Raw genomic sequence first — 57,671 nt, 5'->3', positions numbered from 1 at the left:
ATCCACCATCAAGCCGTCAAGACACTCGGACGCGACCTGAACGTGGAGGCCGTGTCGTCGGAGGACGGGCTCATCGAAGCCGTCCGGTACCGGCGTGCTCCGTTTGTCATGGGCGTGCAGTGGCATCCCGAGTTCCATCGCGCGGGCGGCCCTGAATTGCTCGACTGCACGCCGCTGCTCGATTCGTTCTTGCGCGCTTCGCGTGAGACGCGATTCTGATTCTAAGTCGCTGATGCGCGCGGTCGAGACGGTCCTCAGCCGCCTGGACGAAACGGGGCCTCAACGAAGGTATTGACACGATTCAGTGGCTTATACATAATCTCGTTTCTTCGGCGCGCTTGTTTATGTCGGCGCTGTCGAGCCGATGCGGGAATAGCTCAGTTGGTAGAGCGCAACCTTGCCAAGGTTGAGGTCGCGAGTTCGAGACTCGTTTCCCGCTCCAGGTTTTTTGGCATGACGATCTCGCGGTGGTGTGTGGCGATGAGCGTCGTGCGAGCAGGTTGGTGAACGCAAGTTCGAAGCGGGAGTAGCTCAGTTGGTAGAGCGCAACCTTGCCAAGGTTGAGGTCGCGAGTTCGAGACTCGTCTCCCGCTCCAGGTATAGGGGAAGCTTGGCTTCCCTTTTTGTTTGGCGGCCAGTGCCGGCGCCAATCGAGAAAATCGCTGCGCGGCATGCCGCGGCAACGATCGGATGACCCGCTTATGGCGCGATAGCAAAGCGGTTATGCAGCGGCCTGCAAAGCCGTGTAGGCCGGTTCGACTCCGGCTCGCGCCTCCATATAAAGCCCTGACTTGTCAGGGCTTTTTCTTTGTTGCGGGACTACGCGTTTGCCATTTCGTGTTCGGCAGCGAGCGCCAAGAATGCCGAGCGCGACAGCTTACGTGCACGAGCCACTGCGTCGATCTGCTGAACGAGGCGTTCCGGCAAGCTGATGTTCAATCGAACGGCCTTAGAGTTGATCTTCGTCAGGTCGATATCAAAGAGCATCCAGACGCCTCCCTCGTATTGAGGATCAGCAGCGAGTTGTTCGAGCGGAGTGGGCTCGGGAATGGGCTCATCTTCGCCTTCAAAGTGCGCCTCGACAGCTTCTTGGACCGCGCGCGGCAGATCCTCCCAGTCGTCGGCTGCAGAATAGCAGCCCGGGAAATCGGGAAATGTGACGCCGTGCGCATGCTTCGCATCGCCGACATGCACGTAAAGTGGGTAGAGCATTTCGCGCTCCTTCTACGAGTTATGAGTTTTTCAAGCCAGCCTGCTTGAATATGCTGCGCACTGTGCCGATCGGAAGATCTTTTTTCGGATGCGGCACCGTCACCTTGCCCTGCTTCGATGGGTGCTTGAACTGGTGATGCGAACCAACTGTGTTCGCCAGGAACCAGCCGTCGGCCTTCAGAAGCTTGATGAGGTGTGCGCTGTTCATTTGTGTAATTATACACAACGATGCAGCATCGTGAGGCGAGACGAGCTTGTTTTCGGTGTATAGAGCGACGCACAAACTCCGGATCGTAGTCGCACTAGAAAGTGCACGCGCGGTCATGACCTCGTGCCGTCCTCGTCGTGACATCCGCACGCGGCCCCATGCCTATGCCCATGCTCGTGCCGATCATCCCACGCGGAGCCGAGAATGATCTCGCAGAAGTTCAGGCGCTTGTAGGTCGGATCGCGCAGCGCGAGCACGTCGGTTTTCACGTTTCCGAACGTGGTCTCCGGCTTCTTGATCGTGCCGCGCGTGAAAGCGTCGATGATATCGTTCTTGAATGTCTCGACGCGCGGATGCGCGGCGACGACTTGAGTGCGCTGCGCTTCCGTGAACGCGTCGTATGCGAGTCCGAGCACATCCATTTTGACGCCTGCCGTCACCAGCGCGACAACGGGTTTCATGTGCTTCGGAATGCCAGGCGTTGTATGCAACGCGATAGAAGTCCATACCTGCTCGATGTCGTATTCGCTCACGCCGTATTGCTTCAGAAAGTCCCGCGCCGCGTTCGCGCCATCGACTTCGAACCGTTCCGTCGCGCTGCTATAGCCCTCGACCAGTCCAACGTCATGGAACCGTCTCGTCGTGTTCGCCCAGCGACAAGGCGGGCAATCGCAATTCAGCCCTTATCTGACGGCGCCCGCCGATGAGACTTCCCCGATCGCCAAAGTCCAGGCTCATGTGATGGCGCACATTCGCGATAAGTTCACGGTGCGTCAGCTCGCAGACGTCGCCGGCATGAGTGAGCGGAATTTCGCACGCGTTTTCGTGCAGGAAACCAAGCTCACGCCGCACGAGTTCATCGAACGCGCGCGCCTCGATGCGGCGCGGCAGTTGCTCGAGGGCGGCGACGCGCCGCTCAAGGTGGTTGCGTGGGAGAGCGGGTTCGGGATTGCGGACCGCATGCGGGCCGTGTTTGCAAAGCAGCTCGGGGTCACGCCGCTGCAATATCGTGAGCGGTTTCGGCGTAAGCCTGCGATTGAGCGCTGATGCTGGGGATCGGCGTGCGAGTCGGCAACTTCGCTTCCAGAGGTTGCGGCTCGCGCGTCAGAGGTCGCATCAGCGCAGTTCGCATTTGCCGGGGCGCGGCGCGAAGGGCGATAATCGCGACGTGCCCTCACTTTCCTCACGATTCATGAACGACCGTCCAAGAAGCCGCCTGAACGACATCGAATGGCGATGGAAGCCGTTTTCCGAACTAAGCGCCGCCGACGTCTACGAGATGCTGGAGGCGCGCAGCAAGGTCTTCGTCGTCGAGCAGAACTGCGTTTATGGCGATATCGACGGGATCGACAAAGAGGCATGGCATCTTTTCGCTTTCATGCCGATCGAAGGCCGGTCGACGCTCGCGGGTTATCTGCGCGTGCTGCTGCCCGACGAGGCGCACCCCGATGTCCGTATCGGCCGCGTGCTGACCACGGCGGAGTTTCGCGGCATTGGGCTCGGCAACGCGATGCTCGAGCAGGCGCTGAAGCATATCGCGTTGCAATGGCCGAACGCGGCGATCAGCCTTCATGCGCAAGCTCATCTGCAGCCGTTTTATGGCGCATTCGGTTTTCGACCGACATCCGATATTCACGACGAGGACGGTATTCCTCACGTCTGGATGCGCTCGGCCTGACGCGTGCCGGCTCAAACGTCGCTCGTATCGCGCGTGCGTGCCAACGAGACCGACGTGAACCGGCCGCGCAGACTCAAAGCCGACTCGCCTCACCGCCTTCAGTGCGATTCGCCGAACTCATCGGCAAGTCCCGAGGGGCCGGTTGCGGGCGCTGACCGAGCGACGCACGCTCTTCACGCAATCGTGCACGGGCCGACAGCCGCATCCAATGGCGCAGCGCGACCAAGGCGCCGATCACGCTCATCATCGAGCCCGGGATCCAGATCAATAGACCGCCGATTTGTTGATCGCGAATCGGGCTGATCCAGGTGAACGCACGGCCGCATATCGAGTAAATCGGATACAGCTCGCGCGGCGTGAAGAAGATCAGCGCGCCTAGCACGATCTGTGGCGGGATCGCTGCGATGACCATCATGATGCGCCGGCCGGGAGCGAGCCGCGCCGGCGGGGCGGGGCGCGGGTCGAGGACGAGCCACCAGAAGAGCAGGCCGTCGATCGCCATGCTCCAGTTCATGACGCGATAAAGCCGCCAATCGAGCATCGCCTTGAAGTGGATCGGCGAGAGCAGCCAGAAATAGATGAGCCCGACGAACAGCACGACGGCGACGACGGGATGAAAGATCACGTCGAACGCGATGCGCATGGGTTTCGTCCGCATGGCCCGCTTGAAAATGTGTTGCCGCCAGTTGAACGGAATGCCGGCCCTGAGCGCGGCGCCCGGGTACGACCAGGCGATGAAGAATGGACCAAGGTGATGCAGCACGAGATGCTGCAGGCGATGCATGAAGAACTCGTGCTCGAAGTAATAATCGAGCCGGGTGTGGAGCACGACATAAAGCGCCACGAGCCCGAACCAGAATGCCGCCTGCCGCAGCGGCGATACGCGCGCATGCCGCACGCCGCGAACGAAGAGGATGGCGGCGCCGACAATCGCGATGACGACGGTGGGCGACGGCTCCCAAGGTTCGAGCCAGACGAGCAGATCCATCTCTATCGCCCGATCGGCTTACTGGGCCTCGCCAGGGCTCTTGACTTTGAACGGCGTCTCGAGTTCCGTGCCGTCGGAGAACTGCAGCTTGAGCCGGACCGTGTCGCCCGGGGCGACCTTGTGACGTGCTTGCTCGAGCATGAAGTGATAGCCGCCCGGTGCGATCTTGAGCGCTCCGTGTGCGGGTACCGTCGCCTTGTCGACCATTTGCATTTGCGAGGTCGATCCGTTCGACACGGTTTCGTGCAGCATGACGCTGCCGTAGTCAGGGCTCGAGGCTGCAGTGAGATCGACGGGCTTGTCGCCGGGATTCGTGATCGTCACGTAGCCGGCGGCAGGCAGATTGTTCGGTAGCCAGCGCACCCAGCCGTTCTCCGCGGTCAGGCGCGAAGGGCCAGCCGCATGCGCGGCCGTTGCGAAAACGAGCGTGAAGGCGCAGCCGACGGCGGCGAGTACGGTACGGTGGGCGATCGCTTGCAGTTTCATCGTCATGTTGATCGGCAGGAGCAAGGTCCTTGGGCTGGTGGAAAACGAATTGCTCGGCAATGGTCTTGAGAATCACGATGTTGCCGTATCGATGACGCGGCGTAGATCGTGCGCGATCGCGTCGGGCGTATCGCTGCTCGTCGCGAGGAGTCGTGCACGGCCTTGGGCGTCGAAGATGTAGACGGCCGAGCTGTGCGTTACCTCGTAGTTGCCGTTTGGATCGCGCTTTTCCATTTGATAGGCCACGCGATAGCGGCGCGCCAGCGATTCAATCTGCCGATCGGTGCCCGTCAGGCCCCTTGCGTGCTTGGCGTCGAATGCGTCGACGTACGCGTGCAGGGCCTGCGGCGTATCGCGCGCCGGATCGACGGAGATGAACAGAATCCGCACATGCTGTGCCTCGTTGTCGCCGAGCTTGGCGAGCACCTGCATCAGGCGCGCCATCGTCTCGGGGCATACGTCGGGGCAATGCGTGTAGCCGAAATAGACGAGCGTCGTATCGCCTTTGAAAGCGGACGCGTCCACCGGCTTGCCGTCGTCGTCCGTCAGCGAGAACTTCAGGTCAGGCAGGTGCCCCGTCACGTTGGTCAATTGCCACGGCGGGCCGCTCGGCGAGCAGCCGGCAGTGAGCGCCGCGCAGGCCAGCGCGGCGGCAAGGCGCTTTGCATAGTGCAACGCGATGCGTCCGGAGCCAAGCGGCGAGGTGGTGGAAGAAAGAACGTACGGTTTGCCTGACGGCGAACGCACGCGAAGACGTAGCGACATCCGTATCTCGAAGAGTGGGAGCGGCGCCCGTAAGTCGTCTCCGCTGGAGGCGGCGAGCGTGGCGTTTCGCTTCGGCCGCGGCAAGCTCGGCGTCCTGGCACGGCGGCAGCGACTATAGCGCAAAAGCGGCCGCGCCGCAGGCGCACGCACGGTTTCGGCCATATGGAGAGACAATTTGCCGCAGAAAAAGTGCAAGATAGCTGTTCGTCCGCATCTTGCCGCCGCCCGGCCGCCTTTCCTCGAAATCGGCCGCAATGCGCGGTAAGATGCGCAAACTTTACCGGCTCGAGCGGCGGCGGACGCCGAGCGAGCCGTTACACGAAGACACGGATGCAATCGTTACCGGCTTTTTTGTCTCCGAGCGAGACTGCATTTTTCTTCGATTTCGACGGCACGCTCGTCGAGATCGCGCCGACGCCCGACGGCGTGCTCGTACCGCCTGCGATGGTCGAATCGCTCGCCGAATTGCGACGCTTGTCCAGGGGGGCGGTCGCCGTGGTCTCGGGGCGCGGCCTCGATAGCATCGACGGCTTTCTCGGCATGACCGATTTGCCCGCGGCCGGGCTGCATGGCGCCGAGCGGCGCGATGCGAACGGCGACGTGGTCCGTCTCGGCTTCGACGACGACCGGCTGCTGCGTATGGAGCGCGAACTGGCCGAAGTCATCAAGGCCAACCCGGGCACGCTGCTCGAAATCAAGGGGGCATCGCTGGCGCTTCACTATCGCAATGCGCCGCTCGTCGAGCCCATCGCTCGAGAGGCGACGAAACGCCTCGTCGAGCGGCATGCCGACGCGTTCGTGCTGCAGCCGGGCAAGATGGTTTATGAGATCAAGCCGAAGAACGTCGACAAAGGCCGCGCGATCGCGGCGTTTCTTGACGAGCCGCCATTTGCCGGACGCATGCCGGTATTCGCGGGCGACGATCTCACGGACGAGAAGGGCTTCGCCGTCGTCAATGCGCGGGGCGGTCTGTCGATCAAGGTCGGCGCGGGTGAAACGTCCGCGCGGACGCGCATCGAGTCTGTCGGCGCTTTCCACGCATGGCTCGCGTCATTGGTCGCAACGGCGAAAACACACCCATGAGCCGCCTAATCATAGTTTCGAACCGCGTCGCGCCGATTTCCGAAGGGGGCCCGGCCGCGGGCGGTCTGGCGGTGGGTGTCTACGACGCGCTGAAGGAAACCGGTGGCATGTGGTTCGGCTGGAGCGGCGACGTGCTCTCGTCGGGCCAGCCGCAGATGCAGGTCGTGGAGCGCGGGCCGGTGACGTTCGCCACGATCGGCCTCGTACGCCGTGACTACGACCAGTACTATCGCGGTTTTTCGAACGCCACGCTTTGGCCGGCGTTTCACTATCGCCCCGACCTGATCCAGTACGATCGTCATGACTTCGAGGGGTACTGCCGCGTGAACGCCTGGCTCGCGCAGCAGCTCGTGCCGCTTCTGCAGGCCGATGACGTCATCTGGGTCCATGACTATCACCTGATCCCGTTCGCCGAGGCATTGCGGGCGGCCGGCGTGAAGAATCGGATCGGATTCTTTCTTCACATCCCGTTCCCCGCCGCGCAAGTGCTGCTGTCGGTGCCGCCGCATCGCGAGCTCGTGAAGGCACTTTGCTCTTTCGATCTGCTCGGCTTTCAGACGCAGCGCGATCTGCACGCGTTCAGCGACTACATCGTCAGCGAAGCGGGCGGCGAAGTCGAGCGCGGCCTCGCGCTCGCGCCAGCAACGGTGCGCGCGTTCGGCCGATCCCTGCGTGCCGCCGCGTATCCGATCGGAGTCTATCCCGACGAAATCGCGCAACTCGCGAAAGCGGGCACGCGCGGCAAGCCGGTGCGGACGATGAAAGCGACGCTGCACGATCGCAAGCTGATCATGAGCGTGGACCGGCTCGACTACTCGAAGGGGCTCGTTGAGCGCTTTCGGGCGTTCGAGCGCCTGCTCGACCGCTCGCCCGCCTGCCGCAACCAAGTGTCGTTCGTGCAGATCGCCCCGCCGACGCGCGCCGACATGCACGCCTATCAGGACATTCGGTTGAGACTCGAAGCGGAGTCAGGACGGATCAACGGTCGGTTCGCCGAGCTCGACTGGACGCCGATCCGCTACATCCATCGTCAGTACGAGCGCTCCGTGCTGGCCGCGCTGTTCCGCCAGTCGCACGTCGGCTATGTGACTCCATTGCGCGACGGAATGAATCTGGTCGCGAAGGAATACGTGTCGGCGCAGGATCCGGACGATCCCGGCGTGCTCGTGCTGTCTTGCTTCGCCGGCGCGGCGGAGGAACTGTCGGGCGCGTTGATCGTCAATCCGATCGACATCGACGGCATGGCGGACGCGCTCGGGGAGGCGCTCGGCATGCCGCTCGCGGAGCGCCGAGCGCGCTATCGCGACATGATCGCGCAACTGCGCGAGAACAACGTCTCGGTGTGGCGCGACAATTTCATGCGGGATCTGCGCGCCGCCGGCGAAAAGCGGCGCACGGCCAAGGCCCGGCCGACACGCGGCGCGATAGCCGCGTAACGCCGTAGGTCACGCCGAAACGAACAACGGGTCCGACTGCCGTCAGGCGACCCGTTCGTCGACCTTGTGCCCGCCCGGATGCGGCAGCGCGCTCTTGCCGTGCTGCTTCGCCAGCAGATCGCGGTAAATTCCGGGACGGTTGCGGAGCGCCTCGGGCGTGCCGTCGTCGATGACTTTACCGGCGCTCATGACGATGATGCGGTCGAAGTTCTGCAGCGTGGAAAGCCGGTGCGCGATCGCGATGACCGTGCGGCCGACCATGAGCCTGTCGAGCGCCTGTTGTATGGCCTCTTCCGATGCGCTGTCGAGCGCCGAAGTCGCCTCGTCGAGCAGCAGGATCGGCGCGTTCTTCAGGATGGCGCGGGCGATGGCGATCCGCTGCCGCTGGCCGCCCGAAAGCTTGACGCCGCGATCGCCGACGATCGTATCGAACCCGTCCGGCATCGCTTCGATAAAGTCGGTGCAACGCGCTTCGCGCGCGGCCGCATGAACTTCTTCGCGGCTCGCCGCGGGCCGGCCATAAGCGATGTTCTCGTAGACGGACCGGTGAAAGAGGGCGATATCCTGCGGCACGAGCGCGATGCTATGGCGCAGGCTGTCTTGCGTGACCGAGCCGATATCGTGGCCGTCGATCTTGATGGAGCCGCCCTGCGCGTCGTAAAAGCGCTGCAGCAGCGCGAGCACGGTCGATTTGCCGGCGCCGGACTTGCCGACGAGCCCGACGCGCTGACCGGCCTCGATATGCAAGTCGAAGTGATCGAGGATCGGGCGCCGCCGCGGATAGGCGAACGTGACCTTCTCGAAGTCGACGCGCCCGCCCTTGGCCACGAGTTCCGTTGCGTTCTCGCGATCAGGCATGCCGTGCGGTTCGAGCAGCGTCTTGACCGCCTCGGCGAGCCGCGCGACGTGCTGCGTCACGTCGACGAGCGCCACGGCGAGGTCACGCGTGCCGTGCAGGATCGTAAAGCCGAGCGAGCTGACGAGCACGATGTCGCCCGAAGTCGCCCGTCCCTGGTTCCAGAGCCAGAGCGCCCAGCCGAGCAGCCCGGCCGACAGCAGCGCGGTGATGGCGGCGTGCAGGAGACGCAGCCGCTCGAGATAGAGCAGACTTTGCTGACGCGCGTCCATTTCCGCCTTGACCGTCGCGCCGAACCGGCGTTGCTCGCGAAACGTCATGCCGAACGCGCGCACGAGGCTCATGTTGCTGATCACGTCGACGAGCTCGCCATCGACGGCCGCCGCTTTCGACGCAAAGTTCTGATGTTTCGAGGAGCCCCGACCGGCGAGCCGGTACAGCACGATGGCGAGTATTGCCGAGCACAACAGCAGGCAACCGGCCATGACCGGGTTGACGGTGATCGTCATGACGATCGCGCCGATCACGGCGATGCACGGCGGCAAGACGTTCCATGCCATCGTGTTCTCCGACGTGTAGACGGCATTCGACGTGGCCGTGATGCGGCTCGCGAGCGTGCCGGGCTGACGTTCGGCGAAGTAGGTCGGCGCGTGGCCGCTCAGGTATTGGAAGAGATCGCGGCGCAGATCGCCCGTGACGTTGACGAACGCATGCGCGGCGACCCAGCCGCCGACGCGCCAGAGTAAGTTGTCGGCGGCGATCAGGCCGACCAGGATGGCGAAGGCGGCCCAAAGCGGCCCAGGATGGTTGCGCCCCATGCCGAGCACGTCGATGAGGTGCTTGATGGCGTATTGCGACGCGAGCGCGCAGCCGACCGCCGCGAACACGCTCGCGAGCACGATGGCGTGCGCGACCGGGTGGCGTCGGATGTAGCTCAGCAAAAAGGCGAGCGGGCGCTCCGCGTAGCTCGAAAGCTTGGCGTTGCGGGCGTTACGCTCGGCGACGGTCAAGTGTTCCAATGGTTCGTGCGGTGAACGCAAAACAGAATGAGTCATGAAAAAGGATAGTCTGCGGATCGCGCACCGCGAGCCAATATCGAGATAGTTTGGCAGCCGCCATTGTAAACGTCCGCGTAATCCTGCCTAGCTTCGCTGGTCGCATTGCAACTGGCGTTGGTTGCAAACAACGGGCCGTCGCGGCGCGGCGCCGCGCTGAGCCGGCCGCGAGGCGCGGTATGCGGCTCTCACCGAGGAACCGGCGCAATTTCGAAACGGGTTCGGGTTACAATAGCAAATTCGTCTGAACGTCATGGGGTTGACGCGCGGAACGTCCAGGGAGCGCCCATCGCGGTTCGGTCAACGAGGCGCTTCCGATCGGCTCTACCGTTATCAGCGGTGCGGTGAACACAGAGCAAGAACGAGTGGCAACAGCGGGCCAGTCTAGGCGAGCCGCGCAATAACGAGATCGACAGAGTGTTACGCGCTTGTAACAACGTAAATTTTCTGAAAGGCTGTGCGCCGCAGCATCGCGGGGGGCCCGATAATCGCCTCCGGGTTTGCCCTTAGCTCTCTCTGTCGGGGCGGTCAACGAATGTTCCGGAATTGCGTTTACCAGAGCACTGCGACCAACGCAGAGAAAGGGTGTTCCGAATGAAGCGAACTACCGCGGAGCTTTTCGGGAATGACGCGCAAGGCGGTCACGACTTTCGGGCCTGCTTCTTGCGCTTTGGCGGGCGATTCGCTTTTCTACAACAGTAGTCCTCTTTGCCTGAATTTTTATTAGGAGTTCATCACTATGCGGATCGCTCAAATCGCTCCTTTGCATGAGGCGGTTCCACCGAAACTTTACGGCGGGACGGAACGCGTGGTGTCGTACTTGACCGAAGCCCTGGTCGAACTCGGGCACGATGTGACGCTGTTCGCGAGCGGCGATTCCAAGACGTCGGCCAAGCTCGAGGCGTTCTGGCCTCAAGCGCTGCGACTCGATCCGTCGATTCGCGACACGATGGCGCCGCATATGCTGCTCCTCGAAGAAGTGCGCCGCCGCGCCGACGAGTTCGACATTCTGCATTTCCATATCGATTACTACCCGTTCTCGCTGTTCTCGCGCCAGCCGACGCCGCATCTGACGACGCTGCACGGCCGGCTCGATCTGCCGGAGCTGCAGCCGATCTTCAACACGTTCAACGACGTGCCCGTCGTCTCGATCTCGGATAACCAGCGCACGCCGCTGCCGCAGGCCAACTTCCTGACGACGGTCCACCACGGGCTGCCGGAAAACCTGCTGACGCCGCGTACCGACGCCAAGCCGAGCTATCTCGCGTTCCTCGGCCGCATCTCGCCCGAGAAGCGCGTGGACACGGCCATCCGGATCGCCGAGAAAGCCGGCATGCCGATCAAGATCGCGGCCAAGCTCGACAAGGCCGATCGCGCTTACTACGAAGAGCAGATCAAGCCGCTGTTTTCGCTGCCGCACGTCGAGTACATCGGCGAAATCAGCGAATCGGAGAAGGCCGAGTTCCTCGGCGGCGCCCACGCGCTGCTGTTCCCGATCGATTGGCCGGAGCCGTTTGGCCTCGTCATGATCGAATCGATGGCCTGCGGCACGCCCGTCATCGCGTTCAAGCGCGGCTCGGTGCCCGAAGTCATTGAAAACGGCGTGTCGGGCTTCGTCGTCGAGGACGAGCTTTCGGCGGTCGCGGCCGTCAATCGGCTGCACACGCTGCCGCGTGAAACGGTCCGCAAGGCGTTCGAAGCGCGCTTCACGTCGAAGGTGATGGCGAAGAACTATCTGGTCGCTTACGAGAACCTGCTGCACCAGAAGCGCCGCGCCGTGCTGCGCGAAGTCGCGGCCGGCTAAGCCCGCGCCGCCCGCCGACTGGCGGGCCGCGCGTGGCGAGCCGCATCGAAACGCCCCGTCTGCCTGCACGGCAGCCGGGGCGTTTCGATTTCACGGTGCCGAAAACCGTATCCCGATCGCCGCATCGAGTCACGCGAACTCCATATAATGGCAGGCTGACGCGGCCGCGTACGACACGGCAGCGCGTCGATTTCCAGGAGCACGACTTGACGAGAGCCCAACCCACGCAAGAGGCGCCGGCACCCGGCGCCGGCACGATGTTCGCGTTGCGGGCGATTGGTCTCGTGCTTCTCGCGCGCTGGCTCTACTCGATGTCGGAGATGGGCTACGGTGCGTCTTTCTCGGCGATGACTTCGTCACCGTGGGCGTCGATCAATGCCGTCCTGATCTTTCTGTTGATCGTGTTGCCCGGCGCGCAGGCGCGTGCCGACCGCCCGTTCCATCCTTTGCCGCAATGGCTGCGCCAGGCACTGCGGTTCTTCGCTTTTCTCGGACTGCTCTTCGCACTCTGGTCGATCGGCGTCTTCGTCTGGGCCGCCGGAGGCCGCCGCACCGTTCACGCGATCGCCGAGACGAATGGATGGCTCGTCGTCGCGCCGGCGCTTTATGCGGCCGTCTTATGGATTTGTCGCCCGCGCGCGCTTTGGCGCACGAACATCGCCGCGCGGCGCTTCGCGATCGGACGCTACGCGGTTGCACTGGATCCGGCGACGCGCACGGTCGTCGTTTGGGTCGAGAGCCGCAAGCTGGGGCAGTATGACGCGCGCGAGCTGTCGGTCAATTGGCCCGCGGCGGATGCGCTCGAGCGCGAGGCTTTGATGCCGCAAGCGGCCGGGCATCCGGGCGCGCATGTGTCAGCGCCCGATGTCGACTCGTCGCGTTCAGTCGCGGCGTCGCCCGACCCCGTCGATTCGGCCCGTTCCGCCGGCGCCGCTTCGCCGCGGCCCGGCGTCGGTCCGCGCGGGCCCGGCGCGGCGGCGCACGGCCCGCGCATGACCGGGCGGGCACGCCGTTCGCGCGTGGAGCTATTATGGGATTCGCCTGCCGCCGCCGGCCACAATCGACAAACCGTGTTCCGCGTTGCGCTGACGACGGAGGGCGATCGTGCCGCCGCTCGGGCGCTGGACGCGACGCTGCGGCGGGGAAGCAGTCTTTAGGAGGGCGCTCCAAGGGGAGTATCGTTGGCGGACTCCGCGAAGAAGCACTCTCGAGGAGTGCGTCCCGGGGGGAACTCTGGGGACGCTCGACTTGTTGCCATGAAAAAGTTGCAAATTGGTCTTGCGCGGGCCTACGACCCTCCAGGGGACGACCAAGGCGCCCGCTATCTCGTCGATCGCGTCTGGCCGCGCGGCGTGACGAAGCAAGCGTTGTGCATCGAGCAATGGCTGCGCGACGTCGGCCCCACGACGGCGCTGCGTCGCTGGTTCGGCCACGATCCCGAACGCTGGAATGAGTTCGCCCAACGCTATCGGGCCGAGCTCGACGCCAATGCCGAGGCTTGGCAACCGCTCGCCGATGCCGCGAAACATGGCCGGATCACGCTCGTCTACGGCGCGCGTGATCCCGAGCACAACCAGGCCATCGTGCTGCGAGATTACCTCGTCGAGAAGCTCTCGGCGCGCTGACCTTCGCCTCGCCGAGCCGTTTTCGTTTTCCCGATATCGCCTTTATTTGATGTCCGATCCAGATTCATCGCAATTGTCCTCTTTGCTGTTCGAGATTCGCGCCTGCCGCGCGTGCGAACCGCATCTGCCGTTCGGCCCGCGCCCCGTGCTGCAGGCGGGGCGGTCCGCGCGCGTCCTCGTGGTAGGCCAGGCACCGGGTGCGCGCGTCCATGAGACCGGCATACCTTGGGACGACCGCAGCGGCGAGCGGCTGCGCGAATGGATGGGCATAGGCCCCGACATCTTCTACGACGAAGAACGCATCGCGCTTTTGCCGATGGGGTATTGCTACCCAGGGCGCGGAAAGTCGGGCGATCTGCCGCCGCGCCCCGAATGCGCCCAGCGCTGGCTTCAGCGGGTACTGGCCGAACTACCCGGGATCGAACTGACGCTGCTCGTCGGCGCCTATGCGCAGCGCCATTTTCTTGCGGGCGAGCGGCGCGCGACGCTGACCGAAACCGTCTCGGCCTGGCGGGACTATGGCGAGAAGCGCATCCCGATGCCCCATCCGTCCGGCCGCAACCAGGGCTGGTTCAAGCATCATCCTTGGTTCGAGCGCGAGTTGCTGCCGGTTTTGCGCTCACGCGTCGCCACGGTGCTCGGCCTGGCGCGCTGAAAATAAACAGCGCCCGCTCATCGACTGTCAGCAGCGCGCCATTAGCCGCATCCGCCGACCAATCGATGCGGTGAATGCGCACCCGGGACTCGCCCCCGAAATAAACGACGAAACGTCGAGGCGCGATGCGGCGCGCCCGTTCGCGCAGGACTATCATTGCAGCCCTGATGCGCCGTTTTATCTCAAAAATGGTGCGCGAGCCGCTTGGCCGAGCGTACCGAAGCGCCCGGCCGTATTAGCCGTACAAGAGGAAAACCCATGACTTCCGGAGTGATCCGCATCCGCGGAGCTCGCCAGCACAATCTCAAAAATATCGACCTTGATCTGCGCACGGGCGAGATGGCCGTCGTGACAGGGCCGTCGGGCTCGGGCAAATCGAGCCTCGTTTTCGATACGCTCTATGCCGAAGGGCAGCGCCGTTATGTCGAGACGTTCAGCGCCTACGCGCGCCAGTTCCTCGACCGGATGGACAGGCCGCAGGTCGATCGCGTGGACGGCGTGCCGCCCGCGATCGCCATCGACCAGACGAACCCCGTGCGAAGCTCGCGCTCGACGGTCGGCACGATGACGGAGCTCAACGATCATCTGAAGCTGCTTTACGCGCGCGCCGCACAGCTTTTCGACAAGCAGACCGCCGAGCCCGTGCGTCACGACACGCCCGAAACGATCTACGCGGAGCTCGCGGCGCGCACGGCGCAGGGCGACCCGCGCCTCGTCGTCACGTTTCCTGTCGAGCTGCCGGAGAACGCGAGCGCCGACGAGATCGGCGAATGGCTTTCCGCGAGCGGCTATACGCGCGTGCAGGCCGAGCGCGAGCAGCGCTCGGCGACCGGAGTGCGCAAAGTGCTCGATGTCGTGGCCGACCGGTTCCGGTTGCAGCGCACGGAGAAGGTGCGCGTCGTCGAAGCGATCGAAGCGTCGCTGAAAAGGGGCTCGGGGCGCGTCAATGTTTATGTCCTTCCCGAAACGCCCGCAATGTCCGAGATGCCCGCAACGCCCGGCGTCGCGGATCCCGGTTCACCGCAAGCAGCCGAAGCGCGAATCTGGCGCTTCTCGACCGGGCTGCATTGCCCCGACAGCGATCTCCGTTATGCGGACCCGCAGCCGGGCCTGTTCTCGTTCAACTCCGCCTACGGCGCCTGCGATGCATGCCGCGGCTTCGGCCGCGTGATCGGCGTCGACCTCGGGCTCGTGATTCCCGATGCGCGCAAGACGCTCGCGGGCGGCGCGATCAAGCCGATGCAGACGCCCGCCTGGAAGGAGTGTCAGGACGACCTGATGCGCTATGCGGCTCGCGCGCGCATACGGGCCGGCGTGCCCTGGTCCGAACTCACGGAGGCCGAGCGCGACTGGGTCATCAACGGCTCGCCCGATTGGGATGGGGACTGGCAACGGCAATGGTATGGCGTGCGCCGCTTCTTCGGCTACCTCGAGTCGAAGGCGTACAAGATGCACATCCGCGTGCTGCTGTCGAAGTATCGCAGCTATACGCCGTGCGAGACCTGCGGCGGTGCGCGGCTGAAGACGGAGTCGCTGCTCTGGCGCCTAGGAACCAAGGAAAACGCCGACGCGGTTCTGCCTCCCGCATCGCGGTTCATGCCGCGCGGCGTGGCCTGGACGCGCGCGCAGCTCGAAGCGCTGCCGGGCTTGACCGTGCACGACCTGATGCTGTTGCCGATCGAGCGGATCCGCCAGTTCTTCGACGCGCTGACCCTGCCTAGCGCACTGCTCGACGACGCGCTGAAGCTCTTGATCGCCGAGGTGCGTACGCGCCTCAGATATCTGTGCGACGTGGGGCTCGGCTATCTGACGCTCGATCGTCAGAGCCGCACGCTTTCAGGCGGGGAAGTGCAGCGGATCAATCTGACGACGGCGCTCGGCACGTCGCTGACGAAGACCTTGTTCGTGCTCGACGAGCCGAGCATCGGACTGCATCCGCGCGACTTGAATCGAATTGTCGAGGCGATGCGCCGCTTGCGCGATGCGGGCAATACGCTCGTCGTCGTGGAGCATGATCCTTCGGTCATGCTCGCGGCCGATCGCCTGATCGACATGGGACCGGGTCCCGGCGAACGCGGCGGGACGATCGTCTATGACGGCACGCCCGCCGATATTCGCACCGCACCAACATTGACGGGCGACTACCTCGGCGGCCGCAAGCACGTCGCCGATGCGACGCATTGGGCCGCACGCCCCGTCGATGCGGCGACGCCTCGCCTCGTGCTCGAAGGCGCGAGCGAGCACAACTTGCACGATGTGACGGTGGACATCCCGCTAGCGCGACTCGTTTGCGTGACGGGCGTATCGGGCTCGGGCAAATCGACGCTGATCCAGGACGTGCTCTATCCGGCGCTCGCGCGCCAGCTCGGACAGGCGACCGAGACGCCGGGTGCCCACCGCGGCCTCATCGGCGCGGACCTGATCGAGGACGCCGTTTTCGTCGATCAGTCGCCGATCGGCAAAACGGCGCGCTCGAACCCGGCGAGCTACGTCGGCGCATTCGACGAAATCCGCAAGCTGTTCGCCAAGGCGCCGCTCGCGCAGCAGCGTGGCTACACGGCCGGCACGTTCAGTTTCAATAGCGGCGACGGGCGCTGCCCGACGTGCGGCGGCTCGGGCTTCGAGCACATCGAGATGCAGTTCCTCTCGGATGTCTACCTGCGCTGCCCCGACTGCGACGGGCGCCGCTACCGCGCCGAGGTGCTGGAGGTCACGATCGAGCGCGGCAATCCGGCGCGCGCGCTGTCGGTTGCCGACGTGCTCGAACTGACGGTCAGCGAAGCGGTCGCGCTTTTTGCCGGCGATGCCGACGTGCTGCGCGTACTGCAGCCGATCGTCGACGTAGGGCTCGAGTACGTGAAGCTTGGGCAGCCCGTGCCGACGTTGTCGGGCGGCGAGGCGCAGCGGCTCAAGCTCGCGGGTTTCCTGGCCGAAACGTCAGTGAAACCGGGCAATGGCGGACGCGCACGCGCGCCGGGCGGGCGGCTTTTCATGTTCGACGAGCCGACGACGGGTCTGCACTTCGACGATATCGCGAAGCTCATGCGCGCGTTCGGCAAGCTCCTCGCGCGCGGGCATTCGCTGCTCGTGATCGAGCACAACCTCGATGTCGTGCGGGCCGCCGATTGGATCGTCGATCTCGGCCCCGAAGGCGGCGATGGCGGCGGGCGGATCGTCGTTGCCGGGACGATCGACGAGGTGAAGGCATGCGTCGCCTCGCATACCGGCCAGGCGCTGCTTCAATACGACGAGGCGCTCGGCGCGGCCGCGCGGACGTCCCGCGAGCTCGACGCGGGCGTGCCCCTGCAGTCGGCACTGACGGCTGCGCGCGCAAGGCGCGCAATCGAAGGCGAGGACGCAATTCGCATCGTCAATGCGCGCGAGCACAACCTCAAAGCCCTCGATGTCGACATCCCGCACGGCAAGTTCAGCGTCGTGACGGGCGTCTCGGGCTCGGGCAAGTCGACGTTGGCTTTCGACATTCTCTTTCACGAAGGGCAGCGCCGTTACCTCGAATCGCTCAACGCGTACGCGCGCTCGATCGTGCAGCCGGCGGGGCGGCCCGAAGTGGATGCCGTCTACGGCATTCCCCCGACGGTGGCGATCGAGCAGCGCCTTTCGCGCGGCGGCAGAAAGAGCACCGTCGCGACGACGTCCGAAGTCTGGCACTTCCTGCGCCTGCTCTACGTGAAGCTCGGCGTGCAGCACTGCGTGCATGACGGCGCCGCCGTGACGCCGCAAAGCGTCGAGTCGATCGCGGCGCAGTTGTTGCGCGACTATACCGGCCAGCACGTCGGATTCCTCGCGCCGCTCGTCGTCAACCGCAAGGGCGTCTATACCGATCTCGCCAAGTGGGCGAAGGCGCGCGGACATACCCATTTGCGCGTGGACGGCGAATTCATCCCCGTCGATCCGTGGCCGCGGCTCGAACGGTTTCGCGAGCACACCATCGAGCTGCCCGTCGCCGATCTCGTCATTTCCGCCGATCGCGAAGCCGAATTGCGCCATGCGCTGGACCAGACGCTCGAAATCGGCAAGGGCGTCATGCACCTGCTCGCGCCGCTCGACGGCCTCGCCGAAACGCTGGCGGACGGCCGCCCGCATAGCCATGTCGGCGCGCTGCAGGTACTGTCGGTGAAGCGCGCGTGCCCCGTGTGCGGCACGAGCTATCCCGAGCTCGATCCGCGCATGTTCTCGTACAACAGCAAGCACGGCTGGTGCGAGAGCTGCGTCGGCACGGGCCTCAAACTGACGAGCGAGCAGCGCGCCGCGTTCGACGTCACCACATTCGCCGACGACGGCCGCGGCCGCGAGCAGACGCTGCCGGCCGACGAGTTCGAGCCTGAAGACGTCGGCGAAATGCCGTGCCCCGAGTGCGACGGCACGCGGCTCAACGCCGTGGCGCGCGCGGTGACGTTCGACGGACGAGCGATCGTCGACGTAGGCCGTTTGACGGTGGCCGAGACACGCCGCTGGATCGACGCGCTAGAGCTTGGCGGGCGCGATGCGCAGATCGCGCGCGATGTCGTAAGCGAGATCGCCAGCCGCCTGCGTTTCCTGGAGGAGGTCGGGCTCGGCTATCTGAGCCTCGATCGCGCGGCGCCGAGTCTGTCGGGCGGAGAGGCTCAGCGGATTCGCCTGGCCGCGCAGCTCGGCAGCAATCTGCAAGGCGTCTGCTACGTGCTGGACGAGCCGACGATCGGCTTGCACCCGCGCGATAACCGCATCCTGCTCGACGCATTGCGCCAGCTCGGCGACAAGGGCAACACGCTCGTCGTCGTCGAGCATGACGAAGACACCATTCGCCGCGCCGATCACATCATCGATATTGGCCCGGGCGCCGGCAAGCGCGGAGGGCGCCTCGTGGCCGAGGGCGACGTCAGTGTGCTCGCCGCGCAGTCCGACTCGGTGACGGGGCGGTTCCTCGCGCGGCCCATTGTGCACCCGCTGCAGCCGCGCAGACCGGTTCGGCCGGTGGCCAGCGGTACCGCGACGAAGGCGACCGGGAATGGAAGCCGCCGCAACGGAGCCGCGCCGAAGCCGGCTGCGGGCGCAGCCGATGGGCTCGCCGTGCCCGAGCAATGGATGACGGTCCATGGTGCCCATCTGCATAACCTGCGCGATGTGACAGTCGACATCCCCCTCGCGCGGCTCGTCGCCGTCACGGGCGTGTCGGGTTCCGGCAAATCGACGCTCGCGCGCGATGTCCTGATGACGAATCTACTCGACGCCGTTGGCCGCTCGGTGATGTCGTCGCCGGCCACGCGCCGTGCGCGCCGCAATGCGCAGGGGAGCGCTGCGCAAACGAGTCAGCCGGTGCAGCCGGCCCGCCGCTCGGGATGGCAAGCGCGCGCTTCTTCGGCACCGCTCGTGGTCGAGCATCGTTGGCAGGGCTGCCGGTCGATTTCCGGATGGGAGGCGATCGACCGGGTGCTCGAGGTCGATCAAACGCCGATCGGCAAGACGCCGCGCTCGTGCCCGGCGACCTATATCGGCGTCTGGGACACGATCCGCAAGCTTTTCGCCGATACGCTCGAGGCCCGGGCGCGAGGCTATGCGGCATCGCGCTTTTCGTTCAACACGGGCGAAGGCCGCTGTCCGGCATGCGAAGGGCAGGGCGTGCGCACGATCGGCATGAGCTTCCTGCCGGACGTGAAAGTGCCGTGCGACGTTTGCCATGGTCAGCGCTTCAACCCGGAGACGCTCGCCGTCACTTGGCGAGGGAAGAACATCGGCGACGTCCTGACGATGGAGATCGACGAGGCCGTCGAGTTCTTCGCGTCGATGCCGAGCGTCGCGCATCCGTTGCAGCTGATGAAGGACGTCGGGCTCGGTTATTTGACGCTCGGCCAGCCCTCGCCGACGCTCTCGGGCGGCGAGGCACAGCGCATCAAGCTCGTCACCGAGCTCGCGAAGGTGCGCGACGATGTGACAAGGCGCGGGCAGAAAGCGCCGCACACGCTCTATGTGCTCGACGAGCCGACGGTGGGTCTGCACATGGCCGATGTCGCGCGGCTCATCCGCGTGCTGCACCGGCTCGTGGATGCGGGGCATAGCGTGGTCGTCATCGAGCACGATCTCGATGTGATCGCCGAGGCGGACTGGATCGTCGACCTCGGGCCCGAAGGCGGGGCGGGCGGCGGGACCGTCGTCGCGGCGACCGATCCGGAGACGCTCGTCGAAGTGCCGGAAAGCCACACCGGCGCGGCGCTCGCGCCGGTGCTCGCGCGCACCGAGCGGGCGGATGAGCCGATGCACGTGGCTTGACGGGAGGTGGCGGCCCGTCAGGCCTCGGGGACGAGTTTCTCTTCGTTCGCGGCGACGCTCGTGACGGCACGCGATGGTTCGCGCGCCGTCGGCGCGCTCGTGACGCGGCCGATCCACACGAGCGCAAGCGCTGCAATGGATACGGAGAGCCAGCCGTTCGTCCCATAGCCGAGCACGTGCCCAGCCGTGTCCGTCGATAGCAGCAGACCGCCGATCCAGGCACCGCAGCCCGTGCCGAGCGCCTGCACGGCACCGTTAGCGCTCAGGAAGGCGCCACGCTCGGTGGGCTCCGGCACGGTCGTGAGAATGGCTTGCATCGGGATCATGCGACCCGACCCAATCACCATGAAAAGCGCGAAGAACGGCACCATGATGGCGAACGGCACGGCAGGCAGATGGGTCATGACGAGCATGGGTACCATCGCGAGCACGCCGAAAATCCTGAAGACGAGCCGGTGACCGATGCGATCCGCGAGTCTGCCGACGGCACGGGATGTGAAGAACGTCGCCGCGCCGCCGGCCATGTAAAGCCATGAAATCTGCCCCGGCGGCACGCCATGGTTCGCCACCAGCATTGGCGAGATGAACGGGATTACGAGCATGTGCGCGAGCATCATCAAAAACGTGAGCGTGAACGCTTTGACGTGGCGGATACGCGTGAGCATGCGCCAGAGAGCGGGAAGCGCTTCGGACACAGCGGGCGGGCGCACTCGCAAGTGCTCGGCGAGCGTCGGCACGATGGCAGCGGCGATACAGCCGATCGCGGCACTGAGCGCTGCGAGCAGCCAGAACGGCGCGGCCCAGCCGTGATGCGCGCCGAGCAGGACGCCGGCCGGCACACCGGCGATGGCCGCCAGCGAAAAGGAAGTCATGATGACACCCGTGGCGGCGCCGCGCCGCGCGACGGGCACTACGTCGGCGACGATCGCCATCACACCGGCGCTCAGCACGCCGCCTGTGATGCCGGCGAACGCGCGGCTCGCGAGCAGCAGCGGGTAACTCGTTGCCATCGCACAAGCCAGATTCGAAAGCGCGAAAAGCGCATAGACCGTCAGCAACAGCCGGCGCCGGTCGAAGCGATCGATATAAGTCGCGGCGAAGAGGCCAGACAGCCCCGAGCACCATGAGTAAGCGGAGACGGCGGCCGCGAATGCGGCCGGGGCGATCCGAAATGCCGACATGATTTGCGGGCCGAGCGGCATCATCACCATGAAGTCCATGATGATCGTGAACTGGACCAGGGCCAGCACCCAGATCAAACGCCGCTCGCGGGCGGGAAGCAGTGCATACATTCGTTGGCGTCCTTGTTTTCGGCGTTGGCCGATTCACTGCGAAAATTAGGCCGCATGCGCTCGCGCATCCGGCCACGTGCGGCGAAGTGCCGATCAGGCAGGTCGATTCTCTCAGGCCGACCCGCGCGCATTGCCTTCGATTTCGGCGGCGGCCCGCAACAGGATTTCCGCGATGCGCCGCTGTTCGGCTTCGTCCGCATCAGCGTGGCGAATGACAGCGAGCTTCAACGCATAGCGCGCCTGAACGAGCTTGGGATGCCAGCGGCCGCCTTCGCCGCCGAAGCCTCCCTCATCGGCCTCGGCCGAGGCGGCATACGCGCGCCGCATCGATTCCATCTTGCTCGCCACGAAGCTGAGCTTCGCAAGAATCAAATCGACCTGATCGCGATGCTTGTCGAGGTAGTCGCGGCCGGCCTCGGCGATTTCGTACCGCTTGCGATTGCCTTCCTGTTGGACCGTGACATACCCGAGCTCTTCGAGATAAGTGAGGGCCGGGTACACCATGCCCGGGCTCGGCGCATAAAAACCGTTCGAACGCGCTTCGAGCGCCTTGATGAGCTCATAGCCGTGACGCGGCTCCTCGGCGATCAGGGCGAGCAGCATCAACTGGAGATCCTCGCCCGTGAATTTACGGCCGCGCGTGAAACCCTCGTCGTCGCCGAAACCGTGCTCGCCGCGCCCGCCCCAAAACGCTCCGCCGCCGCCGTGGCGATGACGATGCCGGCCAATGGCATAGCGCAGGCCGTGGCGCCACCACGCCTCTTCGAACGCAGCGCCAGGCTGTCCTTCATGGAAGGCGCGATGCAGGCGATGAAAGAAGTGCTCGCGCGCACGCGCGGGAAATTCGCCAATGCCGCCGAACTCGGCAAAGTCCGAGTAGCGAGCCGAATGACAATGCCTCATGGAGGCCTCCTTGACCGTAGGTGATGTATCTAAAGATACATATCTAAAGATACATCGTCAAGCGATTCATGCGATGGGGATGGCGCGTACCCTCGTCGGAACGCTCGATGACAACAAGACGCGAATGCGAGGGACAATCGCAGTGAGCGGTAAATAAGCCGGCACACCCTGGAATGGTCGTTGCGCGCGCCGAGCGTGCGACTTTGTTCGCGACGTCTTCGTTTCACAGTCTCAGCGACCAGGAGAGGGTCCCATGTTCGTACACAACAAGCGTTTGCAGTACACCGTTCGCGTCGGTTCGACGAATCCCGGTCTCGCCAATTTGCTGCTCGAGCAGTTCGGCGGGCCTCAGGGCGAGTTGGCGGCGGCAATCCGATATTTCACGCAGGCCATCAGTGAGGAAGATCCCGGGCGAAAGGACATGCTGCTCGACATCGCGACCGAGGAGCTCAGCCACCTCGAAGTGATTGGATCGCTCGTATCGATGCTGAATCGCGGTGCCAAGGGCGAGATGGCCGAGGCGGTCGACAGCCAGGCCGAGCTTTACCGCAAGCTGCACGGCGCCGGCAACGACAGTCATGTGACGCAGGTGCTTTACGGCGCCGGCTCGCCGTTGACGAATTCGGCCGGCGTGCCGTGGACGGCGGCCTATATCGATACCATCGGCGAGCCGACGGCGGATTTGCGCTCGAATATCGCCGCCGAGGCGCGCGCCAAGATCATCTATGAGCGCCTCATCAATGTTTCGGACGACGCCGGTGTGCGCGACGCGCTAGGTTTTCTGATGACGCGTGAAGTGTCGCATCAGAAGTCGTTCGAAAAGGCGCTCTATGCGATCGTCGGCAATTTCCCCCCGGGCAAGCTCGCGCCGGATCCGCGCTTTGCCAACGCGTATTTCAAAATGTCGCAAGGCGAGCCGCCGGAACGGGGCCCCTGGAACGAGGGACGTGGCCTGGAGCTGGTGGAACAGCCGCCCTCGGCGGTCGACGGCGGCGATGGCCATGCGAGCTCACAGCTGAATGCTTCGGAAAGGGCGGCGCTCGATGCGATGAAACTCCGATTGAAGTCGGACAGGACGAAGGATCCCGAGACGGGGGCAGAGCTCGGGTCCGTCGCGCCGGGGCAGGATGGGTTGCGGGAGTGATCGGTATTAAGCTTGCAGGTCGATGCCCTTCGTATCCGGGGTCGTCAGAATCGCGAAGATCGCGAGCAGCGCATAGACCATGACGAAGAGCCCGATGTAGATATAGGCGCGGTGAATGCCGACGCCGCGAAGAATGAGACCCGCGATGATCGGAATTAGTCCGCCGCCATAGACCTGCGAAACCTGGTAGCCGGCGCTGGCACCCGACGCGCGATAGCGCGTCGGGAAGTTTTCCGTGTAGAACGCCGGAATGGCGCCATAGCCGAACCCGAAGACAAAGCCGAAACCGATGACCTCGGCGAGCACGGCGAGCCAGAAGTTGCCCGTGTTGATCAAATAGAAGTACGGAATCGCCCAGACGAGCAGCACGACGGCCGACGTGAGCAGGATCACGCGCCGGCTCAGCACGTCGGCGAGCAACGAGCCGATGATCATGAAGACGAGCATCGAAGCCGCGGCGATGAGGCCGATGCTTTCGGCCTCCGTACCCGCGAAGCCAACGGCCTTCATGTAGCTCGTGCCGAACACGAAGCTGAGGAAGAACGCGCCGCCGAACATTGCGTTGACGAGCGACGTGCGCAGGATGCGAAACGGCATCTCGCTCCACACACGCGCGGCCGGGCTTTTCAGCAACGTTTCTTCGGCCCTGAAGCGTTCGAACACGAAACTGTCCATCGTGCGCGTGCGGATGATGATGCCGACGATGGCGACGGCGAAGCCGACATAGAAGAATATCCGCCAGCCCCAATCCGTGAATTGCGCGGGGGTCATCAGCGAGCGAACGAGGATAACCGAGCCGAAGCCGAGCAGTAGGCCGATGGGGATCGCAAAGCCGACCCAGGCGCCCCAGAACGCGCGACGCTTCGAGTTCGCCGCCTGCTCGACGACCCATGTCGATGCCGTGCCGAACTCCGCGCCGAAGCTGATGCCTTGGGCCAAACGGAAGACGATGAGCAAGATCGGCGCAGCGGCGCCGATCGTGTCGTAGGTCGGCGTGAGCCCGATGAAGAGCGTGCTGACGCCCATCAGCAAGAGCGCATAGACCATCGCGTCCTTGCGACCGTAACGGTCCGCGATGTTGCCGAAGATGAAGGCGCCGACGGGCCGGATGACGATGCCGATGCCATAGACGGCGATGGCGGCGGCGACCGCCGCGAGGCTCGGCAGCTTGAAAAAGACGCCACCCCAGACCGTTGCCGCGATGATGCCGGTGACGAGAAAGTCGTACTGCTCGATGATCGACCCGATGATGCTCGCGACCGCAACTTTTATGACCTGTTGCTGCGAAGGCTTGTCAGCTATTGTTGTCACGCTTGTCTCCTCGTTGAAGATTCCGTTCACCCCATTCTGGCGACGACAAGTGCCGGGCCTCGCCCCGAGTCCGCCGCCGCGATCAGTCTTCAGTCAGCCCCGTTCGGTTAGGCTCCCGTCGCTCGATGGCCCACTTCAGCAGCGCCGCGGCGCGCAGTGGGCCATGTGCAAACTTGCCGTAGGGCAGCGTCAGGAAAAACGAAAGTACGGCCCCGAGATGCACTGCTAGCAGAATAGGCATGGACGGCGTTGCGCGCCAGACCTCGAGCGCGAGTCCGCTCGCCGCGATGAGCAGCAGTAGCGCCATGAAACCGCGATCCATCGGTTTTTGCTGGGGATCGCCCGCGAACGGATGGCGACGGACATTCAGCCGCCAGAGTCCGACGACGCCGATGACGAGCGCAATGCCGCCTATCGTGCCGACGAGCGTGGGCACGCTGGTGTAGGCATAGGGCGCTTCCAGGCGCAGCAGATAGTGATAGAGCGTGGCGATACAGGTGGATAGGAAGCAGAGCAAGAAGCCGTAAAAGGTCAACTGATGAAAGCGCCGCCGCCAGAGCGTGAACGCATCGTCTTCGTTGTTGCAGCCTTCACCGTGGCCGCCATCGAGATACTTGAGCGTCGCGACCGCTCCCCCGGCCTCTAGTACCGCCGGGCCGCTCGCGCGGCCGGCCGATGCTTCGCGCCAGAAGCGCCGCACGCCGAGCGCCAGGGCGAGGACCGCGTACACAAACGGCGGGGCGAAGAAGGCGACCATGACCGGGTGCGAAAACACCTCATAGAAGTTGCCGCCGGGCGCCGACATCCATAGGGTGCCTCTGAGGGCCAGCGCGAGGATGAGGAAAAGCGCCAGGCCGCCCGCGAGCGCAAGCGACAACACTAGACCGTTACGCTCGTAAAGCGCACCGAGCGCGCGCGGCCACGCATAGTGCTGATAGGTTGTCAACCGTACGCGAGCCATCGCGTTCGGCACGTTGACGGCGAACTCGTGCGGCGGCGCGTATTGGCATGCATGCAGACAGGCGCCGCAGTTGTGGCAGAGATTCGCGAGATAGTGGACATCGGCCGTGCCGAATTCGAGCCGCCGCGTCATGGCCGGGAACACGGCGCAGAAGCCTTCGCAATACCGGCACGCGTTGCAGATCTGCATGATGCGGGCGACTTCGGCTTCAGCGTTTGCGTCGGCGTCAGCGGCCGGGTGCGTCGTCCTGTCGGCCCAGGTCCGGGCGCTTTCGATCAATGTATCAAGCTGCTGCATCGAGACTTTCCTGGCTTGCGCAGGCGGCAGCGTTCGCGCCGGCAATGCGGCCGAAGGCCGTGCCGATGCTCATGCCGACACCCGCTGTATATCCCTTGCCGAGCACGTTGCCCGCCATCATTTCGCCGGCGACGAAGAGATTCCGGCTGCGTTCGCCGGCGAAGCGTACTGCCGACGTTTCGTCCGTTTTCAGGCCGAGATAGGTGAACGTGACGCCCGGGCGCAGCGCGTAGCCCAAGAAGGGCGGGGTATCGAGCGGTCTTGCCCAATGCGTCTTCGGAGGCTCGAGGCCCTCCGTGCGGCAATCGTCGAGCCGCGCATGATCGAACGTGCCGGGACGGCATGCCGCGTTATACGCTTCGATCGTCTTCACGAACTCCGCCTCCGGCAGACCCAGTGCGCGCGCGAGTTCGGGCAGCGTATTCGCGCGAGTTCCGGGGAAAACGGGCGGCATGAATCGGCCGATCGCTTTGGCGTCGATGATCGAATACGCGATTTGCGCGGGCTGCTGGGCGACGAGCCGCCCCCAGATCGCATAGCGCTTCGGCCAGAAGTCCTCGCCCTCGTTATAAAAGCGGCGGGCATCGCGATTCACCACCACGCCGAGCGAGACGCAATCGATGCGCGTGCAGATGCCTCCGTCATAGAGCGGGGCGCGTGCGTCGATCGCGACCATGTGTGCCTGCGTTGGGTCGCCGATGCGGTCCGCGCCGGCCTCGATCATGAAACGCAGCAGCGTGCCCCGGTTGAAGCGTGTGCCGCGGATGATGAAGTTATCGGCCGGGTATTCGCCGCGCTCGTTTTGGCCCCAGGCTTCACGCAGCCATTCCCGATTTGATTCGAAGCCACCCGCGGCGAGTACGCAGCTTCGTGCGACGATGCGCTCGTTTCCAATGTAGGCCGCGACGAAACGGCTGCCGTCGAGTTCGATTCGCTCGACGGGCGCGTCATAGCGGATTTGCACGCCGAGGTTTTCTGCGCTGCGGTAATAGGCGTTGACGAGTGCTTTGCCGCCACCCATGAAAAAGGCGTTCGTACGGGCCGTATGCAATGCGCCCGAGAGCGACGGTTGAAAGCGCACGCCGTGGCTGCGCATCCAGGGCCGGCAGGTGGCCGAGGCCCGGATGACGAGGCGCGCGAGTGCTTCGTCGGTCTGGCCACCCGTCACCTTGAGCAGGTCTTGCCAGAACTCTTCTTCGGGGTAGGCATCGACGAGCACGTCCTGAGGCTCGTCATGCATGCAGCGCAGGTTGCGCGTGTGTTGTGTGTTGCCCCCGCGCCATTCGCGCGGCGACGCTTCGAGCAGCAGCACGGAAGCGCCACGCTCGCGCGCCGTCAAGGCCGCGCATAGGGCGGCGTTGCCGCCGCCGATAACGAGAACGTCGATCAATTTCGCCTCGGGTGTCGCTTTCATTTGGTCGTTCATCGCCGCGCTTGTCCAGGCTGGCCCTTGGCCGAGCGCCATGCCGCGACGAAACTCAGTGAGTCTCGGTCAGAGCGAGCGGCTACGTCAATTGCAATAAAAGCAACGATTGATAGAATTGGCGCATCAATGGGCGCGGTGCGGGCCCCTGGGCTTCATGACTGCGGGTTTCCGATGAACATCAACTTTGACTTGAATGACCTCATTGCATTCCGCGCGATCGTCGAATGCGGAAGCTTCCGCAAGGCGGCAGAGGCCGTGCATTTATCGCAACCGGCGTATAGCCGACGTATCGATAAGCTCGAGCGAGCGCTCGGCGTACGCCTGCTCGAGCGCACGACGCGGCGCGTCAAGCTGACGGCGGTCGGACGCGAGTTCGAGCGCAAGGTTAGGGCGGTGCTGGACGATCTCGATCACGCGGTGCTCGGCATCCGCGGCGACGCAGCGACGCGCGTGGAGCGGGTGACGGTGGCTTGCGTACCGTCGGCGGTGCATTACCACGTGTCGAACGCGTTGCGGCGCTTTCGAGAAAAGCATCCGCGCGTGCAGGTCGCCGTCTTCGACGCGAAGGCGAATGAGGTCCGTTCGGCGGTCGCGCAGGGAGATGCCGATTTCGGCTTTACGTTCGTGAGCGCCGAGGACGACGACGTCGATTTTCTTCCGCTGATCAAGGAGCCGTTCGTGCTCGCATGCCGGCGAGATCATCCATTCGCGAAGCTTGAGAAGGTATCTTGGGCGCAGGTGGTTTCTACCGCGACACCATTCATTGCGGTAGCGCGCACGTCCGATAATCGGCTCATCGTCGATCGTGCGCTCGTCGGCGTCGCGGCACGTCCTCCGATTGCCTATGAGGTGCAAAGCGGGACGGCGGCGTTGGGCCTGGTCGAGGCCGGCTTGGGTGTGGCGGCACTGCCTGCCATGGCGATGCCGGGGCCCGAGCATTCGGTACTGGTCGGCGTGCCACTCGTCGAGCCGAGCGTGTCGCGCACGATGGGGTTGATTCGACGACGCAATCGGGTGCTTTCGGCGAGCGCGCAGCAGTTGTTCGACTTGTTTGCGCGCGTAACTTGACGCGGAGGCGGCTGGGCCAGGATCTCCGCAAGCAGGTCTTCGCGAGCGTGCGCGAGCGAGCGTAACGAGTAACCACGCGGCGCGGCGGTATTCGCCATTAGCGCTCGGGCAGACCACCTCGCACCTCAACGGCGACCAGCGCACGATCGTCAGTCCTTATGACGCGGCTTGAGCGGGCGGTAATGCTCGCTGTCGTAGGCGGTCGTGACGGTATAGCCGTCGCGCTTGCGGATTTTCAGGAAGAACAGCACGGGCGACACCCCCGGCTCACCGCCGCAGGCCTCGGTATGGTTCTCGCGCACGCGAACGAGAAAGTAGCGGCCCTTGTCTGCCGAATCGAACAGCAAGCACTCCGTCTTGTCCTTTGACAAGCCATAGTCGCGCGTGATGGCGGCTGCCTTGGTGGCCGCCTCGCTGTCGGTGACAATGGCCGGCCCAGCGGCCCATGCATGGCAGCTTGCAAGGAATGCAGTTGCGGCAATCGCGCGGCGCATCATCGCTTGGCCTGCTTCGTGTCGTACTGGGGCGTTTGCGCTGATTCATCAGGAGATAGCAGAGAGTGCCACAGCGACGGTGGCGCAAGCAAGGGTATGCCGACACCGGCCAATGCCGGCTGGGGTAGCCGATTCTGCGGATCTCGACCCGCCAATACTTTCCCCGCTTCCAGATTCCAGCCATCAGTTGCTCCAGACAGTTTTGCTTGTTGCCTTGCGTCTGGGACTATTTTCGACTCCGCCACTTTTCCGCCTAATGGCGTCGTGGGCGAGTTAGGTCGGTTGCCGGAAAAGAAAAAGGCCCTCGGCTAACGCCTGAGGGCCTTTGTTCTTCGGGCTTCCTACGTACCCATGATTCTGGTGGGTAGTACTGGGATCGAACCAGTGACCCCTGCCGTGTGAAGGCAGTGCTCTACCGCTGAGCTAACCACCCGAAGAGCCACGGATTATGGCAGACCTGTCGTGGCCCGGCAAGCGCTTTTTAAGCGGCTTGCGCAACCGCGGAATCGCCGCCGGCTTCCGAAGAAGCAGGGGCAGGGGGCTCGCGCCGCCAGACGCTCGTGCCCTTGATCGCCTTGTCGATGTCGTCGAGCACGGCTTGGTGCGCACTAAGCTCATCGGCATCGGCAGCGACCACCGGCAACGACATCGATTCGAACGACACCATCGGCCGCGACGAAACCACATCGCTTTTGCTCGATGTCTCCCCCAGCATATCGATGACGAGGCTTTCCTGCCCGCGCGTCATCGCAAGATAGACCTCGGCCAACAATTCCGCGTCGAGCAACGCACCATGCAGCGTGCGATGCGCGTTGCTCACGCCGAACCGATCGCAAAGCGCGTCGAGCGAGTTCCGCTTACCGGGGAACATCGTCTTCGCTTGCACGAGCGTGTCGATGCAGCTTGCATAGTGCTCCCGGAACGACGGCAGCCCCAACAGCGAAAACTCGACCTCGAGAAACCCCAGATCGAACGGCGCGTTATGGATGACGAGCTCCGCGCCTTGCAGATAGTCGCGCAGTTCGTCGACGATCTCCGCGAACTTCGGCTTGTCGCTCAGGAACTCGGTCGTGAGCCCGTGCACCGCAAGCGCACCCGGATCGCTGTCACGCTCGGGGTTGATGTAGAAGTGCAGATTGTTGCCAGTGAGCCGCCGATTCACGATTTCGACGCCGCCGATTTCGATGATGCGGTCGCCGGTTCGGGCATTGAGGCCTGTCGTTTCAGTGTCCAGGACAATCTGGCGCATATTCTTGTTACTCGCTTGAAGACAATGTCGAATGTCGAAGAAAACGTAAAACCGAAAACGCAGCGCTCAGCCTTGTTCCGCCAGGGCGTTGACGCCACGGTTGGCGAGCGCGTCGGCGCGCTCGTTCTCGGGATGCCCCGCATGCCCCTTCACCCAGCGCCATTCGATCTGATGAATGGAGGCGAGATCGTCGAGCCGCCGCCAGAGATCGGCATTTTTCACGGGCGTCCGCGCCGCCGTCATCCAGTTCTTCTTCTTCCAGCCGTGAATCCACTCGCTGATGCCTTTCTGCACATACTGCGAATCGGTATGGACCACGACATTGCACGGCCGCTTCAGCGCCTCGAGCGCGGCGATCACGGCCATGAGCTCCATTCGATTGTTGGTCGTGGACGGCTCACCGCCAAAAAGCTCTTTTTCCTGCGTGCCGTAGCGCAACAGCGCGCCCCATCCGCCGGGGCCCGGGTTGCCTTTGCACGCGCCGTCAGTAAAGATTTCGATGAACTCGGTCGTCACGTCAAATACTCGGGTTGTGTGTCTTGTGAGTGGCGGCGGGCGTGAGCCCCGCTGCGAGCACGGGCTTTTTGACCTTGACCGGGCCGACGAGCCGCATGCCGCGCACGCGCTTGACGGCCGTGACCATGTAGACCGCACCGAAGATCGGCCACCACCGATCGCCGGCCTGCTCCATGAACGCAAAACGCGAAAGCCATGTTTCGCCGTCGAGGGGCGGACGATAGCAGCCGAAGCGTCCGCGTTCAAGCTCGAAACCGAGCAGCTTGATCCAGTCCTTGATTCGCGTGAAGGCGATCAGATCGTGCGCGGCCGGCACGAACGGGCGACCCGTCATCTTGCCGACCGATTGGCGCGCGCCCCAAAGGCTCAGCGAATTGAACCCGAGGATGATGAGCTGCCCCTCCGGCATCAGCACGCGCTCGGCTTCGCGCAACAGCCGGTGCGGATCGCGCGTGAATTCGAGCGTGTGCGGCATCACGATCAGATCGACGCTTTGCGCCTCGAACGGCAGATCGAGCAGATCGCACCACACTGTCGTCCGCCCGTCGGGCGCATGGCGGTCGCTCGGTACGGGCGACGAATTCGGCGCGCCGGGCGAGGGCGCGGAGCCCGGCAACTCGGGTCCCGCGACATGCGGCGAGCGCGCAGGCGGATAGGTGTAAGGCGCACTCGCGCCGCTCGCCGAATCGAGCACGAGGCCGCGACACGGCATGCGGTTCTCGCGCAGCGCGTCGAGTCGCGGCAGCCCGAGCTGGAGCGCGTGATACCCGAACACGTTGAAGACGACGCGGTCGAGCTGCGCCTGCTCCCACTCGAGCACATAGCGCCCAGGCGGAGAATCGGTCCAGGCGGGCCAGTCTATAATCGGTCGATCAGACATCGGTTGACAAAGTCGCCTATGAAAACGCTCGAATACGTGCCGGTGCCGGCGTTTGCGGACAACTACATCTGGCTCGTGTCCGACGGCCGTGATGCGGTCGCGGTCGACCCGGGCGAAGCCGCCCCCGTTCGCGCGTATCTGGCAAAACGAGGCTGGCGACTGAGCGCTATTTTACTCACGCACCACCATGCCGACCACGTCGGCGGAGTGGCCGACTTGTGCCGCGATGCGTCAATCGCTCCCATCCCGGTTTACGGACCTGCCGCGGAAGCCATCGCGCAAGTGACGCATTCAGTTGCGGGCGGCGATCGCGTGAGGATCGAAGCCCCCGCGCTCGAACTGACGGTGCTCGACGTGCCGGGCCATACGCGCGGACACATCGCTTACTTTCAAGCGGGCCGCGGCGAACAGGCCCCTCATGTCTTTTGCGGGGACACGCTTTTTGCTTGCGGATGCGGTCGTCTCTTCGAGGGCACGCCCTCGCAAATGCTCGCATCGTTGGATGCGCTCGCCGCGCTGCCGGGCGAGACGCAGGTCCATTGCGCGCACGAGTACACGTTGTCGAACATCCGCTTTGCGCTCGCCTGCGAACCCGGCAATGCCGAGCTCGCTGCCTGGCGCGACGAAGCCGCCGCCCGGCGCGCCCGCAACGAGCCGACGCTGCCGACGACGATCGCTCACGAGCGCGCCGTCAATCCGTTCCTGCGCGCGGACAGCCCCGAGATCCGCCGCACGCTCGCTGACGAACTGCATGAGGAGGTCGCGGATCGCCTCGCCTCGTTCACGCTGATGCGGGAGTGGAAGAACCGCTTTCGCTAAGCGCGCACGGCATCTATTCTTTTGTTGCACGCTTTGCGAAGCTGGGCGCCGGACTGTGCGCCACCGCCCGCGCCGGGCCGCGAAAATGTGTGCCAAGCCCCGGATTTGACAAGCTTTTTTACGATTTTTGGTTGACGTCGGCGGCGGGCTTTCGTACTATCGCTCGCAATTTGCAGCTTTGGAAGCCGAGACGTTCATGCGATTGATCCTAAGTGCGCTATTGGTCTTGATGCTCGCCGCCTGTGCGAGTCAAGGCCCTGCGACGAACCCCGCCACCGACGCTTCCAACCCGCAAACCCCCACCGATACACTGCGCACCGCCACCGCCAAACAAACGATCGACGTAGACAACAGCTCGGTCGAACAACTCACCACGCAGGACACGGACCTTTGGGCGCGCATTCGGCGCGGCTTTCAGATTCCTGATTTGCAGGGCGACCTCGTTGATGCACAGGTCAACTGGTACGCGCAGCGTCCGGATTACGTCCAGCGCATGACGGACCGCTCGCAGAAGTATCTCTATTACATCGTCGAGGAGCTCGAGTCGCGCAATATGCCGACGGAGCTTGCCCTCCTGCCTTTCATCGAGTCGGCGTATAACCCGCAGGCGCTGTCGGTCGCGAAGGCGGCCGGCATGTGGCAATTCGTGCCCGATACGGGCCGCACGTTCAATTTGAAGCAGAACATGTGGCAGGACGAGCGGCGCGACGTGCTCGCGTCGACGGAGGCGGCGCTCGACTATCTGTCGCGCCTGCATGACATGTTCGGCGACTGGTACCTGGCGCTAGCGGCTTACAACTGGGGCGAAGGAAACGTTCAGCGCGCCATCGCGCGGAACCAGGCGGCAGGCTTGCCGACCGACTACGCGAGCCTGCGCATGCCGAACGAGACGCGCAACTACGTGCCGAAGCTGCAAGCCGTGAAGAACATCGTGATGAATCCCCAGGTATATGGGCTTTCGTTGCCGTCGATTCCGAACCATCCCTATTTTGTCTCGGTGACGACGTCGCACGACATCGACGTCGAGGTGGCGGCCAAGCTCGCCAACCTGTCGCTCGACGAATTCCGGGCGCTCAACCCGTCGTTCAAGAAGCCCGTCATCCTTGGGGCGACGCAGCCGCAAATCCTGCTTCCGTTCGACAATGCGAGCGCCTTCGAGCGCAATCTGAAGTCGTACGACGGACAACTGTCGTCGTGGACCACTTATACGGTGACGGAGCGCACGCGTCCGGCCGCGCTCGCCGAAAAGCTCGGTGTCGATCCGGACATGCTCGTGTCCGTCAACAAGATTCCGGCGCACATGCGCCTGAAGCCGGGCTCGACGCTGCTCGTGCCGCGCGGCGATGACGACGACGAGGACATCAGCGCGGATGTCGCGGAAAGCGCCGTGCTCGCGATGGAGCCCGACGTTCCCGACACGCGCAAGATGCTGATCCGCATTCGCCGCAAGCAGTCGTTCGCCGCCGTCGCCGACCGGTATCACGTTTCGGTCGCGCAGTTGAAGGCGTGGAACAAGACGCGGCGCGACACGGCGTTGCCGGGGCAACTCATCGTGCTGCATGTGCCGGTCGGCAAGCCTATGCCGGCCGAGCCGGGCCCGCAGAGAATCGCGACGACGATTCCGGCCGACGCCCACGTCGAAAAAGTCGAGGCTCGCGCGGCGAGCACGAAGGCGGCCGTCAAGACGCCCGCGAAATCCGTGACGAGGGCGGGTTCGCGCCACGAGAAAGCGGTGGCGAGCAAGAGCCGCGGCGGCGCTGCCAAGGCGAAAGTCGCGGCTGCCGCTCCGGCCGGCAAGAGCGCTTCCGTGAAGAAAACCGCGGCGCCGCAGAAGGCGGCGGACTCGTCGAAGCCGGCTCGCAAGACGGCCAAAGCCGCGCAAGGCGGCGAAAAGGTCGCGGCCGAGGCTTCCAAGAGCAAGCAACAGTAAGCGGCAGGACTTCGGCTTCGCTTCGCTTCCTTTTAGGCAGCGCTTCAGCTTCGTTTTATACTGGCTGCAGGCACGCTGCTCGCCGCGCATGGCCGGCCTCCCGGCAAGCCGGCAACGAGCGAGCTGCCGGACTCCGCATGCCGATTGTAGGGAAGGGGCTTTCAGGCTATAATTCGAAAGTTTTGCATATTCAACCCGCACCCTAGCGCCTACCTCTCCCATCCCGTTCATCCGCCGCTCGATGCGCCGTTTGGTGTTGCCAGTGCCGGCATCGCGATCACCGCGACCGTGCCCGTGGACCGTAAGTCCCGCAAGCCGAACGAAGCGAAGCGGAATGTCGAGCGCCGCTTCGGTCGAGCGCGACAGCCACGTGGCGGATGACAGGTCGGCAACAGGGTGTTCCCCAAGGAGCTTCCCGTGTTGCCGTCTTTTCCTCCCGCTCTGCTAGCACTTGCCGACGGCACGGTCTTTCGCGGCTACTCGATCGGCGCCGCCGGCCATACGATCGGCGAGGTCGTGTTCAATACAGCCATCACGGGCTATCAGGAAATCCTGACCGACCCGAGCTACGCGCGTCAGATCGTGACGCTCACCTATCCGCACATCGGCAATGTCGGCGCCAACGGCGAGGATGTCGAGTCGACGAAGGTCCATGCGGCCGGCCTCGTCATCCGCGATTTGCCCGTGCGCGCATCGAACTTCCGCAGCGAGCGCACGCTCGTCGAATATCTGCGTGACGAGGGTGTCGTCGCCATCGCCGGCATCGACACGCGCCGCCTCACGCGCATTTTGCGAGACAAGGGCGCGCAAAACGGCTGCGTGCTGGCGGGCAGCGACGACGAGGCTCGCGCCATCGAACTCGCGCGCTCGTTCCCCGGTCTGGCCGGGATGGATCTCGCGAAGGTCGTCTCGACGACGAAGCCCTACGAATGGACGCAGACCGAGTGGCGACTCGGCAGTGGCTTCGGCGCGCAGCGCGCGCCGCGCTATCGTGTCGTCGCGTTCGACTACGGCGTCAAGCACAACATCTTGCGCATGCTCGCCGAGCGCGGCTGCCACGTGACGGTGCTCCCCGCTCAGGCGAGCGCGGCCGAGGCGCTGGCCCTCAATCCTGACGGCATTTTCCTCTCGAACGGTCCCGGCGATCCGGAGCCGTGCGACTATGCGATCGCCGCGACGAAGGAGTTCATCGAACGCGGCGTTCCGACTTTCGGCATCTGCCTGGGCCACCAGATCATGGGGCTCGCAATCGGCGCGAAGACGATGAAGATGAAGACGGGCCATCACGGCGCGAATCATCCCGTGAAGGACTTGGCCGACGGGCGCGTCGTGATCACGTCGCAAAATCATGGCTTCGCCGTCGATACCGATACGCTGCCGGCCAATGCGCGCGTGACCCACGTGTCGCTCTTCGACGGCACGCTGCAGGGTTTCGAATTAACCGACAAGCCCGCGTTCTGCTTCCAGGGCCATCCGGAAGCATCGCCGGGCCCGCACGACATCGGGTATCTGTTCGACCGCTTCACCGCGCTGATGGACGCGAAGCGGAGCAGCGCGGCCGCGTGAGCGCGATGCGTGAGGCGGCGTGCGTGGCCGGGCCACCCGTCGCGAGAGCAGAGAACCCAGGAATCCAATAGCGAGAGCGTTATGCCCAAGCGGACAGACATCAAAAGCATTCTCATCATCGGCGCGGGGCCGATCATCATCGGACAGGCGTGCGAATTCGACTACTCGGGCGCACAGGCATGCAAGGCGCTGCGCGAGGAAGGCTACAAGGTCATCCTCGTCAACAGCAATCCGGCCACGATCATGACCGACCCGAACACGGCGGACGTGACCTATATCGAGCCGATCACCTGGGAAGTGGTCGAGCGCATCATCGAAAAGGAGCGCCCCGACGCGATCCTGCCGACGATGGGCGGGCAGACGGCGCTCAACTGCGCCCTCGACCTGCATCATCACGGCGTGCTCGCCGAGTATGGCGTCGAGCTGATCGGCGCGTCGCCCGAAGCGATCGACAAGGCGGAAGACCGCCAGAAGTTCAAGGATGCGATGACGAAGATCGGGCTTGGCTCGGCGAAATCGGGCGTCGCGCATTCGATGGACGAGGCGCTCAAGGTGCAGGCCGACATCGCCGCGCAAACGGGCGGCCTCGGCTATCCCGTCGTCATTCGGCCGTCGTTCACGCTCGGCGGCTCGGGCGGCGGCATCGCCTACAACCGTCAGGAATTCGAGGAAATCTGCCGGCGCGGGCTCGACCTGTCGCCGACGCACGAGCTTCTTATCGAAGAGTCGCTGCTCGGCTGGAAAGAGTACGAAATGGAGGTCGTGCGCGATCGCCACGACAACTGCATCATCGTCTGCTCGATCGAGAACCTCGATCCGATGGGCATCCACACGGGCGATTCGATCACCATCGCGCCCGCGCAGACGCTCACCGACAAGGAATATCAGCTGCTGCGCAATGCGTCGCTCGCGGTGCTGCGGGAAATCGGCGTCGATACGGGCGGCTCGAACGTTCAGTTCGCCATCAACCCGCAAGACGGGCGCGTCATCGTCATCGAGATGAATCCGCGCGTCTCGCGCTCGTCTGCGCTCGCCTCGAAAGCGACGGGCTTTCCGATCGCGAAGGTGGCGGCGAAGCTCGCCGTCGGCTACACGCTCGACGAGCTCAAGAACGAGATCACGGGCGGTCAGACGCCAGCCTCGTTCGAGCCGACGATCGACTATGTCGTGACCAAAGTGCCGCGCTTCGCGTTCGAAAAATTCCGTGAAGCGGACTCCCATCTGACGACGCAGATGAAATCGGTCGGCGAGGTGATGGCGATCGGCCGCACGTTCCAGGAGTCGTTCCAGAAGGCGCTGCGCGGCCTCGAAGTCGGCGTCGACGGCCTCGACGAAAAGACGACGAACCACGACGAGATCGTGCGCGAGATCGGCGAGCCGGGACCCGACCGCATTTGGTATGTCGGCGACGCGTTCCGCATCGGCATGACGGTCGATGAAGTGTTCGAAGAGACCGCAATCGACCCTTGGTTCCTGGCGCAGATCGAGGAAATCGTGCGCAAGGAGAAAGCGCTCGCGGGCCGCTCGCTCGAAAGCGTGACGAAAGACGAGCTGCGCTTCCTGAAGCAAAGCGGCTTTTCGGATCGCCGTCTTGCGAAACTGCTCGGCGCGGCGCCGGCCGACGTGCGGCGCCGCCGCATCGAGCTCGACGTGCGTCCCGTGTACAAGCGGGTCGATACCTGCGCGGCCGAATTCGCGACGAAAACGGCCTACATGTACTCGACCTATGAGGAGGAGTGCGAAGCACAACCCACCTCGAACAAGAAGATCATGGTGCTCGGCGGCGGGCCGAACCGGATCGGGCAGGGCATCGAGTTCGACTACTGCTGTGTCCATGCCGCGCTCGCGATGCGCGAGGACGGCTACGAGACCATCATGGTCAATTGCAACCCCGAGACGGTGTCGACGGACTACGACACGTCTGATCGCCTTTACTTCGAGCCGTTGACGCTCGAAGACGTGCTCGAGATCGTCGACAAGGAAAAGCCGCTCGGCGTGATCGTCCAGTACGGCGGTCAGACGCCGCTCAAGCTCGCGCTCGACCTGGAGGCGAACGGCGTGCCGATCATCGGGACGTCGCCCGACATGATCGACGCCGCGGAGGATCGCGAACGCTTCCAGAAGCTCTTGAATGACCTGCAACTGCGCCAGCCGCCCAACCGGACGGCGCGCACCGAGGACGAAGCGCTCGCGCTCGCCGACGAGATCGGCTATCCGCTCGTCGTGCGGCCGTCCTACGTGCTCGGCGGACGCGCAATGGAGATCGTGCACGAGCCGCGCGATCTCGAGCGTTACATGCGCGAGGCCGTGAAAGTTTCGAACGATTCCCCCGTGCTGCTCGACCGCTTCCTCAATGATGCGATCGAATGCGACGTCGACTGCATTTCCGACGGCGAAGCTGTTTTCATCGGCGGAGTGATGGAGCACATCGAGCAGGCCGGCGTTCACTCGGGCGATTCGGCGTGCTCGCTGCCGCCTTACTCGCTCTCCCGGGAGACCGTCGCCGAGTTGAAGCGTCAGACGGCCGCGATGGCGCGCGCGCTGAGCGTCGTCGGCCTCATGAACGTGCAGTTCGCGATCCAGCAGGCGAGAGCGGCCGACGGGTCGATCGAGGACATCATCTACGTGCTGGAGGTGAATCCGCGCGCCTCGCGCACGGTGCCGTACGTGTCGAAGGCAACGGGCCTTGCGTTGGCGAAGATCGCCGCGCGGACGATGGTCGGGCAGACGCTCGAGCAGCAGGGCGTGACGAAGGAAGTCGAGCCGCCGTACTTCAGCGTGAAAGAAGCCGTGTTCCCGTTCGTCAAGTTCCCTGCGGTGGACCCGGTGCTCGGCCCCGAGATGCGCTCGACGGGCGAAGTGATGGGCGTCGGCAAGACGTTCGGCGAGGCGCTCTTCAAGTCGCAGCTCGCCGCCGGCTCGCGCCTGCCCGAATCGGGCACGGTATTGCTCACGGTCATGGATGCGGACAAGCCGAAGGCGGTCGAAGTCGCGCGCATGCTGCACGAGCTGGGCTACCCGCTCGTGGCGACGAAGGGGACGGCCGCGGCGATCGCGGCGGCGGGCGTGCCGGTCAAGGTCGTCAACAAGGTCAAGGATGGCCGGCCGCATATCGTCGACATGATCAAGAACGGCGACATCGCGCTCGTCTTCACGACCGTCGACGAAACGCGCGCGGCCATCGCCGATTCGCGCTCGATCCGCATGAGCGCGCAGGCGAACAAGGTCACGTACTACACGACGATGTCGGGCGCGCGCGCGGCCGTCGAAGGCCTGCGCTATCTCAAAAACCTCGAGGTCTACGATTTACAAGGGCTACACGCTCGCCTAAACTAGTCCTTCGATTACTCATATGAGCGGGGTCGAATCAGGGCCCCCGATGCCGCGGTTAAGCGGCGTCCCCTCCGGTGGCGATTGGCGCCTGACGGGATGCACTTAACCGCGGTGCTTTTTTATTGCCGTTTTTTGCTTACTGACCTGTCTATGAGCACCATTCCACTGACGAAGCGGGGCGCCGATCAATTGCGCGACGAACTGCAGCGGCTGAAGTCGGTCGAGCGTCCGTCGGTCATCCATTCGATCGCCGAGGCGCGCGCGCAAGGAGACCTGTCCGAAAACGCCGAATACGACGCGGCCAAGGAAAAACAGGGATTCATCGAGGGACGAATCGCCGAAATTGAATCGAAACTCGCGGCGGCGCAGGTGATCGACCCGACGTTGCTCGACGCCGATGGTCGAGTCGTTTTCGGCTCCACCGTGCAGCTCGAAGACCTCGATTCGGGCGATATCGTGACGTACCAGATCGTCGGCGACGATGAGGCCGACATCGATCATGGGCTGATTTCGATCAGCTCGCCGATCGCGCGCGCGCTGATCGGCAAGTCCGACGGCGACGTCGCCGTAGTGCAGGCGCCCGGCGGCGTCCGCGAGTACGAAATCATTTCCGTCCGTTACGTCTGACGAGCGCTCGACGTGTCCGTCGCTCCGTACCCCATTTTCAGGCTGCTGATCGTGATTTGGGTCGGCAGTCTGCTCACGATCGGCTATGCTGCCGCGCCGACGTTGTTTACGACGCTCGATCGTATCGCCGCCGGCACGGTCGCGGCCAAGCTGTTCCGGATCGAGGCGTTCGTCGGCGTGTTCTGCGGCGTATTGTCGCTGGCGCTCGGCAATCTGCTCGTGCGCCGCGGCGCAACGGGCTACCGCCCGCTGCGCTGGCTGTTGGCGGCGATGCTCGCGTGCGTGCTCATCGGCTACTTCGCGCTGCAGCCGTTCATGGAAGCCATGAGGCAGGCGGCGCTCGGTGCCGGCGTCGACGTAGGGCATTCGGCCTACGCCGCGCGTTTTGGGCTACTGCACGGCGTTTCGACCGTCATTTACCTCATCGAAAGCCTGCTGGGTCTCGTGCTCGTCTGGAAGTTGCCGGCCGGCGAGCCGCCGGCCATGGCGAGCGTTACTTGACCGACTGGTGCTGACGCTTCGCGCTGGTTTGGCGTTTTTTGGCGCGCTTGATCGTTCCGCCCGCGGTGACACGCTCGTTGCCCCGCACGAGAACTGTCTGCGGCTTCGGGCGCCGGGTCGGGTTGTCGCTTTGCTTGACCACTTTGACGAGGCGTGGCGCCGCGCCGCGCGTGGCTTTCGTGGTGCCTTGGGGCTCTTTGGCTCCGGCTGCCTCGCCGGCGCTCGGCATGGCCGTCGGGCGTTTCGCGCGGCCCGTGCCGGCCGGTTGCGCCTTTCGGGCGCCGCGTTCGGCCACGGCGGCCGGTTTCCAGACGACGAGCAGCTTGCCGATATGCTGAATCGGCGCGGCGTCGAGCTCGTCGCAGATGCGCTCGTAGATGGAGGCCCGTTCTTCGCGCTCATCGCCGAACACGCGGATCTTGATGAGCTGATGGGCGGCGAGGTGGACCTTGATTTCGGCCAGCACAGCCTCGGTCAGCCCCTCGGCCCCGATCAAGACGACCGGCTTGAGAGCGTGCGCCTGGGCGCGCAGTTCGGCGCGTTGCGCGGGAGAAACTTTGAGGGCTGGCATAGGGAAAAGTGGGGAGATCGGCAAGTCGACTAAAATGTGGGCGGCGGCACACGCTCCGCGAAGAGCGTGCATGCCGAGCCGGCAAAACGCGTATTATCCGCCAAAAGCCCCCCGCCGCGACGCCGTACGCAGTAACTCTTTCTTTTAGATGGCAAAAAACCGCTTCAACCAGTCGTGGCTGCACGACCATATCAACGATCCTTACGTCAAGCTTGCGCAGCGCGAGGGCTATCGCGCCCGCGCAGCCTACAAGCTCAAGGAAATCGACGAGCAGGACAAGCTGATTCGACCGGGCCAGATCATCGTCGATCTCGGCGCCGCCCCCGGCAGCTGGAGTCAGTACGTGCGCAACAAGCTGGCTCAGGGCATGCGTCGCGACGTGGTGCGCGAGGGCGGGATCGACGGCACGATCATCGCGCTCGACATGTTGCCGATGGAGCCGATCGCCGATGTCCACTTCATCCAGGGCGATTTTCGCGAGGACAGCGTGCTTGCCGAGCTGGAAGAGGTGGTCGCGGGGCGTCGCGTGGACCTTGTAATTTCGGACATGGCGCCCAATCTCTCGGGTGTGGCCATGGCTGACGCCGCCCGGATCGAGCATGTCTGCGACCTCGCGCTCGAATTCGCGCAGCGGCATCTGAAGCCCGAAGGGGCGTTGCTCGTCAAATGCTTTCACGGCAGCGGGTACAGTCAGATCGTCGAGAAATTCAAGCGTCAGTTCAAAACGGTCGCCGCGCGCAAGCCCAAGGCCTCGCGCGACAAATCGTCGGAGACTTTCATCCTGGGTAAGATTTTGAAACATATCGACTGACTGAACCGGCCCGTGCTGCCCCGCGGGCGATTCCCAGGGGCATTGCCCGGTAGACCGCGAATGACTCGGCCTGCCGACGAAGAGAGACCCACACGTTCTTTCTCGCGAAATGTGTAACAAGCGCGCAAAAATTGCCTTGACGCGCACAAAAACGGCTATTTTCGCGGTAGAGAAACGTTATGGCAGGGGTCTGCGGACTGGATTAGAATGCTTTGGTGGCGCCGCAAGGCAAATGTAGGCGCGCCCGTCATAGTGAAGGAGTGGTGCTTTGAACAACAATATGTTTTCGAAGGCAGCAGTGTGGCTCGTGATCGCACTGGTGCTGTTCACGGTGTTCAAGCAGTTCGACAAGCCCCGTGTGCAGGAAGGCGTCTCGTACTCGCAGTTCATGACAGACGCGAAGGACGGCAAGATCAAGAGTGTCGTCGTCCAGGGGCGGAACCTCACGGTCACTCCCGCAGACGGTCAGAAATATCAGATCGTATCGCCGGGTGACATCTGGATGGTCGGCGATCTGATGAAGTACGGCGTCCAGGTGAGCGGCAAGGCCGACGAAGAACCGAGCCCGATCGTCTCCGCGCTCTATTACCTCGGGCCGACGATACTGATCATCGGCTTCTGGTTCTACATGATGAGGCAGATGCAGGGAGGCGGCAAAGGCGGTGCATTCTCGTTCGGGAAGTCGCGTGCGCGCCTCATCGACGAGAACAACAACGCAATCAATTTCACCGATGTAGCCGGCTGTGACGAAGCGAAGGAGGAGGTCTCCGAACTCGTCGATTTCCTGCGCGATCCGCAAAAGTTCCAGAAGCTCGGCGGCCGCATTCCGCGCGGCGTGCTGCTCGTCGGCCCGCCGGGTACCGGTAAGACGCTGCTCGCGCGCGCCATTGCCGGCGAGGCGAAAGTGCCGTTCTTCAGCATTTCGGGTTCCGACTTCGTCGAGATGTTCGTCGGCGTCGGTGCCGCGCGCGTGCGAGATATGTTCGAGCAGGCGAAAAAGCATGCCCCTTGCATCGTGTTCATCGACGAAATCGATGCGGTCGGCCGCCATCGCGGCGCCGGCATGGGCGGCGGCAACGACGAGCGCGAGCAGACGCTGAACCAGATGCTCGTGGAGATGGACGGCTTCGAGGCGAATTCGGGCGTCATCGTGATCGCGGCGACGAACCGCTCGGACGTGCTCGACAAGGCGCTGCTGCGCCCGGGCCGTTTCGACCGCCAGGTCTACGTCGGTCTGCCCGATATTCGCGGTCGCGAGCAGATCATGAAGGTCCACCTGCGCAAGGTGCCGATCGCCAACGACGTCGACGCGGCCGTCATCGCGCGCGGCACGCCGGGCTTTTCGGGTGCCGATCTCGCGAACCTCGTCAACGAGGCGGCGCTGTTCGCGGCGCGGCGCGGCAAGCGCATCGTGGAGATGCAGGACTTCGAAGACGCGAAGGACAAGATCTTCATGGGGCCGGAGCGCAAGTCGGCCGTCATCCGTGAAGAAGCGAAACGCGCGACCGCCTATCACGAAGCGGGCCACGCGGTGGTGGCGAAGTTGCTGCCGAAGTCGGACCCGGTCCACAAGGTTACGATCATTCCGCGCGGTCGCGCATTGGGCGTCACCTGGCAGTTGCCCGAGCATGACAACGAGACTTACTCGAAGGATTACCTGCTCGACCGTCTGGCGATCCTGTTCGGCGGACGCGTTGCCGAGGAGCTGTTCCTGAACCTCATCAGCACCGGTGCGTCGGACGACTTCAATAAGGCGACGCAGACGGCGCGTGCGATGGTCACGCGATTCGGGATGACCGACGCGCTCGGGCCGATGGTCTACGCCGACGACGACAACGACGCGTCTCCGTTCGGTCGGGGCTTCACGCGCGCGATCTCCGAGGCGACGCAGCAGAAGGTGGACTCCGAGATTCGCCGCGTGCTCGACGAGCAATACAAGCTCGCTCGGCGCCTCCTCGAGGAGAACCGCGACAAGGTCGAAGCGATGACGGCGGCGCTGATGGAGTGGGAGACGATCGATGCCGATCAGATCAACGACATCATGGCCGGCCGGGCGCCTCGCTCGCCGAAGAGCGTAGCGCCGGACGCATCGTCGTCGGGCGGCAGCGGCAGTCCCGGCCCCGAGGTGAAGCCGGGCAGCGCGACCGCACCGGCGTAAGGTCGGCGGCGACGAGACGACGGGCCGGTGCGACACTTCGCACCGGCCCGTTTTTGTTGATGATGCGGTGCCGGCGTGTAGGCCGCTTCGCGTGTCTCTTTCTTTCCTCGATCTTCGTGTCCAGTTCCGATCTTTCCCGACGCTCCATCCCTGAACCGTTGCAGTGCGGGCGTCATACGCTGACGTTCGAGCGCCCGTTGGTGATGGGTATCCTCAATGTCACGCCCGACTCGTTTTCCGACGGCGGCCGATATGCCGCGCGCGACGATGCGCTGCGCCAGGCCGAGACCATGGTGCGTGAAGGCGCGGATATCCTCGACATCGGCGGCGAATCGACGCGCCCCGGCGCTCCCCCCGTTTCGCTCGAGGAGGAACTCGCGCGCGTCATCCCGATCGTCGAGGCGCTCCGTGGCGCGGGCGTGCCGCTCTCCGTCGATACCTACAAGCCCGAGGTGATGCGTGCCGCACTTTCGGCGGGCGCGGACCTCATCAACGACGTCTGGGGTTTCCGTCGGCCCGGTGCGATCGACGCAGTGCGCGACAGCCAGTGCGGGCTTTGCGTCATGCATATGCTCGGCGAGCCGCAGACGATGCAGCGCGGCAAGCCCGAATATGAGGACGTCGTCGCCGATGTCCGAGCGTTTCTGACCGAGCGCGTCGAAACGCTGATGCGTGAAGGGGTGAGCCGCAACCGGATCAGCGTCGATCCGGGCTTCGGCTTCGGCAAATCGACGATCGAGCACAACTATGCGCTGCTTGCGCATCTAGCGGAGACGGCGCCGCGCGTGCCGGCCGGCGTCGCGCCGTATCCGATCCTGGCGGGAATGTCGCGCAAATCGATGTTCGGCAAGGTGACGGGGCGGTCTACGCCGCGAGAAAACGTCGCCGCCAGCGTCGCGGGTGCCGTTTTGGCGGCCGAGCGGGGCGCCGCGATCATTCGCGTGCACGACGTGGCAGAGACCGTCGATGCGCTGAAGGTCTGGAAAGCGGTCCGCGACGCGGCCTGAGAGGCGTCGCGGACGGACTGGAATGCTCTTCCGAGCGGAAGAGGGTGATATCAAAGAACGAACGAGGAAATAAGACAATGGCACGACGTTATTTCGGTACCGATGGGGTTCGCGGCAAAGTCGGCGAGGCGCCTATCACGCCGGAGTTCGTGTTGCGGTTGGGTTATGCGGCGGGCAAGGTGCTGGCCGGCGCCGATCGCTGGGTGAAGGCCGGCTCGCGCCCGACGGTGCTGATCGGCAAGGACACGCGCGTCTCGGGCTATATGCTCGAAGCGGCGCTCGAAGCCGGTTTCTCGGCGGCCGGCGTGGACGTGATGCTGGCCGGACCGATGCCGACGCCCGGCGTCGCGTACCTGACGCGCGCGTTGCGGCTCGCGGCGGGCGTCGTCATCAGCGCTTCGCACAATCCGTACTACGACAACGGCATCAAGTTTTTCAGCGCCGACGGCAACAAATTGCCCGACGACGTCGAGCTGCTGATCGAAAAGCAACTCGAGGCGCCGCTCGAATGCGCGCCGTCCGAGCGACTCGGCAAGGCACGGCGGCTCGACGATGCAGCGGGGCGTTACATCGAGTTCTGCAAAAGCACGTTTCCCGCGGCATTCGACTTGCACGGGCTCAAGCTTGTCGTCGATTGCGCTCACGGCGCGGCTTACCATATCGCTCCGCACGTCTTTCATGAGCTCGGCGCCGACGTCATCTCGATCGGTGTCGCGCCGAACGGATTCAACATCAACGACGGCGTCGGCGCGACGGCGCCCGAGGCGCTCGAGCGGGCGGTGCAGGCGAACCACGCCGATCTCGGTATCGCGCTCGACGGGGATGCCGACCGGCTCCAGATCGTCGATGCCGCGGGGCGCCTCTACAACGGCGACGAGCTCTTGTACGTGCTGGTCAAGGACCGGATCGCGACTGACGGGAAGGTGCCGGGCGCCGTCGGCACGCTGATGACCAACATGGCCGTCGAGGTTGCGCTCGAGCGGGAAGGCGTGGAATTCGTGCGCGCCCCGGTCGGCGACCGCTATGTCCTCGAACATTTGCGCGAGCGCGGCTGGCAGCTGGGGGCGGAAGGTTCGGGCCACATTCTGTCGCTCGACCGTCACTCGACGGGCGACGGTATCGTCTCGGGATTGCTCGTACTCGCCGCGATCAAGCGCAGCGGATCGACGCTCGCCGAACTGCTCAAGGATGTGGCACTGTTTCCGCAGCAGCTCATCAACGTGCGGATGCGCCCGGGTGCGGACTGGAAGCGCAGTGAAGCCATTGCACGGGCCGTGGCCGACGCAGAGCGGGCGCTCGATGGCAACGGGAGGGTACTGATCCGCGCGTCGGGGACGGAGCCGGTGTTGCGCGTGATGGTCGAGGCGCGGCAAAGCGAGCACGCCGTTCGCTGCGCGCGGGAAATCGCGCGCGTCGTCGAGCAGGAAACCGCTTGACGATCGGCCGTCGCTCCGACCCTTTGTCATATTCGAATGGGGTTCTTTGCACCGCAATTGCGCGCAAACTCGTCTTACCTATCGGTAAGTTGTACGAATTTCGCCTAAAATCGAGCCTTTGCGCCCTTTCGCGGTCAACTTTCTGTCACATGACTGTCACAATAGCGCCCTAATCTTCGCGGTGTCGAAACCACTCGACCACACCACTGGGGGTTATTCCATGAAATTGATGCAGACTGCGTTCGCCGGCGTGACCGCGGCGCTTCTCGCGATCTCCGCGCAAGCCGCTGACATCACTGGCGCGGGCAGCACGTTCGCCGCACCGCTTTACACGAAGTGGGCTGATGCCTACGCGAAGTCGGGCGGCGGCAAAATCAACTATCAAGGTATCGGTTCGTCTGGCGGCATCAAGCAGATCGAAGCGAAGACGGTCGATTTCGCAGGCTCGGACATGCCCCTCAAGGATGACGAGCTCGCCAAGCAAGGTCTCTTTCAGTTCCCGACGGTCGTGGGCGGCGTCGTGCCGGCGATCAACCTGCCGGGCATCAAGGCGGGCGAGCTCACGCTGTCGGGCCCGGTCCTTGCCGACATCTATCTGAACAAAATCACCAAGTGGAACGACCCGCAGATCGCCGCGCTGAATCCGGGCGTCAAGCTGCCTGACACGGCGATCGCCGTTGTCCGCCGCGCGGACGGCTCGGGTACGTCGTTCATCTGGACGAACTACCTCTCGAAGGTCAGCGACGAATGGAAGACGAAGGTCGGCGAAGGCACGACGGTCAACTGGCCGACGGGTACCGGCGGCAAGGGTAACGACGGCGTCGCGGCCTTCGTGCAGCGTTTGCCGGGCGCGATTGGTTATGTCGAGTGGGCCTACGTGAAGCAAAATCACATGGTCTACACGAAGATGAAGAACGAGGCGGGCACGGTCGTCACGCCGGATACGGACACGTTCAAGGCCGCTGCGGCAAGCGCCGAGTGGAAGAAGTCGTTCTACCAGATCCTGACGAACGAGCCGGGTAAGAATGCGTGGCCGATCGTCGGCGCGACGTTCGTGCTGCTGCACAAGACGCAGGACAAGCCCGCGCAAGGCGCCGAGACGCTCAAGTTCTTCGGCTGGAGCTTCAAGAACGGCAGCGATGCCGTGACGAGCCTCGATTACATCCCGCTGCCGGAATCGGTGACGTCGGAAATCGAGACGCAGTGGAAGTCGAATGTGAAGGATGCCTCGGGCAAGCCGGTGGCTGAGTAAGTCAACGGGTAGAGGATCGACCCGGCAAGGCGCTGTCGCCTTGCCGGGTATCGTCATCGGATGCGCGACTCGAGCGCATCAACAGGAAACGGGATACATGTCCGACATCCAACTCAATTCGATGACGCCCCCGGGTGGCGAACGCGCGCAGCGTGCGCCGAGCCGCGTCGGCGACTTCATCTTCGAAAACATTGCCTGGTTATCGGCGATCGTTACATTGCTGCTGCTCGGCGGCATCATCGTTTCGCTGATCGTCGCTTCGCTGCCGACGATCCACAAGTTCGGACTCGCTTTTCTCTGGACCTCGGACTGGGATCCGCCCAGCGACGTCTACGGCGCGCTCGTTCCCGTCTACGGGACGCTCGCGACCTCGATCATTGCGCTCATCATCGCGGTGCCCGTCAGCTTCGGCATCGCGCTCTTCCTGACGGAACTTTCGCCGGCATGGCTGCGCCGTCCCCTCGGCATCGCTATCGAGCTTCTCGCCGCGATCCCTTCGATCGTCTATGGCATGTGGGGCCTGCTCGTCTTTTCGCCGATCTTCGCGCAGTTCATTGAAGCGCCCCTCGGCAAAGTGCTCGGACCCATCCCGGTGTTCGGCGCGCTGTTCCAGGGGCCGCCGATCGGCATCGGCATTCTCTGCGCCGGTGTCATCCTGGCCATCATGATCATTCCGTACATCGCATCGGTGATGCGTGACGTTTTCGAGGTCACGCCCGTGCTGCTCAAGGAGTCGGCCTACGGGATCGGTTGCACGACCTGGGAAGTCATGTGGAAGATCGTGCTGCCGTTCACGAAGACCGGCGTCATCGGCGGAATCATGCTCGGCCTCGGACGCGCGCTCGGCGAGACGATGGCCGTCACGTTCGTGATCGGCAATACGAACCTGCTCAACAATGTGTCGCTGTTTTCGCCCGGCAACAGCATCACGTCCGCGCTCGCGAACGAATTCGCCGAGGCGGGGCCGGGTCTGCATACGTCCGCGCTGATGGAGCTCGGTCTTATTCTCTTCATCATCACCTTCATCGTGCTGGCGATTTCGAAACTGATGTTGCAGCGCCTCGAGAAAAACGAGGGGGCCAAATGAACCAACCCGCTCGTCAGATGCCGGGCACGGCAAGCCCCGAAGTTCTGCAGGCGACGCGCGACCGGCTGCAGCGTCGCCGTCGCCGCGTCAATGCGTTTGCGCTGACGCTCTCGCTCGCGGCGATGGCGTTCGGGCTGCTTTGGCTCGTCTGGATCCTCTATACGACGTTGACGCTCGGCGTCGGCGGCTTGTCGGTCCAGCTCTTCACGCAATCGACGCCGCCGCCCAACACCGACGGTGGCGGTCTCGCCAACGCGATTGTCGGCAGCCTGATGCTCGTGGGCGTCGCGACGCTCGTGGGCACGCCGATCGGCGTGCTGGCCGGCGTCTATCTGGCCGAGTACGGTCAGAAGGGATGGCTGGCACGCGTGACGCGCTTCATCAACGACATTCTGTTGTCGGCGCCGTCGATCGTCGTGGGCCTGTTCGTCTATGCGCTCGTCGTCGCGCAGATGGGGCACTTTTCGGGCTGGGCCGGTGCGATCGCGCTCGCGCTGCTCGAGATTCCGATCGTGATTCGTACGACCGAGAACATGCTGCGGCTCGTGCCCAATGCGCTGCGCGAAGCAGCGTTCGCGCTCGGTGTGCCGAAGTGGCGAATGATCTCCTCGGTCACCCTGAAGGCGTCGATGGCCGGGGTGGTGACGGGCGTGCTGCTTGCAGTGGCGCGGATCGCCGGTGAGACGGCCCCGCTGCTCTTTACCGCGCTGTCGAATCAGTTCTTTTCGCTCGACATGGGGCAGCCGGTTGCGAACCTGCCCGTCACGATCTTCAAGTTCGCAATGAGTCCGTTCGCGCAGTGGCAATCGCTCGCGTGGGCGGGCGTCTTCATCATTACGCTCGGCGTGCTCGGATTGAACATCCTGGCGCGCGCGATGTTCGGCAAGAAGTAACCGCGGAGCGAAACTATGAATATGGCAGAGAGTCACCTCAAGCAGTCGATCGAACGTCCGGCCGCCCCGGCCGGTTTCGATCCCGCACAAGGCGGATCGGCGCTCGCTCCCGTCAGGCCCAAGATCGAAATTCGCAACTTGAATTTCTATTACGGCAAGTACCACGCCCTCAAGAACATCAACATGCAGATTCCCGAGGGGAAGGTGACGGCGTTCATCGGCCCGTCGGGCTGCGGCAAGTCGACGCTCCTGCGGACATTCAACAAGATGTTCGCGCTCTATCCCGAGCAACGCGCCGTGGGCGAGATCATGATGGACGGCGAGAACCTTCTCACCTCGAAGCGCGACATCTCGCTGTTGCGGGCGCGCGTTGGGATGGTGTTCCAGAAGCCGACGCCGTTTCCGATGTCGATCTACGACAACATCGCCTTCGGCGTGAAAATGTTCGAATCGCTCTCCCGCTCGGAGATGGACGACCGTGTGGAATGGGCGCTGACGAAGGCCGCGCTCTGGACCGAAGTGAAAGACAAGCTCGGCCAAAGCGGCTACGGCCTCTCGGGCGGTCAGCAGCAGCGTCTTTGCATCGCGCGCGGAATCGCGATCCGTCCTGAAGTGCTGTTGCTCGACGAGCCGTGCTCGGCGCTCGATCCGATCTCGACGGGGCGCGTCGAAGAGCTGATCGCCGAGCTCAAGAACGAGTATACGGTCGTCATCGTCACGCACAACATGCAGCAGGCCGCGCGCTGTTCCGATTACACCGGGTACATGTATCTCGGCGAACTGATCGAGTTCGGCGATACGGAAAAAATCTTCATCAAGCCGGTCCGCAAGGAAACCGAGGATTACATCACCGGCCGCTTCGGCTGATGAACAGAGTAGGAGGCAAACATGTCCGATAAGCACCTCTCCAGTCAGTTCGATGCCGATCTGAATTTGATCTCGTCGAAAGTGCTCGAAATGGGCGGCCTAGTCGAGGCGCAGATCACGCGCGCCATGGAGGCGCTCAACGCGTTGGACGCGGCTATCGCCGATCAGGTGATCACGGTGGAAGACACGGTCAACCAGATGGAAGTGGCGATCGACGAGGAGTGCAGCAACATCATCGCGCGCCGTCAGCCGGCTGCTCGCGATCTGCGCCTTCTGCTCGCGATCTCGAAGACGATCACGAACCTCGAGCGCGCCGGCGACGAAGCCGAGAAGATCGCCAAGCGCGTGAAGCGCGTCATGGAAGACGGCGCCTCGCGCACGCTGAACATCGCCGAGATCAAAATTTCAGGCGACATGGCCGTGTCGATTCTGCGCCGCGCGCTCGATGCGTTCGCGCGCCTCGATACGGCTGCCGCCGCTCAGATCGTGCGCGACGACAAGGCGATCGACGAGGAGTTTCGCGCATTCGTCCGCAAGCTCGTGACGTACATGATGGAAGATCCGCGCACGATCTCCGCCGGGCTCGAGTTTCTCACCATCGCCAAGGCAATCGAGCGAATCGGCGACCACGCGAAGAACATCGCCGAATTCATTATCTACATCGTGAAGGGCACGGACGTGCGCCACAAATCGCGCGACGCGCTCGAGCGCGAAGCGCTTAGTTAACGTGTCAAGAGGTGACGATGCCGAGCAGCATTCTGATCATCGAAGATGAGCCCGCTATCTCCGAACTGATTTCGATCAACTTGCAGCACGCAGGCCATTGCCCGATCCGCGCCTACAACGCGGAACAGGCGCAGTCGCTGATCAGCGACGTGCTACCCGATCTCATCCTGCTCGACTGGATGCTGCCCGGCAAGTCTGGTATCGCGTTCGCGCGAGATCTGCGCAACAACGAACGCACGAAGCACATTCCGATCATCATGCTGACGGCGCGCGGCGACGAACAGGACAAGGTGCTAGGCCTCGAAATCGGCGCCGACGACTATGTCACGAAGCCGTTCTCGCCGAAGGAACTGATGGCGCGCATCAAGGCCGTGCTGCGCCGCCGGGCACCTCAGCTCACGGAGGACGTCGTCGCCATCAACGGCCTCAAGCTCGATCCGGCGACGCATCGTGTCGCGGCTCATGCGGACGGCAATGAGATTAAGCTCGATCTCGGACCGACCGAGTTCCGGCTGCTGCATTTCTTCATGACACACCCGGAACGCGTGCACAGTCGCACGCAATTGCTCGATCAGGTTTGGGGCGATCACGTCTTCGTCGAGGAGCGCACGGTCGATGTCCATATCAAGCGCCTGCGTGCCGCGCTGAAGCCGGCCGGATGCGATGCTATGATCGAGACGGTGCGCGGCAGCGGATATCGGCTGGCCAAGACCGCCTGATTCCCAGGCCCCCGAGTTCCCTCCTTCTTCTTCGCCGTGGAAAAACGTGGTGGCATAAACATCATCTGGGCGCGCTCGATCGTCTCGCTCGTGCTGCTGGCGCTCGTTTGCGCCGCCATCGCAGCATTCGCGGGCGCCAAGGCCGCGCTCGTCTTCGGCGCCATCGCGCTTGTCGCGCAGAGCCTTTTCTCGACCTATCACACCGAACGCCTCTGGCAGCTGCTCGATGCGCCCGTGTACGGTCAGGTTCCCAGCGCGCCTGGTGTGTGGGGCGAGATCTACTATCGGCTGCACAAGCTCGCCAAGCGCTGGCATGCGCAGGTGCGGCAGGTCGAGCAGCAGCACTCGCGGTTCATTCAGGCGATTCAGGCTTCGCCTAACGGCGTCGTCATGCTCGACGATCACGATCAGATCGAATGGTGCAACGCAATCGCCGAGCAGCATTTCGGCCTCGACGCGAAACGCGATTTGCGGCAGCACGTCACGCACATCGTCCGCCATCCGGACTTCGTCCACTACCTGAATTCACATCGGTACGACGAGACGCTCATGATGCGCGGCATGGGCGAGAAACGTCAGAACACGCTTTCGGTCCAGGTGTTTCCGTATGGAGAAAATCGCAAGCTCGTGCTGTCGGACGACATCACTGAGCTTGAACGGACCGATTCGATGCGGCGCGACTTCGTCGCGAATGTCTCGCACGAGTTGAAGACGCCACTGACCGTGCTCTCGGGCTTTCTGGAAACGCTGCGCGAGATACCGCTCGAGGAAGACGATCGCGCGCGCTATCTGGAGCTGATGGAACAGCAGGCGGCGAGGATGCGACATATAGTCGACGATCTGCTCGTGCTCGCGAAGCTCGAAGGCGACATCAAATCTCCGGGCGAGCAGCCCATCGATATGGGCGCGGTGCTGCGGCATCTGCAAGACGACGCGATGACCCTTTCGGCCGGCCGTCACAAGCTCGCATTCGACGTCGACGAGACGCTGACCGTGACCGGCGCGGAAACGGAGATCTTGAGCGCGCTCGGCAATCTGGTCACGAACGCCGTGCGCTATACGCCGGACGGCGGATCGATCAAGGTCGAATGGCGGCTATTCAGCGATCGTGCGGCGTTTTCCGTGAGCGATACCGGTTTCGGCATTCCGGCGGCCGACATCCCGCGGCTCACGGAGCGCTTCTACCGCGTCGATCGAAGCCGCTCGCGCGATACGGGCGGCACTGGGCTCGGCCTCGCGATCGTCAAACACGTGCTGCAACGGCACGATGCCATCCTCGACGTGAAAAGCGAGGAGGGCCGCGGCAGCACGTTCACCGTCCGCTTCCCGCCGCAGCGCAGCGTGCGGCGACAGACCATTCACGCGTAGCAAGCGCTAGCAACCGAACTTCGTGAGCAGGCTCGCCTGTGCGTTGCGCGAAGTCTTGCCGGGACGCGAGCGCCGATAGTGTCCGTCACTTTGCATGATCCACGCCGCTTGATTGTCCCCGAGGAACGCTGACAACCCTTCCGCGATCACGCGGCGCTTCAGACGCCGATCTTTGATCGGGAACGCGACTTCCACACGCCGGAAGAAATTGCGGTCCATCCAGTCGGCGCTCGAGAGATAGACCTTTTCGTCGCCGCTCGCGAAGAAGTAAAAGATGCGGTGATGCTCGAGGAAGCGCCCGACGATCGAACGCACGGTGATGTTGTCCGACAGTCCCGCGACGCCCGGCTGCAACGAGCAGACGCCGCGCACGATCAGATCGATCTTGACGCCTGCCTGCGAGGCTTCGTAGAGCTCCGCGATGACGGTCGGCTCGAGCAGCGCGTTCATCTTCGCGACGATGCGTGCCTTCTTGCCCGCGCGCGCATTTTCGCTTTCGGCGCGAATCGCGTCGATGAGCTTCGGATGCAGCGTGAACGGCGACTGCCACAGCTCGTGCAGCTTGAGCTCGCCGCCGATGCCTGTCAGCTGCTGAAAGACGTGGTGCACGTCTTCGCAGATGATTTGATCGGACGTCATCAGGCCGAAGTCCGAGTAGAGCCGCGCCGTGCGCGGGTGATAGTTGCCCGTGCCCAGATGCGCGTAGCGCTTGAGCACCGATTTACCGTTCTCGGTGACGCGGCGCACGATCAGCATCATCTTCGCGTGGCACTTATGGCCGACCACGCCGTAGACCACATGGGCGCCAACGGCTTCGAGTTGCGAGGCCCAGTTGATGTTGGTCTCTTCGTCGAATCGCGCGAGCAGCTCGACGACGACCGTCACTTCCTTGCCATTTCGCGCCGCCTGCATCAGCGCGTTCATGAGCGGGGAATCGGTGCCCGTGCGATAGATCGTCTGCTTGATCGCGACGACGCTCGGATCCTGAGCGGCCTGCAGCAGCAGCTCGAGCACCGGCTGAAAGCTTTCGTACGGATGATGCAGCAGGACATCGCCCTGATCGATCGCATCGAAAAGATTCGCCGTCTTCACGAGCCGGTCGGGCGTTGCGGGCACGTGGGGGACGAACTTGAGATCGGGACGGTCCACCATCTCCGGCAACGGCATGAGCCGCACGAGATTGACCGGCCCGTCGACGCGATAGCAATCCTTCTCCGAGAGGCCGCTCTCGTCGAGCAGACGCCGCACGATATGAGCCGGCGTCTCTGCCGAAACCTCGAGGCGCACCGCGTCGCCGAGGTGGCGCGCCGGCAGCTCGCCTTGCAACGCGACGCGCAGGTTCGTGATCTCGTCCTCGTCGACGAAGAGCTCGCTGTTGCGCGTGATGCGAAATTGATTGCAGCTGCGTACGATGAGATTCGGGAACAGCTCGTTGACGAAGCGCTGCATGAGCGAGCTCAGCAGGACGAAGCCATAAGTGAAGCCCGAAAGCGCTTTCGGCATCTGCACGAGCCGCGGCAGTGCGCGCGGCGCCTGGACGATGCCCATGACGGCCTGGCGACCGAAGGCGTCCTTCCCTTCGAGTTCCACGACGAAGTTGAGGCTCTTGTTGAGCACGCGCGGGAATGGGTGCGCGGGGTCGAGGCCGATCGGCGTGAGCACCGGCAAAAGCTCGTTGGCGAAATACCGGCGCGCCCACTGCGTCTGTTCGTCGGTCCAGCTGTCGGTGCCGTGAAAATAGATGCCTTCTTCCTCGAGGGCGGGCAGCACGGTTTCGTGCAGGAGCCGGTATTGCCGGTGCACGAGCTTTTGTGCACGCTCGACCACGAGATCGTAGCAGTGCTGGAGCGACATGCCGTCGGGCGCGAGCGAACCGGGATTGTCCTGCATCTGCTCCTGCAGTCCCGCCATCCGGATTTCGAAGAACTCGTCGAGATTGCTGCTCGTGATGCAGATGAAGCGAAGGCGTTCGAGCAGCGGCACGGACGGATCCGCCGCCTGCGCGAGCACGCGTTCATTGAAACCCAGAATGCCCAACTCGCGGTTGAGCAGAGGATAACGCAACGACATCGGCAAGGACGAATGCGAAGGGTCGGAGGGCGATATGAACGGACGCTCGGAAATTCTCACAATTGGGTGTCGCTTCGATGAATGGTTATTGTCACGAATTTTACGGGTAACTGATCTAATTTTGAGATAGCTGCACGAAGAAGTTCATGCGCTTGACACGAATCGCGACGGTTTTCCCTGCGCGCGCTTATCGGAGGCCCCCGCTCTATGCGTAAAATGGCGACTTTGAACCGCGTCGTGGAATCGCCGGCCCGAGCTCGGGACGAGACGGCGTACTCGCGCACGAAATCGTTTTCATCCATGCCCAATACCCCGCATCTGCTTGCATCCGTCGACCTCGGCTCGAACAGTTTCAGGCTCATTGTCGGGCGCATCGAGGAGACGCCGGCCGGCAGCCAGATCTATCAAGTCGACGCGTTGCGCGAGCCGGTGCGGCTCGCAGCCGGCCTTTCCCCTGACAAGATGCTCGATCGCGCGTCGCAGGAACGGGCGTGGGCGGCGCTCAAACGGTTTGGCGAGCGGCTGCGCGACTTTCATCCCGATCACGTGCGCGCCGTGGCGACGAACACGGTGCGCGTTGCCAAGAATGCCGGCGAGTTCCTGGTCGAAGCGGAGAGGGCGCTGGGCTTCCCGATCGAAGTGATCGCCGGCCGTGAAGAGGCGCGCCTCATTTACGCCGGGGCCGCCCATTCGGTGCCCGCCATCTCCGGTAAGCGCCTGGTCGTCGACATCGGCGGGGGATCGACGGAGTTCATCATCGGCTCGCATTACACGCCGCTGATCATGGAGAGCCTTTACATAGGCTGCGTGAGCCACAGCCGTGCCTTCTTTCCAGCCGGCAATGTCGACGAGTACACGATGCGCCAGGCCGAGCTCGCCGCCAAGCGCGAAATCCAGATCATCTCGCGCGAGTACAAGCAGGCCGGATGGGATCAGGCGATCGGCTCGTCCGGCACGGCGCGCGCGCTGGCCGAGCTCGTCGAGGCCAACGGCTTCAACGATCCGAGCGTGACGCATGGCATTTCGCGCGGCGGGCTCGAGCGGCTCAAGCGTGCGCTCATCAAGGCCGAGAACGTCAACCGGCTCAAGCTCGTGGCGCTCAAGCCCGATCGCGTGCCGGTCCTGGCGGGCGGACTGTCGATCATGCTTGCCGTGTTCGAAGAGCTTGGGATCGACTACGTCGATACGACCGACGGCGCGTTGCGTCTCGGCGTGCTCTACGACCTGTTGGGCCGTACGCAACACGAGGATATGCGGGCCGTGACGGTCGAGGGATTCATGCGCCGGTACGGCGTCGATCGGCCGCAGGCCGAGCGCATCCGCGATCTTGCCATCGACTTTTTCAACCAACTCGGGGAAGAGCCCGACGCCGAGCGCGCGGAAGAAGCGCGGATGTTTCTGCGCTGGGCCGCATCGCTGCACGAAATCGGACTGTCGATTTCGCATAGTGCCTATCACAAGCACTCGGCTTATATCGCGAGCAACGCCGATATGCCGGGCTTCTCGCGCACCGATCAGGCGCGCCTTGCGGCGCTCGTGCTCGGCCACGCCGGCAAGCTCGGCAAACTCTCGCAGGCGCGCGACGTGGAGTGGCCGCTGCTTTTCTGCCTGCGGCTCGCCGCGCTGCTGTGTCGGCGCCGCGCCGATATTGGGCTGCCCGGCATCAGCGTCGCGCACGCGAACGGCGGGTATGAAGTGCATCTGCCGAACGACTGGGTGGCCAACAACCCGCTCACCGACTACAGCCTGATTCAGGAAGCGGCCGAATGGGAGAAAGTCGGCATTCGGTATCGCGTCGTCTATACCGACGACTGAGCGTCGGCTCGTGGTGGCTTGCGCCGCGCGGCGCGCGGCGCGGCCAGGTCGATATTCGCCTTGGCCTTAGCCTTAGTCTCAGCGCGACGTCGGTTCGCCGAGGAAGTGACGGGCATAGCGAACGTTGATGTCGGAGAGGCGGAAGAGCGTCAGGAAGTCCGCGCAATTGAAATCCGGATCCCAGGCCGGCGCGCCGCAGATCTTGGCGCCGAGACGCAGGTAACCCTTCACGAGCGGCGGCGGGGCGACGCGGGCGCCCGTGCGCAGTTCCTCGACAGGCAGCGGCGTATGCGGGAAGGCCCGATACTCCGGATCCGTCAGCGCGCTCTCGCGCAGTGATTCATAGAGGTTCGCCGCGAAGTGGCCGCCGTCGGCCATCGGCACGCTCGCGCAACCGAGCATCGTCTCGTAGCCGTTTTGCATCATGTAGGTACCGAGGCCGCCCCAGAGCGACAT

47 protein-coding genes, 4 tRNA genes and 2 pseudogenes (2 of these 53 only partly in view) are annotated in these 57,671 nt (G+C 63.9%); 33 read left to right on the top strand and 20 right to left on the bottom strand.

The annotated features are described in order from the left end of the window. From C9I57_RS11620 to C9I57_RS11605, 4 genes are all read left to right on the top strand, one after another. A protein-coding gene (locus tag C9I57_RS11620; protein ID WP_107150818.1) for a gamma-glutamyl-gamma-aminobutyrate hydrolase family protein crosses the window boundary here: on the top strand, positions 1–219 show its 3' portion. 1,149 nt of this gene lie to the left of the window's left edge; only the last 219 of its 1,368 coding nucleotides appear in the window; the start codon falls outside the window, past its left edge; its stop codon occupies positions 217–219. Between the two features lie 147 nt (positions 220–366). After that, a tRNA-Gly gene (locus tag C9I57_RS11615) sits at positions 367–442 on the top strand. Positions 443–520: 78 nt separating this feature from the next. Beyond that, positions 521–596, top strand: a tRNA-Gly gene (locus C9I57_RS11610). Positions 597–703: 107 nt separating this feature from the next. Then, positions 704–777: transfer RNA gene (locus C9I57_RS11605), tRNA-Cys, on the top strand. 42 nt (positions 778–819) lie between these two features. Here the strand turns inward: C9I57_RS11605 and C9I57_RS11600 are convergent. The 3 genes and pseudogenes from C9I57_RS11600 to C9I57_RS11590 all read right to left on the bottom strand — a co-directional run. Beyond that, on the bottom strand, positions 820–1,212 hold the full coding sequence (locus tag C9I57_RS11600) for a type II toxin-antitoxin system HicB family antitoxin (protein ID WP_107150817.1): 393 nt from the start codon (positions 1,210–1,212) through the stop codon (positions 820–822). Positions 1,213–1,231: 19 nt separating this feature from the next. Next, positions 1,232–1,420: a type II toxin-antitoxin system HicA family toxin gene (locus C9I57_RS11595; protein ID WP_107150816.1), complete on the bottom strand. Its 189-nt coding sequence runs from the start codon at positions 1,418–1,420 to the stop codon at positions 1,232–1,234. Positions 1,421–1,533: 113 nt separating this feature from the next. Beyond that, positions 1,534–2,052 (bottom strand): annotated as a pseudogene (locus C9I57_RS11590) (HD domain-containing protein); the annotation flags it as partial. Here C9I57_RS11590 and C9I57_RS11585 point away from each other — a divergent pair. Both C9I57_RS11585 and C9I57_RS11580 read left to right on the top strand, forming a co-directional pair. After that, positions 2,051–2,467: pseudogene (locus C9I57_RS11585) on the top strand (helix-turn-helix domain-containing protein); the annotation flags it as partial. The pseudogenes C9I57_RS11590 and C9I57_RS11585 overlap by 2 nt on opposite strands. Before the next feature lie 145 nt (positions 2,468–2,612). Then, positions 2,613–3,098, top strand: a complete 486-nt coding sequence (locus C9I57_RS11580; protein WP_107151060.1) for a GNAT family N-acetyltransferase — start codon at positions 2,613–2,615, stop codon at positions 3,096–3,098. 73 nt (positions 3,099–3,171) lie between these two features. Here the strand turns inward: C9I57_RS11580 and C9I57_RS11575 are convergent, their stop codons facing one another. The 3 genes from C9I57_RS11575 to C9I57_RS11565 form a co-directional block, all read right to left on the bottom strand. After that, complete coding sequence (locus C9I57_RS11575; protein WP_107150815.1) at positions 3,172–4,086, bottom strand: cytochrome c oxidase assembly protein; 915 nt, start codon at positions 4,084–4,086, stop codon at positions 3,172–3,174. A gap of 18 nt (positions 4,087–4,104) precedes the next feature. Then, on the bottom strand, positions 4,105–4,578 hold the full coding sequence (locus C9I57_RS11570) for a copper chaperone PCu(A)C (protein WP_107151059.1): 474 nt from the start codon (positions 4,576–4,578) through the stop codon (positions 4,105–4,107). 66 nt (positions 4,579–4,644) lie between these two features. After that, positions 4,645–5,337 (bottom strand): SCO family protein, encoded by a 693-nt coding sequence (locus tag C9I57_RS11565; RefSeq protein ID WP_107150814.1) that lies wholly within the window; start codon positions 5,335–5,337, stop codon positions 4,645–4,647. Positions 5,338–5,667: 330 nt separating this feature from the next. Here C9I57_RS11565 and otsB point away from each other — a divergent pair, with 330 nt between their 5' ends. Next, positions 5,668–6,420, top strand: coding sequence for a trehalose-phosphatase (gene otsB / locus C9I57_RS11560; protein ID WP_107150813.1), 753 nt, complete (start codon positions 5,668–5,670; stop codon positions 6,418–6,420). Beyond that, on the top strand, positions 6,417–7,856 hold the full coding sequence (gene otsA, locus C9I57_RS11555) for an alpha,alpha-trehalose-phosphate synthase (UDP-forming) (protein ID WP_107151058.1): 1,440 nt from the start codon (positions 6,417–6,419) through the stop codon (positions 7,854–7,856). The genes otsB and otsA overlap by 4 nt, the downstream gene beginning before the upstream one ends. Positions 7,857–7,898: 42 nt before the next feature. Here the strand turns inward: otsA and C9I57_RS11550 are convergent, their stop codons facing one another. Continuing rightward, positions 7,899–9,767, bottom strand: a complete 1,869-nt coding sequence (locus C9I57_RS11550; RefSeq protein ID WP_258187598.1) for an ABC transporter ATP-binding protein — start codon at positions 9,765–9,767, stop codon at positions 7,899–7,901. Between the two features lie 739 nt (positions 9,768–10,506). Here C9I57_RS11550 and C9I57_RS11545 point away from each other — a divergent pair. From C9I57_RS11545 to uvrA, 5 genes are all read left to right on the top strand, one after another. Next, on the top strand, positions 10,507–11,571 hold the full coding sequence (locus C9I57_RS11545) for a glycosyltransferase family 4 protein (RefSeq protein WP_107150811.1): 1,065 nt from the start codon (positions 10,507–10,509) through the stop codon (positions 11,569–11,571). A gap of 206 nt (positions 11,572–11,777) precedes the next feature. After that, positions 11,778–12,728, top strand: a complete 951-nt coding sequence (locus C9I57_RS11540) for a hypothetical protein (RefSeq protein WP_107151057.1) — start codon at positions 11,778–11,780, stop codon at positions 12,726–12,728. Between the two features lie 99 nt (positions 12,729–12,827). Then, positions 12,828–13,196 carry a DUF488 domain-containing protein gene (locus tag C9I57_RS11535; protein WP_107150810.1) on the top strand — a complete coding sequence of 123 codons (369 nt, stop codon included), beginning with the start codon at positions 12,828–12,830 and terminating at the stop codon, positions 13,194–13,196. 49 nt (positions 13,197–13,245) lie between these two features. Next, complete coding sequence (locus C9I57_RS11530; RefSeq protein ID WP_107150809.1) at positions 13,246–13,851, top strand: uracil-DNA glycosylase family protein; 606 nt, start codon at positions 13,246–13,248, stop codon at positions 13,849–13,851. Positions 13,852–14,109: 258 nt separating this feature from the next. After that, on the top strand, positions 14,110–20,118 hold the full coding sequence (gene uvrA, locus C9I57_RS11520; protein ID WP_107150807.1) for an excinuclease ABC subunit UvrA: 6,009 nt from the start codon (positions 14,110–14,112) through the stop codon (positions 20,116–20,118). Between the two features lie 17 nt (positions 20,119–20,135). On the opposite strand, the gene C9I57_RS11515 is transcribed toward uvrA, so the two are convergent. Both C9I57_RS11515 and C9I57_RS11510 read right to left on the bottom strand, forming a co-directional pair. Continuing rightward, the gene (locus C9I57_RS11515) at positions 20,136–21,410 is read right to left on the bottom strand and encodes an MFS transporter (protein WP_107150806.1); all 1,275 of its coding nucleotides are present in this window, start codon (positions 21,408–21,410) and stop codon (positions 20,136–20,138) included. 111 nt (positions 21,411–21,521) lie between these two features. Further along, entirely contained in the window at positions 21,522–22,313 is a 792-nt protein-coding gene (locus tag C9I57_RS11510; protein WP_107150805.1) for a PadR family transcriptional regulator, read from the bottom strand. A gap of 253 nt (positions 22,314–22,566) precedes the next feature. Here C9I57_RS11510 and C9I57_RS11505 point away from each other — a divergent pair, with 253 nt between their 5' ends. After that, a complete protein-coding gene (locus tag C9I57_RS11505) occupies positions 22,567–23,457 on the top strand; it encodes a manganese catalase family protein (RefSeq protein ID WP_107150804.1) in 891 nt (296 codons plus the stop codon). Between the two features lie 6 nt (positions 23,458–23,463). On the opposite strand, the gene C9I57_RS11500 is transcribed toward C9I57_RS11505, so the two are convergent. The 3 genes from C9I57_RS11500 to tcuA form a co-directional block, all read right to left on the bottom strand. Beyond that, positions 23,464–24,768: an MFS transporter gene (locus C9I57_RS11500; RefSeq protein ID WP_107151056.1), complete on the bottom strand. Its 1,305-nt coding sequence runs from the start codon at positions 24,766–24,768 to the stop codon at positions 23,464–23,466. An 82-nt stretch (positions 24,769–24,850) separates the two neighbouring features. After that, positions 24,851–26,026 (bottom strand): tricarballylate utilization 4Fe-4S protein TcuB, encoded by a 1,176-nt coding sequence (gene tcuB / locus C9I57_RS11495; RefSeq protein WP_107150803.1) that lies wholly within the window; start codon positions 26,024–26,026, stop codon positions 24,851–24,853. Continuing rightward, on the bottom strand, positions 26,013–27,416 hold the full coding sequence (gene tcuA / locus C9I57_RS11490) for an FAD-dependent tricarballylate dehydrogenase TcuA (RefSeq protein ID WP_107151055.1): 1,404 nt from the start codon (positions 27,414–27,416) through the stop codon (positions 26,013–26,015). Before tcuA ends, tcuB begins: the two co-directional genes overlap by 14 nt. 207 nt (positions 27,417–27,623) lie before the next feature. Between tcuA and C9I57_RS11485 the strand changes: the two genes are divergently transcribed. Next, a complete protein-coding gene (locus C9I57_RS11485; RefSeq protein ID WP_107151054.1) occupies positions 27,624–28,520 on the top strand; it encodes a LysR family transcriptional regulator in 897 nt (298 codons plus the stop codon). A 149-nt stretch (positions 28,521–28,669) separates the two neighbouring features. Here the strand turns inward: C9I57_RS11485 and C9I57_RS11480 are convergent, their stop codons facing one another. The 5 genes from C9I57_RS11480 to C9I57_RS11460 form a co-directional block, all read right to left on the bottom strand. Then, positions 28,670–29,017, bottom strand: coding sequence for a hypothetical protein (locus C9I57_RS11480; RefSeq protein ID WP_107150802.1), 348 nt, complete (start codon positions 29,015–29,017; stop codon positions 28,670–28,672). A gap of 355 nt (positions 29,018–29,372) precedes the next feature. Next, positions 29,373–29,447 (bottom strand) — tRNA-Val (locus C9I57_RS11475). Between the two features lie 48 nt (positions 29,448–29,495). Beyond that, a complete protein-coding gene (gene dnaQ, locus C9I57_RS11470) occupies positions 29,496–30,263 on the bottom strand; it encodes a DNA polymerase III subunit epsilon (RefSeq protein ID WP_107150801.1) in 768 nt (255 codons plus the stop codon). A 66-nt stretch (positions 30,264–30,329) separates the two neighbouring features. Next, a complete protein-coding gene (gene rnhA, locus C9I57_RS11465) occupies positions 30,330–30,779 on the bottom strand; it encodes a ribonuclease HI (RefSeq protein WP_018440738.1) in 450 nt (149 codons plus the stop codon). 1 nt (position 30,780) lies between these two features. Beyond that, positions 30,781–31,659: a class I SAM-dependent methyltransferase gene (locus C9I57_RS11460; RefSeq protein ID WP_107150800.1), complete on the bottom strand. Its 879-nt coding sequence runs from the start codon at positions 31,657–31,659 to the stop codon at positions 30,781–30,783. Positions 31,660–31,677: 18 nt separating this feature from the next. Between C9I57_RS11460 and gloB the strand changes: the two genes are divergently transcribed. From gloB to C9I57_RS11430, 6 genes are all read left to right on the top strand, one after another. Then, entirely contained in the window at positions 31,678–32,478 is an 801-nt protein-coding gene (gloB, locus tag C9I57_RS11455; RefSeq protein ID WP_107150799.1) for a hydroxyacylglutathione hydrolase, read from the top strand. A gap of 196 nt (positions 32,479–32,674) precedes the next feature. Next, complete coding sequence (locus C9I57_RS11450; protein ID WP_107150798.1) at positions 32,675–34,408, top strand: transglycosylase SLT domain-containing protein; 1,734 nt, start codon at positions 32,675–32,677, stop codon at positions 34,406–34,408. A 417-nt stretch (positions 34,409–34,825) separates the two neighbouring features. Next, positions 34,826–35,974 carry a glutamine-hydrolyzing carbamoyl-phosphate synthase small subunit gene (gene carA, locus C9I57_RS11445; protein WP_107150797.1) on the top strand — a complete coding sequence of 383 codons (1,149 nt, stop codon included), beginning with the start codon at positions 34,826–34,828 and terminating at the stop codon, positions 35,972–35,974. Between the two features lie 81 nt (positions 35,975–36,055). Beyond that, a complete protein-coding gene (gene carB, locus C9I57_RS11440) occupies positions 36,056–39,310 on the top strand; it encodes a carbamoyl-phosphate synthase large subunit (protein ID WP_107150796.1) in 3,255 nt (1,084 codons plus the stop codon). A 147-nt stretch (positions 39,311–39,457) separates the two neighbouring features. Then, entirely contained in the window at positions 39,458–39,934 is a 477-nt protein-coding gene (gene greA / locus C9I57_RS11435; protein WP_107150795.1) for a transcription elongation factor GreA, read from the top strand. 12 nt (positions 39,935–39,946) lie between these two features. Further along, positions 39,947–40,435 (top strand): DUF4149 domain-containing protein, encoded by a 489-nt coding sequence (locus C9I57_RS11430; RefSeq protein ID WP_181321800.1) that lies wholly within the window; start codon positions 39,947–39,949, stop codon positions 40,433–40,435. On the opposite strand, the gene C9I57_RS11425 is transcribed toward C9I57_RS11430, so the two are convergent. Then, positions 40,428–41,006, bottom strand: a complete 579-nt coding sequence (locus tag C9I57_RS11425) for a YhbY family RNA-binding protein (RefSeq protein ID WP_107150794.1) — start codon at positions 41,004–41,006, stop codon at positions 40,428–40,430. The genes C9I57_RS11430 and C9I57_RS11425 overlap by 8 nt on opposite strands. Positions 41,007–41,154: 148 nt before the next feature. On the opposite strand from C9I57_RS11425, the gene C9I57_RS11420 reads away from it, so the two are divergent. The 11 genes from C9I57_RS11420 to phoR all read left to right on the top strand — a co-directional run bounded on the left by C9I57_RS11420 (position 41,155) and on the right by phoR (position 53,330). After that, the gene (locus C9I57_RS11420; RefSeq protein WP_107150793.1) at positions 41,155–41,817 is read left to right on the top strand and encodes an RlmE family RNA methyltransferase; all 663 of its coding nucleotides are present in this window, start codon (positions 41,155–41,157) and stop codon (positions 41,815–41,817) included. Positions 41,818–42,085: 268 nt separating this feature from the next. Next, positions 42,086–43,975 carry an ATP-dependent zinc metalloprotease FtsH gene (gene ftsH / locus C9I57_RS11415; RefSeq protein WP_026229675.1) on the top strand — a complete coding sequence of 630 codons (1,890 nt, stop codon included), beginning with the start codon at positions 42,086–42,088 and terminating at the stop codon, positions 43,973–43,975. 116 nt (positions 43,976–44,091) lie between these two features. After that, positions 44,092–44,982: a dihydropteroate synthase gene (folP, locus tag C9I57_RS11410; RefSeq protein ID WP_107151052.1), complete on the top strand. Its 891-nt coding sequence runs from the start codon at positions 44,092–44,094 to the stop codon at positions 44,980–44,982. Positions 44,983–45,059: 77 nt separating this feature from the next. After that, a complete protein-coding gene (gene glmM / locus C9I57_RS11405) occupies positions 45,060–46,418 on the top strand; it encodes a phosphoglucosamine mutase (protein ID WP_107150792.1) in 1,359 nt (452 codons plus the stop codon). 220 nt (positions 46,419–46,638) lie between these two features. After that, positions 46,639–47,670 (top strand): phosphate ABC transporter substrate-binding protein PstS, encoded by a 1,032-nt coding sequence (gene pstS / locus C9I57_RS11400; RefSeq protein WP_107150791.1) that lies wholly within the window; start codon positions 46,639–46,641, stop codon positions 47,668–47,670. A 97-nt stretch (positions 47,671–47,767) separates the two neighbouring features. Next, entirely contained in the window at positions 47,768–48,757 is a 990-nt protein-coding gene (gene pstC / locus C9I57_RS11395; RefSeq protein WP_107150790.1) for a phosphate ABC transporter permease PstC, read from the top strand. Next, positions 48,754–49,650 (top strand): phosphate ABC transporter permease PstA, encoded by an 897-nt coding sequence (gene pstA / locus C9I57_RS11390; protein ID WP_107150789.1) that lies wholly within the window; start codon positions 48,754–48,756, stop codon positions 49,648–49,650. Before pstC ends, pstA begins: the two co-directional genes overlap by 4 nt. A 15-nt stretch (positions 49,651–49,665) precedes the next feature. Further along, a complete protein-coding gene (gene pstB / locus C9I57_RS11385) occupies positions 49,666–50,517 on the top strand; it encodes a phosphate ABC transporter ATP-binding protein PstB (RefSeq protein WP_107150788.1) in 852 nt (283 codons plus the stop codon). A 21-nt stretch (positions 50,518–50,538) separates the two neighbouring features. Next, positions 50,539–51,243: a phosphate signaling complex protein PhoU gene (gene phoU, locus C9I57_RS11380; protein ID WP_107150787.1), complete on the top strand. Its 705-nt coding sequence runs from the start codon at positions 50,539–50,541 to the stop codon at positions 51,241–51,243. A gap of 17 nt (positions 51,244–51,260) precedes the next feature. Further along, positions 51,261–51,962: a phosphate regulon transcriptional regulator PhoB gene (gene phoB, locus C9I57_RS11375; RefSeq protein WP_026229673.1), complete on the top strand. Its 702-nt coding sequence runs from the start codon at positions 51,261–51,263 to the stop codon at positions 51,960–51,962. A gap of 54 nt (positions 51,963–52,016) precedes the next feature. Further along, positions 52,017–53,330, top strand: coding sequence for a phosphate regulon sensor histidine kinase PhoR (gene phoR / locus C9I57_RS11370; protein ID WP_107151051.1), 1,314 nt, complete (start codon positions 52,017–52,019; stop codon positions 53,328–53,330). A gap of 6 nt (positions 53,331–53,336) precedes the next feature. Here the strand turns inward: phoR and ppk1 are convergent, their stop codons facing one another. Next, complete coding sequence (gene ppk1 / locus C9I57_RS11365) at positions 53,337–55,400, bottom strand: polyphosphate kinase 1 (RefSeq protein WP_107150786.1); 2,064 nt, start codon at positions 55,398–55,400, stop codon at positions 53,337–53,339. A 300-nt stretch (positions 55,401–55,700) separates the two neighbouring features. On the opposite strand from ppk1, the gene ppx reads away from it, so the two are divergent. Continuing rightward, entirely contained in the window at positions 55,701–57,215 is a 1,515-nt protein-coding gene (gene ppx / locus C9I57_RS11360; RefSeq protein WP_107151050.1) for an exopolyphosphatase, read from the top strand. 78 nt (positions 57,216–57,293) lie between these two features. On the opposite strand, the gene C9I57_RS11355 is transcribed toward ppx, so the two are convergent. Further along, a protein-coding gene (locus C9I57_RS11355) for a GNAT family N-acetyltransferase (RefSeq protein WP_018440716.1) crosses the window boundary here: on the bottom strand, positions 57,294–57,671 show its end. The gene runs 441 nt beyond the window's last position; 378 of the gene's 819 nt are visible here — the last part of the coding sequence; its start codon lies off the right edge, out of view; its stop codon occupies positions 57,294–57,296.

Origin of the sequence: Trinickia symbiotica (assembly GCF_003028655.1) — a bacterium.
GTDB classification, from domain to species: Bacteria; Pseudomonadota; Gammaproteobacteria; order Burkholderiales; family Burkholderiaceae; genus Trinickia; species Trinickia symbiotica_A.
This window is presented reverse-complemented; position numbering and strand designations above follow the sequence as displayed.

What these genes read in the sequence shown, in the direction of transcription:
- C9I57_RS11600 (WP_107150817.1), bottom strand. Translation starts at nt 1,212, where the DNA reads ATGCTCTACCCACTTTACGTGCATGTCGGCGATGCGAAGCATGCGCAC.
- C9I57_RS11595 (WP_107150816.1), bottom strand. Translation starts at nt 1,420, where the DNA reads ATGAACAGCGCACACCTCATCAAGCTTCTGAAGGCCGACGGCTGGTTC.
- C9I57_RS11580 (WP_107151060.1), top strand. Translation starts at nt 2,613, where the DNA reads ATGAACGACCGTCCAAGAAGCCGCCTGAACGACATCGAATGGCGATGG.
- C9I57_RS11575 (WP_107150815.1), bottom strand. Translation starts at nt 4,086, where the DNA reads ATGGATCTGCTCGTCTGGCTCGAACCTTGGGAGCCGTCGCCCACCGTC.
- C9I57_RS11570 (WP_107151059.1), bottom strand. Translation starts at nt 4,578, where the DNA reads ATGACGATGAAACTGCAAGCGATCGCCCACCGTACCGTACTCGCCGCC.
- C9I57_RS11565 (WP_107150814.1), bottom strand. Translation starts at nt 5,337, where the DNA reads ATGTCGCTACGTCTTCGCGTGCGTTCGCCGTCAGGCAAACCGTACGTT.
- otsB (WP_107150813.1), top strand. Translation starts at nt 5,668, where the DNA reads ATGCAATCGTTACCGGCTTTTTTGTCTCCGAGCGAGACTGCATTTTTC.
- otsA (WP_107151058.1), top strand. Translation starts at nt 6,417, where the DNA reads ATGAGCCGCCTAATCATAGTTTCGAACCGCGTCGCGCCGATTTCCGAA.
- C9I57_RS11550 (WP_258187598.1), bottom strand. Translation starts at nt 9,767, where the DNA reads ATGACTCATTCTGTTTTGCGTTCACCGCACGAACCATTGGAACACTTG.
- C9I57_RS11545 (WP_107150811.1), top strand. Translation starts at nt 10,507, where the DNA reads ATGCGGATCGCTCAAATCGCTCCTTTGCATGAGGCGGTTCCACCGAAA.
- C9I57_RS11535 (WP_107150810.1), top strand. Translation starts at nt 12,828, where the DNA reads ATGAAAAAGTTGCAAATTGGTCTTGCGCGGGCCTACGACCCTCCAGGG.
- C9I57_RS11530 (WP_107150809.1), top strand. Translation starts at nt 13,246, where the DNA reads ATGTCCGATCCAGATTCATCGCAATTGTCCTCTTTGCTGTTCGAGATT.
- uvrA (WP_107150807.1), top strand. Translation starts at nt 14,110, where the DNA reads ATGACTTCCGGAGTGATCCGCATCCGCGGAGCTCGCCAGCACAATCTC.
- C9I57_RS11515 (WP_107150806.1), bottom strand. Translation starts at nt 21,410, where the DNA reads ATGTATGCACTGCTTCCCGCCCGCGAGCGGCGTTTGATCTGGGTGCTG.
- C9I57_RS11510 (WP_107150805.1), bottom strand. Translation starts at nt 22,313, where the DNA reads ATGAGGCATTGTCATTCGGCTCGCTACTCGGACTTTGCCGAGTTCGGC.
- C9I57_RS11505 (WP_107150804.1), top strand. Translation starts at nt 22,567, where the DNA reads ATGTTCGTACACAACAAGCGTTTGCAGTACACCGTTCGCGTCGGTTCG.
- tcuB (WP_107150803.1), bottom strand. Translation starts at nt 26,026, where the DNA reads ATGCAGCAGCTTGATACATTGATCGAAAGCGCCCGGACCTGGGCCGAC.
- C9I57_RS11485 (WP_107151054.1), top strand. Translation starts at nt 27,624, where the DNA reads ATGAACATCAACTTTGACTTGAATGACCTCATTGCATTCCGCGCGATC.
- C9I57_RS11480 (WP_107150802.1), bottom strand. Translation starts at nt 29,017, where the DNA reads ATGATGCGCCGCGCGATTGCCGCAACTGCATTCCTTGCAAGCTGCCAT.
- dnaQ (WP_107150801.1), bottom strand. Translation starts at nt 30,263, where the DNA reads ATGCGCCAGATTGTCCTGGACACTGAAACGACAGGCCTCAATGCCCGA.
- C9I57_RS11460 (WP_107150800.1), bottom strand. Translation starts at nt 31,659, where the DNA reads ATGTCTGATCGACCGATTATAGACTGGCCCGCCTGGACCGATTCTCCG.
- gloB (WP_107150799.1), top strand. Translation starts at nt 31,678, where the DNA reads ATGAAAACGCTCGAATACGTGCCGGTGCCGGCGTTTGCGGACAACTAC.
- C9I57_RS11450 (WP_107150798.1), top strand. Translation starts at nt 32,675, where the DNA reads ATGCGATTGATCCTAAGTGCGCTATTGGTCTTGATGCTCGCCGCCTGT.
- carB (WP_107150796.1), top strand. Translation starts at nt 36,056, where the DNA reads ATGCCCAAGCGGACAGACATCAAAAGCATTCTCATCATCGGCGCGGGG.
- greA (WP_107150795.1), top strand. Translation starts at nt 39,458, where the DNA reads ATGAGCACCATTCCACTGACGAAGCGGGGCGCCGATCAATTGCGCGAC.
- C9I57_RS11425 (WP_107150794.1), bottom strand. Translation starts at nt 41,006, where the DNA reads ATGCCAGCCCTCAAAGTTTCTCCCGCGCAACGCGCCGAACTGCGCGCC.
- C9I57_RS11420 (WP_107150793.1), top strand. Translation starts at nt 41,155, where the DNA reads ATGGCAAAAAACCGCTTCAACCAGTCGTGGCTGCACGACCATATCAAC.
- glmM (WP_107150792.1), top strand. Translation starts at nt 45,060, where the DNA reads ATGGCACGACGTTATTTCGGTACCGATGGGGTTCGCGGCAAAGTCGGC.
- pstS (WP_107150791.1), top strand. Translation starts at nt 46,639, where the DNA reads ATGAAATTGATGCAGACTGCGTTCGCCGGCGTGACCGCGGCGCTTCTC.
- pstC (WP_107150790.1), top strand. Translation starts at nt 47,768, where the DNA reads ATGTCCGACATCCAACTCAATTCGATGACGCCCCCGGGTGGCGAACGC.
- pstA (WP_107150789.1), top strand. Translation starts at nt 48,754, where the DNA reads ATGAACCAACCCGCTCGTCAGATGCCGGGCACGGCAAGCCCCGAAGTT.
- pstB (WP_107150788.1), top strand. Translation starts at nt 49,666, where the DNA reads ATGAATATGGCAGAGAGTCACCTCAAGCAGTCGATCGAACGTCCGGCC.
- phoU (WP_107150787.1), top strand. Translation starts at nt 50,539, where the DNA reads ATGTCCGATAAGCACCTCTCCAGTCAGTTCGATGCCGATCTGAATTTG.
- phoB (WP_026229673.1), top strand. Translation starts at nt 51,261, where the DNA reads ATGCCGAGCAGCATTCTGATCATCGAAGATGAGCCCGCTATCTCCGAA.
- ppk1 (WP_107150786.1), bottom strand. Translation starts at nt 55,400, where the DNA reads ATGTCGTTGCGTTATCCTCTGCTCAACCGCGAGTTGGGCATTCTGGGT.
- ppx (WP_107151050.1), top strand. Translation starts at nt 55,701, where the DNA reads ATGCCCAATACCCCGCATCTGCTTGCATCCGTCGACCTCGGCTCGAAC.